This window comes from Chryseobacterium sp. CBTAP 102 (assembly GCF_003201365.1).
In the GTDB taxonomy this organism is placed as follows: domain Bacteria; phylum Bacteroidota; class Bacteroidia; order Flavobacteriales; family Weeksellaceae; genus Chryseobacterium; species Chryseobacterium candidae.
This window is the reverse complement of the sequence record NZ_QICX01000011.1, coordinates 57,672-115,342: the sequence shown is the minus strand read 5'-3', so window position 1 is coordinate 115,342 and position 57,671 is coordinate 57,672. Positions and strand designations below refer to the sequence as shown.

Annotated in this window: 57 protein-coding genes (2 of these 57 cut by a window edge); 34 read left to right on the top strand and 23 right to left on the bottom strand. The window is 36.9% G+C overall.

The window, feature by feature from the left end:
• The 4 genes from C8D70_RS15430 to C8D70_RS15415 all read right to left on the bottom strand — a co-directional run.
• Nucleotides 1–627, bottom strand: the 5' portion of a protein-coding gene (locus C8D70_RS15430) for a glycine betaine ABC transporter substrate-binding protein (RefSeq protein WP_076596248.1). It extends 228 nt beyond the left edge of the window; the window shows 627 of its 855 coding nt (coding positions 1–627); the start codon lies at nucleotides 625–627; its stop codon lies beyond the left edge, outside the window.
• 1 nt (nucleotide 628) lies between these two features.
• Entirely contained in the window at nucleotides 629–1,456 is an 828-nt protein-coding gene (locus C8D70_RS15425; protein WP_110367868.1) for an ABC transporter permease, read from the bottom strand.
• Between the two features lies 1 nt (nucleotide 1,457).
• Nucleotides 1,458–2,708 carry a glycine betaine/L-proline ABC transporter ATP-binding protein gene (locus tag C8D70_RS15420; protein WP_110367867.1) on the bottom strand — a complete coding sequence of 417 codons (1,251 nt, stop codon included), beginning with the start codon at nucleotides 2,706–2,708 and terminating at the stop codon, nucleotides 1,458–1,460.
• A gap of 518 nt (nucleotides 2,709–3,226) precedes the next feature.
• Nucleotides 3,227–3,592: a DUF1304 domain-containing protein gene (locus tag C8D70_RS15415; protein ID WP_110367866.1), complete on the bottom strand. Its 366-nt coding sequence runs from the start codon at nucleotides 3,590–3,592 to the stop codon at nucleotides 3,227–3,229.
• Nucleotides 3,593–3,657: 65 nt separating this feature from the next.
• Between C8D70_RS15415 and C8D70_RS15410 the strand changes: the two genes are divergently transcribed.
• The 3 genes from C8D70_RS15410 (at nucleotide 3,658) to C8D70_RS15400 (ending at nucleotide 5,177) form a co-directional block, all read left to right on the top strand.
• A complete protein-coding gene (locus C8D70_RS15410; protein ID WP_110367865.1) occupies nucleotides 3,658–4,230 on the top strand; it encodes a Crp/Fnr family transcriptional regulator in 573 nt (190 codons plus the stop codon).
• Nucleotides 4,231–4,293: 63 nt separating this feature from the next.
• Nucleotides 4,294–4,725, top strand: a complete 432-nt coding sequence (locus C8D70_RS15405; RefSeq protein WP_181416141.1) for a DoxX family protein — start codon at nucleotides 4,294–4,296, stop codon at nucleotides 4,723–4,725.
• Between the two features lie 8 nt (nucleotides 4,726–4,733).
• Nucleotides 4,734–5,177: a carboxymuconolactone decarboxylase family protein gene (locus tag C8D70_RS15400; protein ID WP_062675364.1), complete on the top strand. Its 444-nt coding sequence runs from the start codon at nucleotides 4,734–4,736 to the stop codon at nucleotides 5,175–5,177.
• 435 nt (nucleotides 5,178–5,612) lie between these two features.
• On the opposite strand, the gene C8D70_RS15395 is transcribed toward C8D70_RS15400, so the two are convergent.
• Genes C8D70_RS15395 through C8D70_RS15385 form a run of 3 tightly spaced genes read right to left on the bottom strand, consistent with a single transcriptional unit; the run spans nucleotide 5,613 to nucleotide 7,269 of the window.
• On the bottom strand, nucleotides 5,613–6,365 hold the full coding sequence (locus C8D70_RS15395) for a type 1 glutamine amidotransferase domain-containing protein (RefSeq protein WP_228408038.1): 753 nt from the start codon (nucleotides 6,363–6,365) through the stop codon (nucleotides 5,613–5,615).
• A gap of 2 nt (nucleotides 6,366–6,367) precedes the next feature.
• Complete coding sequence (locus C8D70_RS15390) at nucleotides 6,368–6,655, bottom strand: putative quinol monooxygenase (protein ID WP_110367864.1); 288 nt, start codon at nucleotides 6,653–6,655, stop codon at nucleotides 6,368–6,370.
• The gene (locus C8D70_RS15385; RefSeq protein WP_076596241.1) at nucleotides 6,652–7,269 is read right to left on the bottom strand and encodes an NAD(P)H-dependent oxidoreductase; all 618 of its coding nucleotides are present in this window, start codon (nucleotides 7,267–7,269) and stop codon (nucleotides 6,652–6,654) included. The genes C8D70_RS15390 and C8D70_RS15385 overlap by 4 nt, the downstream gene beginning before the upstream one ends.
• A gap of 382 nt (nucleotides 7,270–7,651) precedes the next feature.
• On the opposite strand from C8D70_RS15385, the gene C8D70_RS15380 reads away from it, so the two are divergent.
• Nucleotides 7,652–8,554, top strand: coding sequence for a LysR family transcriptional regulator (locus tag C8D70_RS15380; protein WP_076596240.1), 903 nt, complete (start codon nucleotides 7,652–7,654; stop codon nucleotides 8,552–8,554).
• Nucleotides 8,555–8,564: 10 nt separating this feature from the next.
• The gene (locus tag C8D70_RS15375; RefSeq protein ID WP_110367863.1) at nucleotides 8,565–9,086 is read left to right on the top strand and encodes a GNAT family N-acetyltransferase; all 522 of its coding nucleotides are present in this window, start codon (nucleotides 8,565–8,567) and stop codon (nucleotides 9,084–9,086) included.
• Here C8D70_RS15375 and C8D70_RS15370 read toward each other — a convergent pair.
• From C8D70_RS15370 to C8D70_RS15355, 4 genes are all read right to left on the bottom strand, one after another.
• The gene (locus C8D70_RS15370) at nucleotides 9,083–9,547 is read right to left on the bottom strand and encodes a GNAT family N-acetyltransferase (RefSeq protein ID WP_110367862.1); all 465 of its coding nucleotides are present in this window, start codon (nucleotides 9,545–9,547) and stop codon (nucleotides 9,083–9,085) included. The genes C8D70_RS15375 and C8D70_RS15370 overlap by 4 nt on opposite strands.
• Complete coding sequence (locus C8D70_RS15365) at nucleotides 9,547–9,981, bottom strand: GNAT family N-acetyltransferase (RefSeq protein ID WP_110367861.1); 435 nt, start codon at nucleotides 9,979–9,981, stop codon at nucleotides 9,547–9,549. Before C8D70_RS15365 ends, C8D70_RS15370 begins: the two co-directional genes overlap by 1 nt.
• Before the next feature lie 225 nt (nucleotides 9,982–10,206).
• The gene (locus C8D70_RS15360; RefSeq protein ID WP_076596236.1) at nucleotides 10,207–10,668 is read right to left on the bottom strand and encodes a thioredoxin family protein; all 462 of its coding nucleotides are present in this window, start codon (nucleotides 10,666–10,668) and stop codon (nucleotides 10,207–10,209) included.
• Nucleotides 10,665–12,734, bottom strand: coding sequence for a TonB-dependent receptor plug domain-containing protein (locus C8D70_RS15355; protein ID WP_181416140.1), 2,070 nt, complete (start codon nucleotides 12,732–12,734; stop codon nucleotides 10,665–10,667). The genes C8D70_RS15360 and C8D70_RS15355 overlap by 4 nt, the downstream gene beginning before the upstream one ends.
• Nucleotides 12,735–12,856: 122 nt before the next feature.
• On the opposite strand from C8D70_RS15355, the gene C8D70_RS15350 reads away from it, so the two are divergent.
• From C8D70_RS15350 to C8D70_RS15310, 9 genes are all read left to right on the top strand, one after another.
• Entirely contained in the window at nucleotides 12,857–14,008 is a 1,152-nt protein-coding gene (locus C8D70_RS15350; protein WP_110367860.1) for a homogentisate 1,2-dioxygenase, read from the top strand.
• Between the two features lie 171 nt (nucleotides 14,009–14,179).
• Nucleotides 14,180–15,691 carry a succinate CoA transferase gene (locus C8D70_RS15345; RefSeq protein WP_110367859.1) on the top strand — a complete coding sequence of 504 codons (1,512 nt, stop codon included), beginning with the start codon at nucleotides 14,180–14,182 and terminating at the stop codon, nucleotides 15,689–15,691.
• Nucleotides 15,692–15,909: 218 nt separating this feature from the next.
• Complete coding sequence (locus C8D70_RS15340) at nucleotides 15,910–17,184, top strand: acetyl-CoA hydrolase/transferase family protein (RefSeq protein ID WP_110367858.1); 1,275 nt, start codon at nucleotides 15,910–15,912, stop codon at nucleotides 17,182–17,184.
• Nucleotides 17,185–17,323: 139 nt separating this feature from the next.
• Nucleotides 17,324–18,130, top strand: coding sequence for a hypothetical protein (locus tag C8D70_RS15335; RefSeq protein WP_110367857.1), 807 nt, complete (start codon nucleotides 17,324–17,326; stop codon nucleotides 18,128–18,130).
• Between the two features lie 221 nt (nucleotides 18,131–18,351).
• Nucleotides 18,352–19,482 (top strand): 4-hydroxyphenylpyruvate dioxygenase, encoded by a 1,131-nt coding sequence (gene hppD, locus C8D70_RS15330; protein ID WP_110367856.1) that lies wholly within the window; start codon nucleotides 18,352–18,354, stop codon nucleotides 19,480–19,482.
• Nucleotides 19,483–19,552: 70 nt separating this feature from the next.
• Nucleotides 19,553–20,014, top strand: a complete 462-nt coding sequence (locus tag C8D70_RS15325; RefSeq protein WP_076596284.1) for a hypothetical protein — start codon at nucleotides 19,553–19,555, stop codon at nucleotides 20,012–20,014.
• 52 nt (nucleotides 20,015–20,066) lie between these two features.
• On the top strand, nucleotides 20,067–21,314 hold the full coding sequence (gene fahA, locus C8D70_RS15320) for a fumarylacetoacetase (protein WP_076596229.1): 1,248 nt from the start codon (nucleotides 20,067–20,069) through the stop codon (nucleotides 21,312–21,314).
• Nucleotides 21,315–21,511: 197 nt separating this feature from the next.
• A complete protein-coding gene (locus C8D70_RS15315; protein WP_110367855.1) occupies nucleotides 21,512–22,333 on the top strand; it encodes a flavin reductase family protein in 822 nt (273 codons plus the stop codon).
• Between the two features lie 13 nt (nucleotides 22,334–22,346).
• Nucleotides 22,347–22,949, top strand: coding sequence for a hypothetical protein (locus C8D70_RS15310; RefSeq protein WP_110367854.1), 603 nt, complete (start codon nucleotides 22,347–22,349; stop codon nucleotides 22,947–22,949).
• A 55-nt stretch (nucleotides 22,950–23,004) separates the two neighbouring features.
• Here C8D70_RS15310 and C8D70_RS15305 read toward each other — a convergent pair whose 3' ends face one another.
• Nucleotides 23,005–23,517, bottom strand: a complete 513-nt coding sequence (locus C8D70_RS15305) for a hypothetical protein (RefSeq protein WP_110367853.1) — start codon at nucleotides 23,515–23,517, stop codon at nucleotides 23,005–23,007.
• Between the two features lie 47 nt (nucleotides 23,518–23,564).
• Entirely contained in the window at nucleotides 23,565–24,407 is an 843-nt protein-coding gene (locus tag C8D70_RS15300; RefSeq protein ID WP_110367852.1) for an alpha/beta hydrolase family protein, read from the bottom strand.
• A 60-nt stretch (nucleotides 24,408–24,467) separates the two neighbouring features.
• Between C8D70_RS15300 and C8D70_RS21275 the strand changes: the two genes are divergently transcribed.
• From C8D70_RS21275 to C8D70_RS15275, 5 genes are all read left to right on the top strand, one after another.
• Nucleotides 24,468–25,724, top strand: a complete 1,257-nt coding sequence (locus tag C8D70_RS21275; protein WP_110367851.1) for a T9SS type A sorting domain-containing protein — start codon at nucleotides 24,468–24,470, stop codon at nucleotides 25,722–25,724.
• A 15-nt stretch (nucleotides 25,725–25,739) separates the two neighbouring features.
• Entirely contained in the window at nucleotides 25,740–26,513 is a 774-nt protein-coding gene (locus tag C8D70_RS15290) for a HipA family kinase (protein ID WP_110367850.1), read from the top strand.
• Nucleotides 26,500–26,883, top strand: coding sequence for a DUF3037 domain-containing protein (locus tag C8D70_RS15285; protein WP_076596222.1), 384 nt, complete (start codon nucleotides 26,500–26,502; stop codon nucleotides 26,881–26,883). Before C8D70_RS15290 ends, C8D70_RS15285 begins: the two co-directional genes overlap by 14 nt.
• A 19-nt stretch (nucleotides 26,884–26,902) precedes the next feature.
• Complete coding sequence (locus tag C8D70_RS15280; RefSeq protein WP_110367849.1) at nucleotides 26,903–27,937, top strand: alpha/beta hydrolase; 1,035 nt, start codon at nucleotides 26,903–26,905, stop codon at nucleotides 27,935–27,937.
• A gap of 195 nt (nucleotides 27,938–28,132) precedes the next feature.
• On the top strand, nucleotides 28,133–29,974 hold the full coding sequence (locus C8D70_RS15275) for a carbon starvation protein A (RefSeq protein ID WP_181416139.1): 1,842 nt from the start codon (nucleotides 28,133–28,135) through the stop codon (nucleotides 29,972–29,974).
• Between the two features lie 212 nt (nucleotides 29,975–30,186).
• On the opposite strand, the gene C8D70_RS15270 is transcribed toward C8D70_RS15275, so the two are convergent.
• Both C8D70_RS15270 and C8D70_RS15265 read right to left on the bottom strand, forming a co-directional pair.
• Nucleotides 30,187–32,964 (bottom strand): TonB-dependent receptor plug domain-containing protein, encoded by a 2,778-nt coding sequence (locus C8D70_RS15270; protein WP_110367848.1) that lies wholly within the window; start codon nucleotides 32,962–32,964, stop codon nucleotides 30,187–30,189.
• A gap of 412 nt (nucleotides 32,965–33,376) precedes the next feature.
• Nucleotides 33,377–35,707, bottom strand: coding sequence for an ATP-dependent helicase (locus tag C8D70_RS15265; protein ID WP_076596219.1), 2,331 nt, complete (start codon nucleotides 35,705–35,707; stop codon nucleotides 33,377–33,379).
• A gap of 352 nt (nucleotides 35,708–36,059) precedes the next feature.
• Here C8D70_RS15265 and C8D70_RS15260 point away from each other — a divergent pair, with 352 nt between their 5' ends.
• The 3 genes from C8D70_RS15260 to secG all read left to right on the top strand — a co-directional run bounded on the left by C8D70_RS15260 (nucleotide 36,060) and on the right by secG (nucleotide 39,956).
• Nucleotides 36,060–37,373 (top strand): M16 family metallopeptidase, encoded by a 1,314-nt coding sequence (locus C8D70_RS15260; protein ID WP_110367847.1) that lies wholly within the window; start codon nucleotides 36,060–36,062, stop codon nucleotides 37,371–37,373.
• Between the two features lie 53 nt (nucleotides 37,374–37,426).
• Nucleotides 37,427–39,472, top strand: a complete 2,046-nt coding sequence (locus C8D70_RS15255; protein ID WP_110367846.1) for a M16 family metallopeptidase — start codon at nucleotides 37,427–37,429, stop codon at nucleotides 39,470–39,472.
• 133 nt (nucleotides 39,473–39,605) lie between these two features.
• A complete protein-coding gene (secG, locus tag C8D70_RS15250; RefSeq protein ID WP_076596216.1) occupies nucleotides 39,606–39,956 on the top strand; it encodes a preprotein translocase subunit SecG in 351 nt (116 codons plus the stop codon).
• A gap of 51 nt (nucleotides 39,957–40,007) precedes the next feature.
• On the opposite strand, the gene C8D70_RS15245 is transcribed toward secG, so the two are convergent.
• Together C8D70_RS15245 and recR are read right to left on the bottom strand one after the other, a co-directional pair.
• Nucleotides 40,008–40,847, bottom strand: a complete 840-nt coding sequence (locus tag C8D70_RS15245) for a glycosyltransferase family 2 protein (protein ID WP_110367845.1) — start codon at nucleotides 40,845–40,847, stop codon at nucleotides 40,008–40,010.
• The gene (gene recR, locus C8D70_RS15240) at nucleotides 40,843–41,454 is read right to left on the bottom strand and encodes a recombination mediator RecR (RefSeq protein WP_076596214.1); all 612 of its coding nucleotides are present in this window, start codon (nucleotides 41,452–41,454) and stop codon (nucleotides 40,843–40,845) included. Before recR ends, C8D70_RS15245 begins: the two co-directional genes overlap by 5 nt.
• A gap of 237 nt (nucleotides 41,455–41,691) precedes the next feature.
• On the opposite strand from recR, the gene C8D70_RS15235 reads away from it, so the two are divergent.
• From C8D70_RS15235 to C8D70_RS15215, 5 genes are all read left to right on the top strand, one after another.
• Nucleotides 41,692–42,297, top strand: a complete 606-nt coding sequence (locus C8D70_RS15235; protein ID WP_076596213.1) for a hypothetical protein — start codon at nucleotides 41,692–41,694, stop codon at nucleotides 42,295–42,297.
• A 23-nt stretch (nucleotides 42,298–42,320) separates the two neighbouring features.
• Entirely contained in the window at nucleotides 42,321–42,812 is a 492-nt protein-coding gene (locus C8D70_RS15230) for a hypothetical protein (protein WP_110367844.1), read from the top strand.
• Nucleotides 42,813–42,893: 81 nt separating this feature from the next.
• Nucleotides 42,894–44,336, top strand: a complete 1,443-nt coding sequence (locus C8D70_RS15225; RefSeq protein ID WP_110367843.1) for an aminoacyl-histidine dipeptidase — start codon at nucleotides 42,894–42,896, stop codon at nucleotides 44,334–44,336.
• A 193-nt stretch (nucleotides 44,337–44,529) separates the two neighbouring features.
• Entirely contained in the window at nucleotides 44,530–45,111 is a 582-nt protein-coding gene (locus C8D70_RS15220; protein ID WP_110367842.1) for a TIGR00730 family Rossman fold protein, read from the top strand.
• A gap of 17 nt (nucleotides 45,112–45,128) precedes the next feature.
• Nucleotides 45,129–45,497 carry a hypothetical protein gene (locus tag C8D70_RS15215; RefSeq protein WP_110367841.1) on the top strand — a complete coding sequence of 123 codons (369 nt, stop codon included), beginning with the start codon at nucleotides 45,129–45,131 and terminating at the stop codon, nucleotides 45,495–45,497.
• Between the two features lie 63 nt (nucleotides 45,498–45,560).
• On the opposite strand, the gene C8D70_RS15210 is transcribed toward C8D70_RS15215, so the two are convergent.
• Together C8D70_RS15210 and C8D70_RS15205 are read right to left on the bottom strand one after the other, a co-directional pair.
• Nucleotides 45,561–45,890 (bottom strand): 2Fe-2S iron-sulfur cluster-binding protein, encoded by a 330-nt coding sequence (locus tag C8D70_RS15210; protein WP_076596208.1) that lies wholly within the window; start codon nucleotides 45,888–45,890, stop codon nucleotides 45,561–45,563.
• Nucleotides 45,891–45,902: 12 nt separating this feature from the next.
• Complete coding sequence (locus tag C8D70_RS15205; RefSeq protein WP_076596207.1) at nucleotides 45,903–46,958, bottom strand: NAD(P)/FAD-dependent oxidoreductase; 1,056 nt, start codon at nucleotides 46,956–46,958, stop codon at nucleotides 45,903–45,905.
• A gap of 153 nt (nucleotides 46,959–47,111) precedes the next feature.
• On the opposite strand from C8D70_RS15205, the gene C8D70_RS15200 reads away from it, so the two are divergent.
• On the top strand, nucleotides 47,112–47,882 hold the full coding sequence (locus C8D70_RS15200; protein WP_076596206.1) for a DUF3108 domain-containing protein: 771 nt from the start codon (nucleotides 47,112–47,114) through the stop codon (nucleotides 47,880–47,882).
• 63 nt (nucleotides 47,883–47,945) lie between these two features.
• Here C8D70_RS15200 and C8D70_RS15195 read toward each other — a convergent pair whose 3' ends face one another.
• Entirely contained in the window at nucleotides 47,946–48,287 is a 342-nt protein-coding gene (locus tag C8D70_RS15195; protein ID WP_076596205.1) for a winged helix-turn-helix transcriptional regulator, read from the bottom strand.
• Nucleotides 48,288–48,418: 131 nt separating this feature from the next.
• Here C8D70_RS15195 and C8D70_RS15190 point away from each other — a divergent pair, with 131 nt between their 5' ends.
• Together C8D70_RS15190 and C8D70_RS15185 are read left to right on the top strand one after the other, a co-directional pair.
• On the top strand, nucleotides 48,419–49,177 hold the full coding sequence (locus tag C8D70_RS15190) for a type 1 glutamine amidotransferase domain-containing protein (protein WP_110367840.1): 759 nt from the start codon (nucleotides 48,419–48,421) through the stop codon (nucleotides 49,175–49,177).
• 17 nt (nucleotides 49,178–49,194) lie between these two features.
• Entirely contained in the window at nucleotides 49,195–49,809 is a 615-nt protein-coding gene (locus C8D70_RS15185; protein ID WP_110367839.1) for an NADPH-dependent F420 reductase, read from the top strand.
• Nucleotides 49,810–50,058: 249 nt separating this feature from the next.
• Here the strand turns inward: C8D70_RS15185 and pheS are convergent, their stop codons facing one another.
• Nucleotides 50,059–51,069 (bottom strand): phenylalanine--tRNA ligase subunit alpha, encoded by a 1,011-nt coding sequence (gene pheS / locus C8D70_RS15180; RefSeq protein ID WP_076596202.1) that lies wholly within the window; start codon nucleotides 51,067–51,069, stop codon nucleotides 50,059–50,061.
• Nucleotides 51,070–51,194: 125 nt separating this feature from the next.
• Nucleotides 51,195–51,854 (bottom strand): YceI family protein, encoded by a 660-nt coding sequence (locus C8D70_RS15175; protein ID WP_076596201.1) that lies wholly within the window; start codon nucleotides 51,852–51,854, stop codon nucleotides 51,195–51,197.
• 75 nt (nucleotides 51,855–51,929) lie between these two features.
• Here C8D70_RS15175 and C8D70_RS15170 point away from each other — a divergent pair, with 75 nt between their 5' ends.
• Entirely contained in the window at nucleotides 51,930–52,877 is a 948-nt protein-coding gene (locus C8D70_RS15170) for an ABC transporter ATP-binding protein (protein ID WP_110367838.1), read from the top strand.
• Between the two features lie 234 nt (nucleotides 52,878–53,111).
• Here the strand turns inward: C8D70_RS15170 and C8D70_RS15165 are convergent, their stop codons facing one another.
• The gene (locus C8D70_RS15165; protein WP_076596199.1) at nucleotides 53,112–53,456 is read right to left on the bottom strand and encodes a zinc ribbon domain-containing protein YjdM; all 345 of its coding nucleotides are present in this window, start codon (nucleotides 53,454–53,456) and stop codon (nucleotides 53,112–53,114) included.
• A gap of 459 nt (nucleotides 53,457–53,915) precedes the next feature.
• Between C8D70_RS15165 and C8D70_RS15160 the strand changes: the two genes are divergently transcribed.
• The 3 genes from C8D70_RS15160 to asnB form a co-directional block, all read left to right on the top strand.
• Nucleotides 53,916–55,121 carry an RsmB/NOP family class I SAM-dependent RNA methyltransferase gene (locus tag C8D70_RS15160; protein WP_076596198.1) on the top strand — a complete coding sequence of 402 codons (1,206 nt, stop codon included), beginning with the start codon at nucleotides 53,916–53,918 and terminating at the stop codon, nucleotides 55,119–55,121.
• A 188-nt stretch (nucleotides 55,122–55,309) separates the two neighbouring features.
• Entirely contained in the window at nucleotides 55,310–56,977 is a 1,668-nt protein-coding gene (locus tag C8D70_RS15155) for a GLPGLI family protein (protein WP_110367837.1), read from the top strand.
• A gap of 320 nt (nucleotides 56,978–57,297) precedes the next feature.
• A protein-coding gene (asnB, locus tag C8D70_RS15150) for an asparagine synthase B (protein WP_110367836.1) crosses the window boundary here: on the top strand, nucleotides 57,298–57,671 show its 5' end (the start). Its footprint extends 1,294 nt past the window's final position; only the first 374 of its 1,668 coding nucleotides appear in the window; it begins with the start codon at nucleotides 57,298–57,300; its stop codon lies beyond the right edge, outside the window.

Sequence of the window (57,671 nt, the reverse complement as noted above, 5' to 3'; positions counted from 1 at the left end):
ATCATCAAGAAACTTAAGCTTCATTTTACCAAACATCCAGTGGGGCTGCCATCCCGTTACCACAATCCATTCCTTACGTTGGATAGCGTTCTGTAATTCGGTGATCATGGCAATGGTAGAGGAATTGATCTGTTGATAATCCAGCTGATAATCAATAATAGCTTTATCTGTTCCGGTGGTTAATCCGGCTCCTTTTTCAATTCCAATAATTCTGTGACTGAACTGATCCTTCTGCTGATTAAGTTCTTCAATGGATTTAATCGGGACATATTCCGGCACAACCAATCCTATGCGGCCGTTATCGTAATTGGTTCCAAGATGAGTCAATCCCGGAAATTTTGCCAGTTTTTTAGCGTGGGTGTAAGGAAGCCAGACTCCCATGAAAAGGTCTGTATCTTCATTATTCATCGAAGCCAGGATCATATCCGTAGAAGCTTTTTGAATAATAACATGATAACCTTGTTTGTCAAGAATGGCTTTAGCAACATGCGTCATGGCAACATCTTCTGCCCAGCCGTCTACCATGCCTATGGTGATGTATTTTGATTTTTTTATGTTTTCACACGAACTTAATGCTGTTAATATGAACATTAAAACGGGCAAAAACAGATATTTAAATTGTTTCATCTTATTGCTTTTTCTTTACAAATCCCTGGGTAATACGGTCCAGGATAATGGCCAAAATCACTACGGATAAACCACTTTCAAATCCTAATCCGATATCCAGATTATTAATTCCTTCCAGTACTTTCTCTCCCAAACCGCCTGCTGCAATCATTCCTGCAATAACCACCATGGATAAGGATAGCAGTATGGTTTGATTGATTCCCGTTAAAATCGTTTTCATCGCTAAAGGAAGTTCAACTTTGAACAGGATCTGGCGGTTGGTAGCACCGAAAGCCCTTGCCGCTTCTACAATGTCTTTCGGAACGGCTTCAATTCCCAATGTTGTTAATCGAACTGCTGGTGGCATGGCAAAAATGATGGTTGCAAAAGCACCCGGTACTTTACCGATACTGAAAAACAGTACAGCCGGAATCAGGTAGACAAATGCGGGCATAGTCTGCATCAAATCCAGCAAAGGACGAATGATTTTGTCGGCTATTTTGCTTTTCGCAGCTAAAATTCCCAAAGGGATAGAAAGGATAAGAGCGGTAATGGTGGACACAAAAATAAGCGCCAGCGTTTCCATAGTTTCTTTCCATAGTCCCATAAGAAATATTAAACTCAGTCCGGCTGCGGTTACCACAGCGATGCCTTTTCCGGCTTTCCATAATGCCAAAAGGGTAAAAAAGAGAATGATTACATAAAAAGGAGTGTTTGTTAAAACCCATTCAATTCCCATAATGGAAGAGTTTCCCAGATGTTTTATGACATCAAATACAGGCTTTCCGTTTTCTGTGAGCCAATTGATTGCAGTTTCTACATATTGGCCTATATCTATAGTTTTATTCATCTTATTGGTTGTTTGCGATTTCTTTTAATTCTATGATCTCTTCTTCATTAAACTTGGTGGCTTCTATGACAAGTGATAACTGGGTAACAAGACCTAAAAATTTATTATCTTCATCAATTACCGCAATGGCAGATTTACTTCCGGAAATCAACGGCAGCATTTCTTCTACCGTCACTTCGGGATACACTGAAGGAACATTACTGTTGATAATTGATTCTACCGTAGGTTCTTTCTTTTTGGCAATGCGTACCACATCATTAAGGGTTACAAAACCAAGAAATTTATTCTGAAAATCTACTACAGGCAAATTTTCCAGGCCTGTAGCTCTCATCTTTCTTAAAGCACCTTCAGGACCATCTTTTCTGAAACGTACCACCGTAGCTTTGTCGAACATTAAAGATCTTGCGGTGATAATCGTTTTACGGTCTACTTTCTCTACGAATGCTTTTACATAGTCGCTGGCAGGATTGGTTAAAATATCTTCGGCTGTTCCTATTTGTTCTATCACCCCATCTTTCATGATGACGATACGGTCTCCGATTTTAATGGCTTCGTCCAAATCGTGGGTAATAAAAACAATGGTTTTTTGTAATGTATTCTGCAGTTCAAGCATTTGATCCTGCATTTCAGATTTTATTAATGGATCGAGTGCGGAGAAAGCTTCATCCATCAGTAAGACTTCAGGATCGTTAGCCAAAGCTCTTGCCAATCCCACTCTCTGCTGCATTCCTCCTGAAAGCTGGGAAGGATACTGATTTTCAAATCCGTTTAAACCTACAATATCCAATGCTTTCTGTGCTTTTTGGTCACGGGAAGCTTTGTCTTCCCCTCTGATTTCCAAACCGAAACCAGCATTATCTAAAATAGTATGATGAGGAAGTAATCCGAATTTCTGAAATACCATACTCATTTCCGTTCTTCTTACTTCCAGCAGTTCCTTGTTGTTTTTACTGGTAATGTCATCATCATTGATGAATACTTTTCCTGAAGTAGGTTCATTCAGTCTGTTAAGACAGCGTAATAAGGTAGATTTCCCGCTTCCTGACAACCCCATAATGACAAAAAATTCTCCTTCATAAATTTCAAAACTGGCTTTGTTGATTCCTATGGTACAGCCCGTTTTTTCAAGAATTTCTTTTTTGGAAAAACCTTTATCCAGAAGTTCCTGTGCTTTTTCTTTGTTTTTACCAAAGATGATCGTCAGGTCTTCCACTTTAAGTTTTACTTTTCGAGTGTTTTCATTTTTTTCCATATTCAGAATTTTTCAATTAATAATTTGATATAAAAAATTGTACACCAATTCATTATATACATTTAGCTTTCGTTGTTCTGCTGTTGAGAATAGGATAAAATAATTTGCTGAGCTTTTAGTGATAAAAAGCTTTAACAAAAAAAATAATACCATAAAGACCTGATGGACTTATGTTTATTTTAAATATGTCAATAGATTATACTCTAGAAAAAGAGTGCATTATGTAAAAAGAAGCTTATCTTTTACATAGATTCTACAATTAAATTACTGATGAGGTAATTACAGATATGTGTACTGAACAACTTGAATGGCTACATTTGATCAAAATGCTTGCCAGCATCAAAAAACTGTATATCAATTTTTTATGACAGTGCAAATTTACGGATTTTATATTAAATGGATTTTTACAGATGTAACTAATTGAATTTCAATCATATTCCCGGATTGAAATTCACAGTGATTTTTCTCTTATAACTAAAGTCAAGAGAAGATTGATATTGCCGGTAGGATCCGGTAAATTATTTCAGTAAAACAGCAATAATGGCAAGAATAGCAGGTAAAGCCTGAACGAAAAATATTTTTCTAGCAGCAGAAATTGCGCCATAGATTCCGGCTACGGCTACACACCCTAAAAAGAATAGAGCTATATTTGACTGCCATTGCGGATCTTTAATCAAAAATGACCAGATTAATCCGGCTGCCAAAAAGCCATTGTAAAGTCCCTGATTGGCAGCAAGTCCTTTGGTAGGTTTAAACATTTCTGCAGGCAGGGCTGCTTTAAAAACTTCCTTTCCTTTGGTTTCCCATGCAAACATTTCCATCCAAAGGATATAAAGATGTTCCAGTGCAACAACAGCGATCAGAATTTTAGCAACAATTTCCATGATTCAATATTTTTCTCATTGTAAAACTAAAAAAATAAAGTTAAGTTTGAGTATTAATTTGTAAGATGGACTCATTCAAATCACATTTAAATAAATTCATTACTGTAACTGACGAGGAGTATATTTCTATTGCATCCTTTTTTAAGATAATGGATGTGAAAAAGAAACAAAATCTGGTGCTGGAAGGAGAGATCTGCCGGACGATGTATTTTGTGGTGAAAGGATGTCTGAGAAAATTTTTTATTAATGAAAAAGGGGTAGAACAAACTACGGAATTCGCTATTGAAAACTGGTGGATGACGGATACATTTACCTACGAAAGACAGATATCAACGGACTTTTCAATACAGGCGGTAGAGCATTCTTCTATTCTGGTGATTGATCTTGAGCGTCAGGAAGAATTGTTGAAAAAACATCCCGCAATGGAGCGCTATTTCCGGATGATCTACCAAAGGGCGTATGCCGCTTCAGAACGCAGAATCCGGTATTTGTATGAAATGTCCAGAGAAGAGCTTTATATGCATTTCAGTACATTATATCCTTGGTTTATTCAAAGAATCCCTCAATATCTTATAGCTTCCTTTTTGAATCTTACTCCGGAATATCTGAGTGAAATCAGAGCAAAATTACGATCTTAAACCAGTTTAAGTTTTTTACGGATCAGAAGCCGGAAATTTGTCTTGTGATTAAAAGCTAATGCAATGACAGATCAAAAAAATCAATTTCCACAACTTTTTTTAAGACTGGCTCTTGCCGTTACCATGCTTTCTGCAGTGGCAGACCGATTCGGCTGGTGGAGCAAAGAAAATTCATCATGGGGAAATATGGAGCGTTTTAAAGAATATACAAGACAGCTTACTTTTTTCCTTCCTGAAGCCTTAAGTACGTTTTCAGCGTATGCGGCTACCTTCTTAGAAATCCTTTTTCCTTTGATGCTGATTTTGGGATTTAAAACAAAAATTGTGGCCTTTGGAAGCTGTATCCTGCTATTGATTTTTGCCCTATCCATGACTATTGCATCAGGACCCAAAGCCCCACTTAATTATTCTGTATGGGTGGGAAGTGCTGCCGCACTTTTACTGGCAGTACAGCAACATTATTCTTTAAGTATAGATCAATTAACCAAAAAATAATACATATTATGAGCGCAAGATTGAATATTGCAACAGTAGATTCCGCAGCCTATAAAGCAATGCTTGGATTGGAAGGGTATTTACAAACTATTTCTTTAACACACATTCAGAAGGAGCTGATTAAAATCAGAGCTTCACAGATCAATAAATGTGCGTTCTGCCTTGATATGCACACTAAAGATGCCATCAAATACGGAGAAAATCCTCAAAGAATATTTATTCTGAACGGATGGACAGAAGCTAAAGAATTTTTCACTGAAGAAGAGCAGGTGCTATTGGCAATGACAGAAGAAATTACGCTGATCAGTGATAAAGGATTAACTGAAGAAACGTATCAGAAAGCAAAGTCATTCTTTGATGATAACCAGATTGCTCAGATCATTATGGCGATCATTACCATCAATGCCTGGAACAGAATTGCAGTAAGTACTCATCTTCCGATTGCAAAATAGTGAAGTCTGGAAGATGGAAGTCAATGAAGACTGCTTCATCTACGGTTGTTTACTTTATTTTAAAACGGCCTTTCAAAATTTGAAAGGCCGTTTTAATGCAAGATGCAAAGTGACAGTGTAACACCGTTTGGGTATTAATTCTAAAATAAATTCTAAGGTTGATTTTTATTTTTTAAAGCGGAATTACATTGTCTCTTCGTTTCTCAGATATAAGAGTTGTTTAAACTTTACCAAACCACAAAAGTTACAAAGGTTTCATTTTAAAACACTTGAGTTCACTTAAGTAAGTTTAAAATGATACTGCAGAAAAGTTCACACAAGATGAAAATCAAAGATTTTCACAAAACTTAGGTGTACTTATTACGCATAAGGCCTGGTTCTGAAAAAACTTAAGTATTTAAAACTTTTGTGCTTTTTGTGGTTAAAAAGTATCTGTTATTTCTTTAATTCTTTCAGAATAGCTTCTCCAACGCTTTTTGCAGACGGTGGATTCTGTCCTGTAATCACTCTTTGATCTGTTACCACATGATTCTGCCAAAGTCCTGATTTTTCAAACTTTGCTCCTCTTTCTTTGAGCTTATCTTCCAGTAAGAAAGGAACAACATTGGTTAGTTTTACTTCAGATTCCTCTTCATTGGTAAAAGCATTGATTTTCTTTCCGTCTACAAGATATTTCCCGTTATTCAGTTTGATATTCACCAAACCTGCAGGGCCATGGCATACACCGGCTACAATTCCTCCGTTTTCATAAATCCTGGAAGCTATATCTGCCAGTTCCTTATTGTCTGCAAAATCCCACATAGCACCGTGTCCTCCTGCATAAAATATCGTTGAATATTCTTTTGGATTAATCTGAGATGGGTTCATAGAATGATCAATCTTGTTTTTGTATTCTTTATTTTCCCAGAATTCTTTATTTACGGGGTCTTTCAGATCAAAGCCGTCTACCGGAGGAGTTCCGCCTTTCGGGCTTACAAAATCAATTTCGTATCCTGCTTTGTGAAGAACTTCCCAGGGATGAGAAACTTCACCCAGATAATATCCTGTGTCTTCACCGGTACTACCTTTTTTATCATGACTGGTAACAACGAATAATATTTTCTTTTTCATATTCTTTGATTTTTTGGTTTGTGCCTGAGCGAATCCTAGTGTAAAGACCGCAAGCATTAAAAATGCTAATTTTTTCATTATTAAATAAGATTGGTGATATAAATCTGTGGTTTTTCCTGAAGCTTTTCATCCACCAAAGCCCCGAAAGCCCGGATATAGTGCTGCTGATTATGCTGAACCAATCCTTCTTCGCTTTTCCAGATTTCGTAGAAAACAAACTGGTTTTTGTCTTCAATTCCCTGATGCAGGCTGTAAAGTTCACATGCTTCTTCTTTTCTTGTCTCTTTTACCATATTCTGAAGAACTTCCAATACTTCAGCCTGATGCTCTTCTTTGGATTTAACTATTGCGGTAAGGTGAATTTTCATGATACTAACTCGGTTTTTAATTCTTTTTCAAATACATTTCTTACATGGTCTCTGTATAATTTCATATCACGCTCTATATTAGCATTTTTCTCTACATCATGAAAGTGAAAGCTTTCCATTTTTTCTAATGATACAAAGGCATTCATTCTGTGAAAACCAAATAACGGGCCTTCGTCCACACTTTTTTCATTGAAAAATTCTCCGGGAAGAGTAAAGGCTGTTGCAGGAGCGTTCCAGCTTGTAGTCAGCATATATTTTCTTCCGCCAAGCATTCCTCCAGTCCCGTAGTTGATTTCAGGATTCTCAGCATTTCTTCCGTCGCTCATATAAATTCCTTTTGCATGGCCTGCTGTGAAAACTTCGTCAATATATTTTTTCAATCCGTTAGGAAGCTGAAACCACCAGATAGGAGTGTGGTAAATAATGTAATCTGCCCATACAAATTTTTCCACTTCTTCATTTTTGTCGTAGTTTTCGCTTACATTGGTTATCTTTACTTCTACGTTATCAAATTCTTTAAGAACGGCTAATGTATTGTCTGTAATAGTCTGATTATATTTTCCTCCGGAATGTCCGAAATTCTGTCCTCCGTTGATGATTAGTACTTTTTTCATTTTTTTATGATTGTTTAAATTTTACTCTGCAAAGTTATAATGGATATCGGCATAATAAAAATAATATAAATTATAGTAAGGTATTATTTAAATTATAGATTTTTAAATTAAAAACTGTTTGAAAATAATACCTGGGCTGTTAATTGTGGCTCTGTAGTACGCTCTAAAGAAGAAAACAGACAGGCTTCCTATCTAATACTGACGTTGGATGAAGAAAAAATAACCCCGGAAATTGTACAGCTGCCTTATTCAGTTGATGAAACAGCCCGCCAGATAAAGGAAAGCAGTATTCCGGATTATTATGCATTATTTTTGAAGAATAAAAATATATTAAAATTATAATTATTTTGTAATTTCGTATTATAATATTAATAATAAAGTTATGGTTAATTTGGAATGGTATCGTACTTTTAAAGCGATCTATAAAACCGGGACATTGACAGGTGCTGCGGATGCTTTATTCATCTCACAACCGGGAGTAAGCCTGCATTTAAGCTCACTGGAAGCTTATGTAGGTTATAAACTTTTCGACAGAACCGGCAGAAAAATGATTCCTACAGAGCGCGGAAAAGTTTTGTTTAATGCTGTTGCAGAGCCTATTAACAAACTGGAGGATGTAGAGAAGAATTTCCAGAAATCTACAGAGAAGCACACTCCAACCATCAGTGTGGGGATGTGTTTTGAAACTTTTCAGACTACTTTGGAGCAATACGTTTCTTCCCTGCCTTTTAATCTCATTATCAGTTTTGGAGAATATCCTGAAATGCTGGATCAGCTGGATAAAGGAATTCTGGATCTTATCATTACACCGAAAAAAGGGTCTTCGCCCAATATTGAACATGAAGCATTCTCTTCAGAGCAGATCATTCTGGTAGGGGGAAAAGAAGTGGATAAAGCGGCTTTCAGTAAAGTTTTAAAAATAAAAGACGCTGAGCAGATTGAAGAATGGCTGAAAAACGAAAAATGGTATGGAACTACCGGAGATATGGAACATCTTTTCCAGTTCTGGGTATTGAATTTTGGTCATAAGCCTAATTTCCGTCCTAATTATATTGTTCCCAACATGAACTCAATCATCCGTTGTCTGAAAGGGGGAACAGGATTAGCCGTTGTTCCTGATTTTCTTTGCAGGAAAGATATCGAAAGCGGTGAAGTCCAACTGATCTGGGAAGGCAAAAAGAAGCTGGAAAACACCCTGTATTTCGGATGCCGTAAGAAAACCAATTACCAAACGGAAATAGAACATATTAAAGGCTTATTCCGTAAGGTGATGGGGAAAGGCTAAATCTTTAATTATGGTAAAGAAAATATTAGAAACCAACAGACTTTTATTAAGAGAACTCACGATTGATGATGCCGCTGATTTTTATGAACTTAATGCCAATCCCAGAGTAATACATTATACGGGAGATTCAGCATTTGTAAATGTAGAAGAAGTACTGTGTTTTCTTCGGAATTATAATGATTATAAAGAGAATGGTTATGGCAGGTGGGCTGTTATAAGTAAATCTGACAATGAATTTCTTGGTTGGTGTGGCTTAAAATATACTATATCTAAGAACGAAACTGATATCGGATTCCGGTTTTTTGAAAAGTACTGGAATATGGGATTCGCTACAGAAAGTGCTGCTGCCTGCCTTAATTATGGATTTGACGAATTAAATCTTCAAAAGATTATCGGCAGGGCAATGTCTGAAAATAAAGCTTCCATAAAAGTATTACAAAAACTTGGGTTGACCTTTGAGAAAGAATTTGATTTTAGTGGGCAAAAAGGCGTTATTTATGCAATTGAAAAGCCGTTCGTTGGGAGGTTTTAGAATAAAGAAAATTCTAAAATAATCATATCGTGCATCTGTAAACCGTTTTCATAGATTGGATCAGGATAATTTTCAATAAAAAAATCTTTCAGGATTCCACGTTGAACGAATCCGTTCTTCTCATAAAATCTGATCTGTTGGAATCCGGTATCCGATGTTCCGACAGTCAGTTTTTTATAGTGATTTTCTTTCGCAATTTCTTTTGCCTTATTGATCAGGATGCTTCCGATCCCTTTGCTTCTATAGCTTTCAATGACTGCGATATTTTTAATTTCAAGCTCTGTATCATTGTTCTTGTACAGTGCCATCACCGCAATGTCCTCAATACCGTCATGCAAAAGATAGATGTCAGAATTGAAAATATACCGGTCAATAGCCTCTTTGGTTTCATCCGCCAGCAGCAAGAGATGATAAGGAATTTCCGGATCGGAATTAAATAGAATGAAAGTAAAATCTTCCATTACAGACTCATGTGAATAAGTGGATAATCCTTTCCTGAACCATCTTTCTCTGATCTTCCGATTTTTTTGAAACCCATTTTTTCATAAAACCCGATGGCCTGTGGATTTTGTTCGTTCACGTCTACTTTGGTCAGTCCGGTTTTCTCTTTCATAAACTGATAAAGCGTTTTTCCATAACCTTTTCCACGCATGTCATTATGAATAAAAAGCATTTCCAGATTGCCTTGCGCTACTGATGCAAAACCTTTCGATTCACTGTTTTCAGTAATCACATACACTTCCAGATGAGGAAGATAGTCTCTTGGAATCACTTCTCTAAAATAATTGAAATCTTCTTCAGCAAGGAAATCGTGTGTTGCCTTTACTGCTGACTCCCATATTTCCATAATTCTTGGATAATCCTCTGCTGCAGCCAGTCTGATATATTGTGACATGATTTTTTAACTTTGAGCAAAAATAGAGAAAATAGCGATGGTATTCCAGTAGGAATGAAGATTTGAGGCTGGAAGATGGAAAATGGAAGTTAGTACACAGAATAATAGTGTCATCAATAGAAAACATCCATTTTTACAAGGAGAAGAATTTGTGTCATTAAAAAATTTAAATCCATCTTGCGTATTAACATAGAAATCTTCGCGTTTTCCAGCAAAACTCCCAATTTATAAAGCCGAAATTTCCAACAGCTTCTGCTTCATTTTCTCAGGTGTCATCTGCCCTTCCTGATAATACACCAGATTCTGATGCTTATCCAGAAATACCCATAAAGGATAAACAGGCTGATTTTTATTCTTAGACAAAGCCAGCGCCAACTCATGAATTCCGGAATTTCCGTTCTGCAGATATTCAAACTCCTGATTCTGAAAATGAATTTTCTCCTTCGTCTTTTCTGCCTCGAAATTGACAAAATAAAAATGATCATTAATCATACTTACCACCTCTTTATCTTTACTCAAACGATAGGACTCAATCTTGCAGACCGCACACCAATCTGTATACAGATGGATCACAACCGGCTTCGGATTTTCTTTCTGCTGAATCTCAAGATCAGAAAAAGTGCCTGTCTTCATCTGAGACAGATAAAAACAGGGCACTAACATTAAAAATAAAGCTATTTTTTTCATTTTAAAGTATATTTTACTCCCATGAAACCTCTGATCCCCTGCATGGGTGCATAGCCGTATGCCGTATCAAAAGTATAATGATTAGGATTATTGACAGGATCATCAACATGCTTATCAAAGGGGTCAAATGGTCTCATCAAAGGATCTTTAGGTCTGAAATTAAATAGGTTTTTAATCCCGCAATACACTTCAAATCCAGATTTGAAACTCTTGGACACCTGAATATTAGCCAGAGAATAAAAGGGTGAATATTCAGGGCGATAGTCATTTACCAGAACAGGAAGTCGCATTGGTCCGTAGAACTGTCCTGTAAAATCTATAGTCAGATTACCTGGAAATTTATAAGTCAGGTTATATGTACCGCTCCATTTTGGGGCATGCAGCTGCTGTGTTTTTTGATTTTCGTTATCAAATTTCTGATAAACATCAAGATATGTTACTCCCAGATTAACACTCAAAGGAAACTGAAAACTAAAATCCACATTCAATGAAGCTCCTCTTGAAATTCCATATCCGTGGAGATTATCATAAATAATTTTATCAGGATCGGAATCAAAATCCCCTACAATTTTATTACTGAAATACGTATAAAATGCAGATGCATCAAGATTCACCATTCGGTTACCTACAGGAATTTTCCAGATATAATTCAGGTTTCCGTTGACAGATCTTTCCGGTTTCAAATCTGATTTTATCACAACTTCCCTTGAACCTGTTAATGCAGCATGATCTTCCGTAAACAAATTAACCACTCTGAATCCTGTTCCAAAGTTGAAACGTAAGGTATGATAAGGATTAGGATTGAATTTCCACGCAAACCTCGGTGAATGTACAGAATGATGTACTTTATCGTAATCGTATCTGTAGCCAATTAACAAAGTATTCTTATCGTTGATTTCCCACTGATCCTGGATAAAAGCTCCCCAGATAGGAGATTTCATCGGGGCATTGGTGATACCGTCTGCTGCTAAAGTTCCCGGTGTATTGTCATCGTAAAAAGTTCTTTTGAAAGTAAGTCCTGCAGTGATATCATGTTTCCCGAAACTTCTGTCCCAATACGTCTGTACAAAAGCTACTTTTTGTGTAGCATTGAAGGGGTTTGATCCATAAAATGAATTCTGATCGTGATAGTTGTAAGAAAACTGGGTTACGATATGCTCTTTCATTGGCCATTCATACAAACCGAAAACCTCTGCCCTGTTGGTATAAATACTTTCTCCATATATTTCATCACTTCCACGGAAAGATTTATTCCATTGCATTTCTCCCCCAAAACGGTCTTCATACAGATACCTCATCGCAAAACTTGCCTGTCTGTTTTCCTTTCTTTTAAAATTCCATTTGTTGAAAACCGAAATCCTGCTCTGTAAAGTAGCATCGGTGAAATTATCTTTATTCTGATCTATTCTTTCCTGAAAACTGAAATAATTCAAACTTAATAATGAAGCCGCTTTTTTTCCAACATTGAATTTAGTGGAAAGATCCAGATTATTTTCACTCCACGTACCCGTCATCATATCTACACTCAATTGAGGAGCGGTTAATGCATTTTTGGTAATAATATTAATCACACCTCCCATTGCTTCAGAACCATAGATAGAAGATGCAGGACCTTTTACCACCTCTATTCTATCCACCAGGCTATTGGGGATTCCGCTCAAACCATATACAGTGGAAAGTGAGCTTACAATCGGCATTCCGTCAATCAAAATCATCGTGTAAGGCCCTTCCAGTCCGTTGATATGGATATCTCCCGTATTACAAACAGAACAGTTCAGCTGAGGCTTTACCCCATTCACCATCGCGATGGCTTCAAAAATACTGGGAGTAGGGTTTTTCTGGAAAAACTTCTGACTGTAAATCTCAACTGCCACAGGACTTTTCGATCTGCTCATCGGTTTGATGGTACCGGTAACCACCACATCTTCGATGGTACTGGTCTTAAATTCCCTCTTCATAACTTTTGCAGAATCCACACTTTTAGTCTGCTGTACACTCAAACTGTCAGTCTCCTGCGCAAAACAGTAGGTTGATAAAAAAGTCACAGAAAATAATATTCGCTTCATGAAATTAAAATTGTTAGGCAAATCTAACAATTATTTTTCAAATACAAAACTTCATTTAAAAATATAGATGGATTGAATTCATGAAAAATGATTAAATTTGAGAAACTACATATGAAAGTAAAATGAGATATCATCTAGCGGGAAATATCCCACCAAAAAGACATACAATCTTTAAGTCTCCTGAAGATCAATTTTACTATGAACAGCTTTTCGGTACAGAAGGCTTCCATGGTATTTCTTCTCTGTTATATCATATCCACCGCCCTACACAGATCAAATCTATCGGTGAGCCGAAAGATGTCACTCCCAAAATCGCTGTGGAAAAAAATGTTGCTCCAAGAATGTTTAAAGGAATGAATGTAACTCCTGAAGACGATTTTATGGACAGCCGAAAAATTCTTCTGATGAACAACGACCTGAAAATGGGATTGGCTAAGCCAAGAAAATCGATGGATTATTTCTACAAAAATGCAGAATGTGATGAACTTTTGTATATCCATAACGGAACAGGAATTTTAAAAACATTTGTAGGAGATCTGGAATTCGTGACCGGAGATTATCTTATTATTCCGAGAGGAACCATCTATCAGGTAGAACTGAAGTCTGATGATACCGTCTTTTTTATATTGGAAAGCCACTCACCTATTTATACTCCGAAAAGATACAGAAACGAATTCGGACAGCTTTTAGAACATTCTCCATTCTGTGAGAGAGATATGATTGCCCCTACTTTCAAAGAACCAGTAGATGAAAAAGGAGAATTCCTGATTAAAGTAAAAAAAGAAAACCAGATTACAGACTTTATCTACGCAACGCATCCGTTTGATGTGGTGGGCTGGGACGGATATTTTTATCCTTATAAATTCAATATTAAAAACTTCGAACCGATTACCGGAAGAATTCACCAACCGCCACCGGTTCACCAGAATTTTGAGGGACACAATTTCGTAGTATGCTCATTCTGTGCAAGAATGTATGATTACCATCCACAGGCTATTCCTGCTCCTTACAATCACTCCAATATTGATTCTGATGAGGTATTATTCTACACAGAAGGTGATTTCATGAGCCGTAACCACATTGATTTGATGGACTTTACCCTTCACCCTGGAGGAATTGTGCACGGACCTCATCCTGGCGCTATGGAAAGAAGTATCGGAAAAAAATTCACAGAAGAATATGCGGTAATGGTAGATCCATTCCGTCCTTTAAAAATTACTGAAGAAGCTTTAAAAGTAGAAGATCCTTCATATAAAACTTCATGGTTAGAATAAAACAGTAAAAATTATCAAAAAGTATTACTGAATACATACAAAAGACGCTTTAAAACCTTTATTTAAAGCGTCTTTTTTCGTAAATTTGTGAGGTATGGTTACCATATTAACCATCATTATTTTTCATGACGCATCCTAAGTAATGGTGGTTTAAAACAAAATCAATATTACATGTTAGAAAGAATCAGATTAGAAAGCTTACGCGAAAAAGTTACTACAGCTGAAAACTCTGTAAAAATCATTAAAGACGGTATGACCATCGGGTCCAGCGGATTTACAAAAGCAGGTGACAGCAAAGCCATTTTGCCGGCACTGGCAGAAAGAGGAAAAACTGAAGACCTGAAAATCACTTTAATGACCGGAGCTTCACTAGGCCATGGGACCGACGGAAAACTGGCTGAAGCCAACGTCCTGAAAAAAAGAATGCCTTTCCAGGTAGATCCTGTTCTAAGAAATAAAATCAACAATGGTGAAATTCTCTTCATCGACCAGCATTTAAGCGAAAGTGCCGAGCTTCTTCACACTAAAAATCTTCAGAGCATTGACGTAGCCATTATCGAAGCTGCTTATATTGAAAGAGACGGAAGTATTGTTCCTACCACTTCTGTGGGAAACTCCGTAACTTTTGCGGCATTGGCTAAAAAAGTGATCATTGAAATCAATACCGAAGTTCCTGAAGAAGTCTACGGTATTCATGATATTTACCAGGCAGAAGATTATCCTTACAGAAATGTGATCCCAATTGTTGCTCCCTGGAATAAAATCGGGAGAAAAAGCATTCCCGTAGATCCTGAAAAAATTGAAGCCATTGTTTTTACCAACCGTAAAGACAGCCCTGCTGATATTGCAGAGCCTGACGAAAAAACAACAGCTATCGCCAAACACCTTCTTGCATTCTTTGAAAATGAAGTTCTTCTGGGGCGCCTTACAGACCGGTTACTTCCGCTTCAGGCAGGGATCGGTAAAGTAGCCAATGCTGTTCTGACAGGATTCAAAGACAGTAATTTTTATGATCTCACCATGTTTTCAGAAGTGCTGCAGGACAGTACATTTGATCTGATAGATTCCGGTAAGCTAAGCTTTGCATCTGCATCTTCCATTACCGTTTCCCAGGAATGTTATGAAAGAGTGTTGGGGAATCTTTCAAAGTATAAAGACAAGTTTGTTTTAAGACCTCAGAATATTTCCAATACTCCGGGCCTGATCAGAAGATTGGGTGTGATAGCCATCAATACAGCCATTGAATTTGATATCTATGGAAACGTAAACTCTACTCATATCGGTGGAACAAAAATCATGAACGGAATCGGAGGTTCCGGAGACTTTGCAAGAAATGCTTACTTAAGTATTTTTGTGACTCAGGCAGCTTCAAAAGGCAACAATATCTCCCACGTTCTTCCCATGGTTTCTCATACTGACCATACAGAACATGATGTAGATATTCTGGTAACAGATGTCGGATTGGCAGATTTAAGAGGATTGGCACCAAGAGAAAGAGCACAGAAAATTATAGACAATTGTGTTCACCCGGATTATAAAGAAGAATTACAATCTTACTTCGACAGAGCCTGTGAAAAAGGAGGTCATACTCCTCATTTATTACAGGAAGCTTTCAGCTGGCATTTACGATTTGCAGAAACCGGAAGCATGAAGCAGAAAACAGCTGTTGAAACTGCTAATTAAGATTTACATCAAACAATAAATAAAACAAAAAGGACTGAATGCGATGGCATTCAGTCCTTTTTCCTGTTAGATCATCAGGTTAATTCATATGACAAAAGTCTTTACAATATCCTTAAAAAATTTATATGAATATAAAATTATAAAGATTATCTTTGGAAGAAGAGAGGTATTTTTATGAGCTATAAAAATATTCTTAGTACCCTTTAAAAAGACAATATATGAATAATTACATCAGCGCAGAAGAAGCAATATATACGGTAAAAAGCGGAAACCGTGTCTTTTTTCACGGCAGTGCGTGTACCCCGAATTATCTGATTGATGAGCTGGCAAGACAGTCCGGCCGGTTGCAAAATGTGGAAATGGTTTCTATTACCCAGCAGGGAAATGTGGAAATTGCAAAACCACAATACAAAGACAGCTTTTTCATCAATTCTTTATTTGTTTCCACTCCTGTGCGTGATGCTGTGAATTCTGACCGCGGAGACTTTGTTCCCGTTTTCCTAAGTGAGATTCCTATTTTATTCAGAAAGAATATCCTTCCTCTGGATGTAGCAATTGTCACTGTTTCTCCACCAGATAAACATGGTTTCTGTACTTTGGGAACTTCTGTGGATATTGCAAGGGCCGCAGTAGATACAGCCAAAATCATTGTTGCCATCGTTAATCCGAGAATGCCGAGAACCCACGGAGATGGAATGATCCACATCAGCAGAATTCATAAACTGGTTTGGCATGAAGAAGAACTTCCAACCATAGATTATAGTTCCAAAGTAGGTCCTGAAGAAATGCTTGTAGGAAAAAATGTAGCTGAACTTATTGAAGACAGATCGACCCTTCAGATGGGTATAGGAACTATTCCTGATGCAGTTTTGAAATGCCTTACCAACCATAAAGATCTGGGTATTCATACAGAAATGCTGAGTGACGGTGTTATTGACCTGATCCAGGACGATGTGATCAACAATAAATACAAAGGCTACAACGATAACAAAACCATTACAAGTTTCTGTTTCGGAACCCGAAAACTCTATGATTATGTGGATGATAATACCGTATTTGCTTTCCGTGATGTAAGTGAAGTTAATTTCCCCATCAACATTATGAGAAACAAAAAAATGGTAGCCATCAACTCTGCCATTGAAATAGACCTTACAGGACAGGTATGTGCAGATTCTATCGGAACTCTGCAGTACAGCGGAATTGGAGGACAAATGGACTTTATGCGTGGTGCTGCTTTAAGTGATGACGGAAAACCTATCATAGCCATTACCGCAAGAACAAAAAAGGGAATTTCCAGAATTGTTCCTTTCCTTAAACAAGGCGCAGGTGTAGTCACTACAAGAGGTCATATTCACTATGTTGTTACTGAGTACGGAACGGCTTATCTCTATGGGAAAAACCTTCGCCAGAGAGCACAGGAACTAATCAGCATTGCGCATCCTGATGATAGAGAAATGCTGGAAAGAGCTGTTTTTGAAAGATTTAAACACTGATAATCAAACCATAAAGTTTTAAAAACTTGTTTTGAATCTGAAAATCTAAAATAAATTTTGAATTTAATACCATCAAATCGTACGAAAATATTAATATCTTGGCAGTATATTTGATAAAACTCATTCAAAAACAAGGAAATTGAAAACTATATATAATTCGATACGAGAAGAAATTGTGAAACATTCCAAGGTCAGGAATTCTGTTTTAGGGAATGTGAATGACTGGAAGAGAAGCCATTATATTATTCTTTCCGAAATCATCAAAGACGAACTCTCCGAAGCTGAAGAACTGAAAGGAGGAAAAAAATTTGAAATCGGAAATACCATTTCCCATGTTACCCTTCAACGGTTTTTTGAAAACGATTATCAGGATAAAACCCATAATGACCTCAGATTTTTAAAAACATTGGATAAGATTTGCATCTTCTTGGGATATAAAGATCTTAATGATTATATTCTTACGATAAGATACAGAAAAGAGCATGACGAGGAAGCCGATGAACAATCCTATCTTACACAAATGGTCTATGATTACTGTGCCGCCGCTTTTGAATTTTATAAGCGGTTTCCGACCCACAACACAGAACCTTTAAAAGACCTGGTATTTGAAGATTCTCCTTTTCTAGAAAGAGCCTCACAATTCAGTAAAGAACTCTGTGATAAGGATTTCCATCTGGTAACAAAGAACAACAGATCCAACTATGAGGTATTTGATATCCATGTGGTTACTGATGAACCTGAAAAAAAAATTCTGGAATCCCAGGAGTTCTGGAATTTACTGTTTAAAGTGGGAGAAACCGGAGAAGAACATTTCGTGAATCAACTGAGTACCCAGATCTATTTTATCCGAAAAGTAAATGGTATCTGGAAGATATGGGATAATTATAATCCCGATGCAGGAATGTTGAATAAAGAATTGAAACAATCTAACATAAGAAAGCCGTAGATACTCTCTACGGCTTTCATGTTTCGAAATATTTTTTTTCACTTGTCTTTTGTATAACAAATGTAGGTAGAGGATTTTAAACTTAAGAAACTTAAATATACTTAAGTAAACTCTTCTTTAACGTTATGTTAAATATATTCAATGAATCCGTAGGAATATTTTCGCCATATCTAAGAATTTTGTAATTTGCATACCAATAAAATAAAAGTAAAAGAGAAAATATGTCAACACTTACATTTGCCGAGAAAATAGCTCAAGCAGAAAATTTCTTACCGATTAACGGTACAGATTATATTGAGTTTTATGTAGGAAATGCAAAACAGGCTGCCCATTATTACAAAACCGCTTTCGGTTTTCAGTCTGTAGCTTATGCGGGTCCTGAAACAGGAGTAAGAGACCGTGCATCTTATGTGCTTCAACAAGGAAAAATAAGATTGGTATTAACAACAGGACTTAAATCTGACTCTCCTATCAGCGAGCATGTAAAAAAACATGGTGACGGAGTAAAAATTTTGGCACTTTGGGTAGATGACGCTTATGCAGCTTTCGAAGAAACAACTAAAAGAGGAGGAAAACCTTATTTAGAGCCTGTTACATTAACTGATGAGCATGGTGAGGTAAGAATGTCCGGTATCTACACGTACGGAGAAACCGTTCATATGTTTGTTGAAAGAAAAAATTATAACGGAGCTTTCATGCCTGGGTATGAAAATTGGGAGAGTGATTACAAGCCTGAAGAAGCAGGTTTATTATACGTAGACCACTGTGTAGGAAATGTTGACTGGAACAGAATGATCCCTACCGTAGAATGGTATGAAAAAGTAATGGGATTTGTAAATATCCTTTCTTTTGACGATAAGCAGATCAATACAGAATATTCTGCATTGATGTCTAAAGTAATGTCAAACGGAAACGGATATGCAAAATTCCCGATCAACGAACCTGCAGAGGGTAAAAAGAAATCTCAGGTAGAAGAATACCTTGATTTCTATGAAGGAGAAGGTGTACAGCACATCGCTGTGGCTACAAAAGACATTATCCACACCGTAACTGAACTGAAAAAGCGTGGTGTAGAGTTCCTTTCTGCTCCACCGGAAGCATATTACGACATGGTTCCTGAAAGAGTAGGTCATATTGATGAAGATCTTAAAAAACTTCAGGAGTTAGGTATACTTATTGATCATGATGAGGAAGGGTATTTATTACAGATCTTTACCAAGCCTGTAGAAGACCGTCCTACTCTATTCTTCGAAATTATTGAAAGACATGGTGCACAGAGTTTTGGTGCCGGAAACTTCAAAGCATTGTTCGAAGCATTAGAAAGAGAGCAGGAAAGAAGAGGTAATCTTTAATTTCACATTAAAAATATAAGTTTTGTCAGGATACCGTATTCTGGCAAAACTTTTTTATAAAACACAGTATATGAGAAAACTTTTAATCGGGATTTTCCTCCTTGGAACTTTGGGACTTAAAGCTCAATATGGAACTTTGAATGAAATCCTCAACCGGCTTGAACAAAGAAAAGGCATCAATCAGCATCTTGAAAATGTAAATATTGATAACAAAAAGTTTGTTTTCATCAAGGATGAAGCCGATCATACGGAACGGGACTTTATTATTATCAAAGGGAATAATGCCACTTATGTAGAAGTTTTCGATGATAAAGCAACAGGAGAAAGCAGTTCTAACGTTTTCAGCGGTGATGTCATCAGAAAAAAAAATATTATTTCTTTAAGAGCAGATATGCTTGAAAATAAAAAAATCCCAATACCTGTCACGAAAACTTTATTGCTGACGCAACAGGACAATATTCTGTACCTTATCGATGTCAATACCAGAGACAGGTGGATCGATGAAGCATCTTACTCAAAAAAGGCAAAATAAATGTTCCGGGGAATTCTCCGGATGATACTTAATCTAACTAAAATCTAAACTTATGAAATCATTTGTAGACTATTCCTCAAATTCGGATTTTTCTATACACAATATTCCTTTCGGAGTCGCAGTTTTTAACAAAGAATATATCGGATGCTGTACAAGAATCGGAGATCAGGTCATTGATCTTGCTACCTTGTACGATCTTGGTTATTTTGAAGATATTGAAGGATTAGACGACAATGTTTTTGAAGCGTATACCATTAATGAATTTATTGAACTGGGTAAACCGGTTACCAACGCGGTCCGTACCAGAATCCAAACCTTATTACAGGAAGGTTCTATTTTATCAAAAGATCAGAAAACGATTGAAGAAGCTTTCTATGATCTGGATAAGATAAAAATGATGATGCCTGTTCACATCCCGAATTACACCGATTTCTACAGCAGCATCGAACATGCTACCAACGTAGGCAAAATGTTTCGTGATCCGGCCAATGCTTTATTGCCCAACTGGAAACACTTACCGGTAGGTTACCACGGAAGGGCATCCTCTATCGTAGTTTCCGGAACGGAGATCAACCGTCCGAAAGGTCAGACGAAACCCGCAGACGCAGACAAACCGGTTTTCGGACCATCGAAACAGCTGGACTTTGAACTGGAAATGGCTTTCATCATCAATAAAAATACAGAGATGGGAGAAAGCATCTCTACCAAAGATGCAGAAGATGCTATCTTCGGAATGGTGGTTTTCAATGACTGGTCTGCAAGAGATATCCAGGCATGGGAATATGTTCCGCTAGGCCCATTCCTTGCCAAAAATTTCGGTTCTTCTATTTCTCCATGGGTAGTTACGATTGAAGCTTTAGAACCATTCAGAACCGCTTCTCCAACTCAGGATCCTGAAGTTTTAGAGTATTTAAAATTTGAAGGTGATAAAAACTACGATATCAACCTTGAAGTATATATCCAGCCTGAAAACGGAGATCAAAACCTGATCTGCGAAAGCAACTACAAACATATGTACTGGAATATGGCCCAGCAGCTGGCACACCACACCGTAAACGGATGTAATGTGGAAGTTGGTGACCTATATGCCAGCGGAACCATTTCCGGAAGTGATCCAAAATCTTTCGGTTCTATGCTTGAGCTGACATGGAGAGGACAAAATCCTTTATCATTAAGCAACGGTGAAGAGAGAAAATTCATTGAAGACAATGATACGGTTACCATGAAGGCATGGGCTGAAAAAGATGGGATAAGAGTAGGTTTCGGGGAAGTTTCCGGTAAAATCATTCCAACACTTTAATTTTTATCTAAATTTTAACTCTGCACAATATTACTATTAAACCTTATAGGTTTTGAAAACCTATAAGGTTTGGTAGATGACATCGCTAGAAATATACTGCTAAACAGTTAGTATTAGAAGTGTCATGCTGAGCGGAGCGAAGCATCTTTTAATATCATTTGAATACTTAAGTTGAATTAAGTGTTAAAAAGAAAAACATGAAAACAGTAATCCCCTCCGAGATAACCTCCGTACAATTACAGACCATTATGCAGACAGCCGTTTCACCACGACCGATTGCACTGGCATCTACTGTAGATAAAGACGGTAATAATAACTTGTCTCCGTTCAGTTTTTTTAATATGTTCAGTACGGTTCCTCCGATTCTGATCTTCTCACCATCAAGAAGAGTTCGTGACAATACCACCAAACATACGCTGGAAAATGTTCTTGAAGTACCTGAAGTGGTAATTGGAACAGTGAACTTTCCAATTGTACAGCAGATCTCTTTAGCATCTACAGAATACGAAACCGGAGTGAATGAATTTATCAAATCCGGTCTTACCATGAAAGAGGCAGACCTTGTTCAGCCTAAGCTGATTGAAGAATGCCCCATTAACTTCGAATGCAAAGTTTTAGAGGTAAAATCATTGGGTGATCAGGGTGGTGCAGGAAATCTTGTCATCTGTGAAGTTCAGAAAATTCACATCAGAGAAGAATATCTGAATGAAGACGGAAATCTGGATCAGAAAAAACTGGATATGGTAGCCCGTCTGGGAAGCAACTGGTATTCCAGAAGCAACGAAAACAGTCTTTTTGAAGTACCAAAACCCTTGGTAACAAAAGGAATCGGTTTCGATCTGCTGCCAGACTCTATCAAATACAGCAAAGTGTTTACAGGAAATGACCTTGGAATGCTTGCCAACACCGAAGTATTACCTGCCGGTGACTTTCATGCCGATGAAAATATCCATCTTGAGGCCCAGAAGTTACTTCTGGAAAGTAAAATTGAAGAAGCGTGGAAATTACTAATCAAATAATTGAGCTGCATTCATGAAAAAATATATTTTCTTTATCTTTTTTCTATTCATAGCTTTACAGTCATGCTATTATCCGGTAAGGAAAGATTATGGTATTTACAGTAAAGCATTAGTGTTTTCTAAAGACAAAAAATGGTTGATTAATGATATCAGAACAGGGGGAGATTCGCACCACAGAGAAATGATGGGTAAAGAAACTCTTCAGCTATTTCAAAATTTAAGCAATGGTAATGCATATGATTTAAAAATGGCAAAAGCGGGGAACCTCATTCAAAATGATATTCCATTTGAACCGGAAAATGAAGATCTTGAGGCATTGAAAAACAATTCTGATTTTAATTTTCTGGTAAACATCTACACAATGAAAGTACGAAACGGTCTGGACAATTCCATTGGAACCCAGTATGAATACAAAAAAAATGAAACTTTTGCAATGATGGATGTTTATGATATTACAACCATGAAAAAGATATATTCTTTAAAAGCATATTCGGAAGTTTCTGTAGATAAAGATCAGAAAGCAACCATTTTTACTCCTACAACAGAAATGATGACTATGAAAAACTTTCGAAGTCTTTTAAAGGCAGTAAAAAAGAATGCTGTTAAAACGAACTAAAGATATCTATTGAAAATCAATAAAAAAAGGAGTGAAAGTTTCACTCCTTTTTTTATTATTTGGATTTAAGCGATTCTGAAACAGTAATTTTTCCTTTTTCAGCAAAATCTGTTACCTTACCGTTTTTATCTATGGAAACGTTAAAATTGTCATTTTTGGAATCATAAAAAATGCTTGTCGCATATCCGGGACAGTCATGCTGTTTGCATCCTGCCAGCTTGTAAATTCCGTTCTCTGAAGAAACAGGGCTTTCCACATTGAAATTCTTTACCATTTCGTCATACTGAGCACCGATAAGTTTTTTAAGTCTTTCTGAAATACTTTTATCTTCAAAGAATTTAATATCATGAGGATATTTGCCTACATTTTTGGTGATAATATTTTCCGTAGCGGGAGCAGAAGAAGATGCTGCAATTGATGTTGAATCTGTTTTGGGGTTTGTTACGGAATCCTCAGGCATTACTGTAGCCAAAGTATCACTGCTTACAGAAGATTCTGTTTTTGTTTCTTTTTTACATGAAACAACACATAGTGAAAGCGCAAATGCGCCTGCAATAATTTTTTTCATAATTATACTGTATGGTGGTTAATTCTAATAACGCAGTTTTAAGCGTTTTATTTCAATTTTTCTTTTATAAAATCAATACATTTTTCAGTGACAATATGCAGGTCTTTAGGTAGATCATTTTCTGTCCACGGTTCTTTTGCGCCGAAGGTATGGTTGGCATTTTCAATCAGAAACAGCTCAGAATTGGGGTGGAGAATATGAAGATGCTCAGCCTGTTTTACTTCTACCGCTTCATCTTCTGTTCCATGAATAATCAGCATATGAGCTTTAGCCATTTCTGCAGCCCGCTCCACATCAAAACGGTGAATATCTTTTTCATAGTCCTCATAGAACTGATAATAATGAGGCATTTCCTGTTGGGTACGCCCATTCAGGGCATAATAGACTCCGTTTTTCTTCCATTTCTCAAAAGCTTCTTCTTTTGGAAAACGATCTAATGTATCCACACTGGCCAACGTAATCAATCCGTTGATCCTTTCATCTTCGAATGTTTTAATGATAGAAATTCCTCCTCCCCTGCTGTGGCCGATCAAAATAATTTTTTCATCATCCACATGAGAATCTTTGCTAAAGTGATCAATCACTACGCCAAGGTCAGAAAGTTCTTTAGAATAATTATTATTTCCAAAAGCTTCAAGGTCTCCAAAGTTAAACGGATCCTCTGTAGTTGTTCCGTTATGTGAAAAATTAAACTTGACAAAGAAAAAACCTGCTTCAGCAAACTTTTCTGCCATCAGGTTCCATGCGCCCCAGTCTTTATACCCTTTATAGCCGTGAACAAATACAACCAGGGGAAGTTTTTTTTCAGTATCCGGATAAAAAATATCTGCAAGAAAACCTTTTGTTTCTTTATTTTCTAAGTATATATTCTTTTCACTAATCAAATTCATAAATAAAGGGGTTTTATTTAATATTATTTATATTTATGGAATTAATTCAAACTGAAATTTATGAAAAAAACTCTACTTTCTTTATTTTTAATTACTTTTTCTTTGATCCTGAGCCAGACGACTAAAAGGGTCTTTTTTATTGGAAACAGTTATACGTACGTCAATAATTTACCTGGTCTTATTCAAAGCATTGCCGCATCTGATGGCGATGTATTCGAGCATCACAGCCAGACTCCGGGAGGTGCTACGCTACAGGATCACTTTAATAACCCGAATGTCATTTCAGACATCAATCAGGGAAACTGGGATTATGTGGTATTGCAGGAACAAAGCCAGCTTCCTTCGTTTCCAGATTCACAGGTTCAAAGTCAGGTGTATCCTTATGCCCTTCAGCTCTCCAATTTAATTAAAACAGCCAATCCTTGTGGAAATGTTATTTTCTATATGACCTGGGGCCGTAAAAACGGTGATGCAGCCAATTGTCCGGGGCTTCTTACTGTTTGTACCTATCAGGGAATGGATACTCAAATTTATAACCGCTATATGGAAATGGCACTGAGTAATGAAGGTATTATCTCTCCGGTAGGCAAAATCTGGAGAACAATCAGAGAGCAAAATCCAGCCATTGAATTGTATGATCAGGATGAATCTCATCCCAGTTATATAGGTTCTATGGCGGCAGCCTATACATTCTATACGATTATATTCAAAAAAGATCCTACCCAGATTCCTTTTAACGGAAATCTTACTTCTGCACAGGCTCAACTGATCAAAGATATTGTGAAAACAGAAGTGTATAACCAGCCTGATAAATGGTATGTAACCAACAATGATGTTCACAGCAGATTCACTTATCAGCTTACCGGAGCAGGAACCGTTCAGTTTACAAATACCACACAGAATGCAGCTGCTTATTTGTGGGATTTTGGTGACGGTATCACTTCTACTCTGGAAAATCCAACACATACCTATAATGCGGTTGGAAGTTATCATGTTAAACTGACAACCAATGCCTGTGGAGTAACCACTACCAAAACAAAACTGGTGGTTGTAAATACATTACATACAGCGGAAATAACTATAGAAAACGGACTTCAAATGTATCCAAATCCTGTTCAAAACATTGTTAACATTGTTTCTAAAAAACAATTTGAAGTAATTTCACTTGCAGAAGCTTCAGGAAAAGTCATGCCTTATCATTTGAATAAGACAGAAAATGGTTACAGTATTTCATTTCAGCATTTGGCCAGCGGTATTTATTTCCTGCAATATAAAACAGGCGAAAAGGAATTCACTAAAAAAATTATTAAAAAATAAGCTTATTTTTGCTGTATGCAGAATTTAAGAACTGTAACCGTGATGCGTTACATTCTGCCACTAAGAGAAGGAGGATCTCTTCCGGCTCTGGCAGAAGCTGATGATGATTTCAAATATGTATTAAAATTCCGTGGTGCAGGCCATGGGGTAAAAATGCTGATTTCCGAACTGTTGGGCGGTAAAATTACCGAAGCTTTGGGACTTAAAATTCCTGAACTTGTTTTCGTTAATCTTGATGCTGATTTCGGAAGAACGGAAGCTGATGAGGAAATACAGGATCTTCTGAAGTTTTCTGAAGGTCTGAATCTTGGGCTGCATTATCTGTCCGGCTCTATTACGTATGATCCGGGAGTCGGTGTAGATCCGCTTCTGGCGTCCAAAATTGTATGGCTGGATGCATTCATTACCAATATTGACCGTACTTTTAAAAACACCAATATGCTGATGTGGCATAAAGAACTCTGGATCATTGATAATGGTGCTTCGTTCTATTTTCACCACTCCTGGCAGAATTTTGATACAGCGGCCAAAACACCTTTCAAATATGTGAAAGACCACGTGCTTCTTCCTAAGGCAAAAATGCTTGATGAAGCTGATCAATTTGCCCATGAAGTTTTGAATGACACGCTTTTCAGGGATATTGTCAATATGATTCCTGAAGACTGGTTACACTGGAATGATGCGGATGAAACACCGGAAGAAATCCGTGAGATCTATTTTCAGTTTATGAAAACCCGATTAGAAAATTCTCAAATCTTTGTAAACGAAGCGAAAAATGCAAGAGGATAAAATATATGAGTATGCGGTAATACGCCTGGTACCTAAAGTTGAAAGAGAAGAATTTTTCAATATCGGACTGGTGATGTTTTCCAAGAAGGAGAAATTCATCAGAGTGGAGTTCTATTTGTGTCCGGATAAATTTAAGCTGATGCACAGCAAACTGGATTATGATGATATTATTCATAATCTGGAAAGTTTTAAAAAAATTGCTAATGGTGAGAAAGATGGCGGTCCTATTGCCTTTATGGATATTCCGGAACGTTTCCGATGGCTGACAGCAGTAAGAAGTTCTGTGGTGCAGACCTCCAGACCTCATCCGGGAAAATCAAAAGATCTTAATGCTACTTTTGGTAAGCTTTTTGAGGAGTTAGTAAAATAATATTCCTTAAAAATTTATTATGAAATCACAAATCAACAATATATCAACATACAGGTTTTCCACAAACCTGTTTTTTATTTTATTTTTAAGCTTTACAAATTTATTTTTTTCACAAGATTTACCACTAAGGCCAACCAAAGCTTCTGCTGTAAAAAGTACATTACTCCCTGAAATTGCAACAGTTTCCGAAGATATTGTTTACAAAACCAGCAGAAAAGGCCAACCTCTGGCTCTTGATCTCTATACTCCTAAGAACACCAGCGCTGAAAAGCTTCCGGTATTGATCTACGTTCACGGAGGCGGATGGGTAGAAGGTGACAAAGTGGTTAATGCCGATAATTATCTTGAAACGACTGTAAAAAAACTGATAGACAAACAATATGCTGTCATCAGTATCAATTATACGCTTTTAAGTGACAGCATTCATTTTCCTTTGCCTTTGGAAGACACCAAAGATGCTGTAAGATGGGTAAGAAAAAATGCAGAGAAATATCATTTCGACCCCAATAATATCGGGCTTTTCGGGGCTTCAGCCGGAGCTCATCTTTCCATGATGGCAGCTTACACACCAGACAATACTTATCTGGGTAATCCGGAACTTTCGTCTTATTCTGCCAAAGTAAATTATGTGATAGATCATTACGGGCCGGCAGATCTTAACAAGCTTTTTCATACAAGATTAGGAACAATTCCGGTGGGATTGATCGGTTTAATGTCCAAAAAAATTGTCGGTTTACAGGAAAATCTGGTGAAAGGAATTTCCGGATATGATATCAGAAAAGACCAGGACAGAGCTATTGATTACCTTAAAACAATATCTCCCGTTTATTTTGTTTCAGAGGGAGTACCTACTTTAATTGTTCAGGGAAATAATGACAAAATAGTTCCTTTAAGCCAGTCTAGAAAACTTCACAGAAAATTAAACAAAGCCAAAATACAGAGCTCTCTGATCATCGTTGATGGCGGAGTACACGGCTTTGGTACTACGGATAAAACTTATCTGGATCAACTTACCGATCAGATGGTTGATTTTGTTCTTTCACAAAAGAAATAAGATATACATCTACAGACGATAATATAATTAAAAAACCTGTAAATCAAATTAATAATATACAGAACAAATACAAATTTGCTAGATTGATATACATATTGATATTTTTCATTAAGAATTAATTACCTTGGCTATTGTTTAAATTATTAACAACAAAAACACCAATAATTTAATTTTTCATCAACAAAAATAAGTGATATGGAATCTTTAAATAATATCAACGCTCTTACTCTCATCTTTGTATCTGTTCTTCTTTTTGCGATAGCTTACCGTTTTTATGGTATCTTCATTGCGAATAAAGTTCTCCGGCTCAATGACGGAAATACCACACCTGCTGTAGAATTTGCAGACGGTAAAGATTATGTAGCTACCAATAAAAATGTACTTTTCGGACACCATTTTGCCGCTATTGCCGCCGCAGGACCCTTAGTAGGACCTGTTCTGGCAGCACAATTCGGTTATCTTCCCGGCGCATTATGGATATTGATAGGTTGCGTACTGGGAGGCGGAGTACACGATATGATCGTACTTTTTGCATCGGTAAGACATAAAGGACAGAGCCTAGCTACTATTGCTTCCAAAGAAATCGGGAAGGCAACAGGTACAGTTGCAGGGTTTGCCATCCTTTTCATTTTGATTCTTACACTGGCAGGTTTATCTTTAGCTTGTATCAATGCAATGCATGAAGCTTCATGGTCTCTTTTTACAGTAATCATTACCATGCCCATTGCTGTTATTATGGGGCTGATCATGCGCTATAAAAAGAACAGCGTTCTGTTTGCAAGTATCTTAGGCGGCATTCTTTTGATAGCAGGGATTATCGGAGGCCATACGCTGATGCAGAACCCTACAATGAATGGTTTATTTTCATGGGATATTACAACGATTTCCATTGCTATTCCTCTTTATGGTTTTATTGCTTCTGTATTGCCTGTATGGCTTCTTTTGGTTCCGAGAGATTATCTTTCTACTTATTTAAAGATAGGAACTATTATTATGCTGGCTATCGGAGTCATTGTTATTCATCCTACGATACAGATGCCTGCTATTACAGCTTTTGTTAATGGTGGTGGTCCCATTATTGGCGGTCCGGTACTTCCTTTTATCTTCATTGTAATTGCCTGCGGAGCCATTTCCGGATTCCATGCAGTGATTGCTACCGGAACGACTCCTAAAATGTTGAATAAAGAAAGAGAAATCCTTTTTGTAGGATATGGTGCCATGCTAGTAGAAGGATTTGTAGCATTAATGGCACTTATTGCTGCATGTACGCTGATGCCCGGTGATTATTTTGCGATCAATACTCCCAAAGAGGCTTATGATTCATTTTTAGCAGCGCATCCTACTTTGCACGGAGTAGATATTGATTACTATTCACAAAAAATAGGTATCGATCTTTATGGCAGAACCGGAGGTGCAGTATCTCTGGCGGTGGGAATGGCTCATATCTTTAATAAAATCCCATATATGGATCAGCTGACGGCTTACTGGTATAATTTCGCCATTATGTTTGAAGCGGTATTTATTCTTACTGCCATTGATGCCGGAACAAGAGTGGGACGTTTCTTTTTACAGGAAATGCTGGGGTCTGTTGTTCCAAAATTTAATGATAAAAACTGGATTCCCGGAATTATTATCAGCAGTCTTCTTTTCACTTTTGCCTGGGGATATCTGGTGTATACCGGAAATGTAAACAGTATCTGGCCGTTATTCGGAATCAGTAATCAGCTGTTGGCAGCCTGCGGACTTATTGTGTGTACAACGATGCTGATAAGAATGAACAGAGGAAAGTATGCTTTATGCTCGGCTATTCCGGGTGTTTTTATGGCTGGAATTACTTTCTGGGCAGGTTATATCCAGGTGAAGGACATTTATATTCCTAAAGGACAGTACTTGCTGGCTGCTTTAGCAGTAACCGCAATGGTTCTTATGCTGATTGTGTTTGCGGGAGCTTTCAGGAAATGGTATCAGCTTCTTCAGATCAATACCACAGAAATTGACCATTATGGTGAGCCAGTGAAAGAATTGGTAGAAAGATAAAATTCAAATTATATAAATGAAAAGACATTAAGAAGGATTTAAGAAATAAAGTTTAGTTAAGAGGAATCATTCTGATTTTTAAGCTTAAAGCGAAGCTCATATTAAGGCTCTTAAACTCTTTTTGAATCTTAAGGCTTCAAAAATAAAATTTCATAAAAAACAGTTCAGGATTTCTGAACTGTTTTTTTATAAGCATTATCTTTTGTATGTATTTAAAAATTGAAATTCAATCTTGCAAAAACATATCTTCCGTTCTGTCCAAACTGTGAAGTGGAACGTGAATAGATGAACTGGGCGTTATTGGTAGAAGCGGTAAGGTTTTTTGTTGGATAGATATCAAACAAATTGTTTACCCCTAAAGTCAGTCCTACATTTTTGGTAAACTGATAGGCCGCAGATAGATCGGTAATGATCTTATCTCCGATTTGCTGATGTTCATTAAAATCAATAATTCCGTCTCCGTTCACATCAATAATATCAGCACCTGTCACTTTTCCGAAGTAGGTATTTCTCAGATACAAGCTTGCATTCTTCCATGAAAGTGTGTGCGAAAGACTGGCTTTCACTCTTGGTACAGCTTCTTCAAGATATACTCTCGATTTTTCAGAGAAATAAACTTTTTCCAATTGTGGCGACTGTAAAAGCCCTGCAGAATGGATATCACCAACCTGTTTTGTTTTATTAAGGTTAATGGCAAAGTTATTATCCAGTTTAAATCCTGAGAATCTTGCATGATGTGAAATCACTACATCTACTCCTTTTGTTTCTGTATCAATGGCATTGGTAAAGAACTGGGCAGCATTGATTCCCAACTGATCATAAGCCTCCTGAGCTTTCTGAGGAACACTTGCTCTTAAGAACTGGTCAGTAAGGATGATACGGTTATCAATTCTCGTGAAATATCCGTCTGCAGTAAAACTAAGTCCTGCCGAAGGAATTCTGTAAGTAAATCCTACACTTGCTGATTTGGAAGTTTCCTGTTTCAGTTTTGGCATATCCAGCAATCCTGCCAGCTGAGAATCATTGCTGAAAGTTCCTACTTCCAAAAGTTGATTATTGGTAAACAATGTAGAGGTTACATTATAATAAATCTGGTGGATAGATGGTGCTCTGAATCCTGTAGAACCTGCAAATCTCACATTGAAATCAGGTGCTACCTTGATTCTTGAAGCCAACTTATAATTGAATGTAGAACCAAAATCTGAATAGTTTTCATATCTCGCTGCAGCATCTACCAATAACCAGTTGGTAAAGTTAAATTCAATATCTGCATAGGCAGCTACCGACTGTCTGTTTTTATCCACGGCATTTCCTGGTTTAAATCCGTTGAATACCTGCGATCCTCCCGGAAGTAATGCTCCGAAGAAATCTGTAGGTCTCACAGAATTTCCGTTCCATACGTTTCCTGAAACATCATAGGTTGCATATGAAGCTTCTTCCCCCTGAGTAATTTCAAAATTCTCATAACGGTGCTCTGCTCCAAATGCTACATTGATTCCTTCCCACACATCATATTTTTTAGAGAAATCTAAATTGATCGTATTTTGAGAAAATCTCAGCCCTCCTGCATTAAACTCTCTTGGTGAAGCAAAACGCATTGAGGTATTTCCTGTATTCTGAATATTATAGGTAAATGAATTCTGTCCGTACGTATTACTGAAATCAATATTCCATCCTTCCCAGTTTCCTTTGATTCCCGCTGCTAATGAAATATCCTGAATATCTGTTCCGATCTGTGGAAGATAACCGTTAGGATACAATCCTGTAAAAGTTCTGCTTTCTCTAGGTCTTCTGTAAAATCCTCCGGAAGTTCCATGTCTTAAACTGTATCCTCCAAAAGTATACACTTTCCAGTTGTCACTTACAGGGATTTCTGCATTCACAAAAAGCTGGTGATTATTCAGTTTAGATTGTCCTACCTGCATATTAAAATCCTTTCTGCCCTGTCCTCTGTAAGCCAGTTCCTGATCTGTCACATCAGCACTCAGTAAAGACCAAAGTCCCTTCTGAAGAACATTCCCTGAGGCATCTGTAATGTCTTTGAATGTATTTGCATTTTGTATATCAGAGAGCTGAGTTGCACTAAAATAGTTTACTCCCTGAGCATACTGATGTACATAATCAATAATCTGCTGTGAATTGGGAGTATTATTTATATTGGTAAAAAGAGAAGAAAGATTGACTCCGTCATTCAAGGCACGTTGTTCAATCGCATTATAAGCGTTGTAGATTTTTCCACTTTCAGTACCTGCTCTGTACGTTGGATTTCTGAATTGTGAAGACCAGGTAATATTAAAGAAACCACCTTTAGTACCGATTTTATTCCCATAGTTTAAATCCAGCTGAATATTCTGTCCGTCAAAATCCCCGGTATGGTCATTAGCCGCTGGGGTAAGGTTTCCACCATAGCTGATCTGTCCTGCAAGTTTTCCTGTATCTCTTTTCAGATCAAGATTGATCACGCCGGCAATGGCATCAGAGCCGTATTGTGCAGCAGCTCCGTCTCTTAATACTTCAATTCTGTTTAAAGCAAAAGAAGGAATAGCATTCAAATCTGTACCAACAGTTCCTCTTCCTGGTGTTCCGTTTACATTCACCAATGCTGAAGTATGCCTTCTTTTTCCATTTACCAAAACCAAAACCTGATCTGGTCCCAAACCTCTTAACTGTGCAGGATCCAGGTGATCTGTTCCATCTGAATTCGTTTGAATTGTAGAAGTAAATGAAGGAGCAACCGCATTCAGAATTTGTCCGATATTGGTTTGTGGAAGGATAATTGAAGATTCTTTGACATTGAATACATCTACGGGAACCGGGCTGTCTGTTTTAGATCTTGCACCGGCTCTTGAACCCAATACTACCACTTCTTCTACATTATTGGTCTTTATGGTGTCTTTATGTGCTTTTATGCTGTCTTTTTCCTGTCCGTAAGTAAACACGCCGAGAAAAAATAAAACAGAGGCCGAAAGAATAGTTTTCTTATTTATCATAGGTTAGAATTTGATTAACATTTATGTTTTTTACAAGGTGCAAATGTAAAATATATTTATTAGTCTACAAAACCAATAGACTTTGTTTTTGTAAAAAACAGTTATCGTTTCTTTCTATCCCTCATTTAAAGTTATGATAAATTAAGGTAACACACATACAAAACATTGTTTTATAAAAGGTTAACTTCAAAACAAATAGTGAAAACGCTATGCACGCGAAGAAATAAACTGCTTATTGATTATTCTTCCGGTTGCAACGGCACTTCGTTCAGCAGAGGATTTGTCTTTGCTAAGTGCAACGCCTTCGCGATCGAAAATAGTAGATCTAGATAATCACATTGCGAGCTTCGCGTTCAAATAAAAAAACGGATCCAAAAATTGAATCCGTTTCTTTTATATTTTTATTTTGAAATTAAATCTTAGTCAGTTTAGCATATTTCAGGATCAGATTTTTCTCTCCTTCATGCATGAAAACTACTTTTGCTTTGATATTCTGAGGATCTGTTCCATCCAGGAAAGTCACCTCTCCTATTCCGAAACGGTCGTGTCTCACTTTATCACCTACTTCAATATCCTGAGAAGAAGCTCCGCTTGGATTGATAATTTTAGCCGTGCTTACCGGTTTCAGTTTTCTTACTTCAGGAGCAGGTTTGGAAGTATCACCTCTGTCAATAGTCTTCTTTTCAACCTTTTTGAAAGATTTTATTTCAGAAGGATGTTCATCAAAAATATTGGATTTCACTCCTGAATTATTGATAAATCTTTTTTCCAAAGCAGGATTAAGGAATTCAATATACTCATCATCTATTTCACTCAAAAATCTTGAAGGCTCAGCATCCGTAATTTTTCCCCATTGAAAACGTGAAACAGCATAGGAGAAGAAAGCCTGTTTTTCGGCTCTTGTTAATGCTACATAGAATAATCTTCTCTCTTCTTCCAGATCTTCTCTGGTGGCTGAACTCATAAAGCTTGGGAAAAGGTTTTCTTCAAGCCCTACCAGGTGAACCACGGGGAATTCCAATCCTTTTGAAAGGTGAATGGTCATCAGAGAAACCATATCATCTTCCAGCTCTTTATCCTGAGTATCTGCAGAAAGGGCAATATTTTCCAGGAAGTTGGAAAGACTCGGATCTCCGTCTTCAAGCTGCATCTGCTCTTCAATGAACCCCTGCATGGAGTTCATCAATTCCTGAACGTTTTCTACTCTGGAAATCCCTTCAGGAGTCTGGTCATCTTTTAAAAACTTGATTAATCCGCTTCGCTTTGCTACTTCCATAGCCACACTGTAAGCTGTTTCTGTTTTCAGCAATACCTGAAAAGCTTTGATCATGGACCAGAAATCGTTCAGTTTGTTTAAAACTCCATTGTTCAGACCTAGCTGCGGTGCATACATCGGAAGATTTTCCAATACTTTTGAAACCGCAATATTGTGGGCATCCGCAAAAACGATCAGTTTATTCTGTGTTGTTTCTCCAATTCCTCTTGCCGGATAATTGATAATCCTCATCAATGCTTCCGAATCATTTTCATTGATCAGAAGACGAAGGTATCCAATAAGGTCTTTTACTTCTTTTCTTTGATAGAAAGAAAGACCTCCATATACTTTGTACGGAATATTTTTACGTCTCAGTGCGTCTTCAAAAGCACGGGTCTGAGAGTTGGTTCTGTATAAAATGGCAAAATCACTGTATTTCCTCTGATCGCGGTTACGAAGTTCCCAGATATTTCCTGCCACAAAGTTCGCTTCATCAGCATCAGAAAGAGAACGGTAAATTTTGATCTTGTCCCCCTCTTCATTATCACTGAATACATTTTTCTTAAACTGCTGAAGGTTTTTAGCAATAACAACATTCGCTGCATTTACAATATTTTGTGTGGAACGGTAATTCTGCTCCAGAGATACCGTTATAGCATCAGGATAATCTTTTTTAAAGTTTAAGATATTGTAGATATTCGCTCCACGGAAAGAATAGATAGACTGTGCATCATCTCCTACCACACAGATATTCTCAAATTTTGAAGCCAATGCTTTTACAATAAGATACTGAGAATGATTCGTATCCTGGTACTCATCTACCATGATGTATCGGAATCTGTCCTGATATTTCGCCAATACCTCCGGAAAACGGGTTAATAATTCATTGGTTTTCAACAACAAGTCATCAAAATCCATAGATCCGTTTCTGAAACACTGATCCACATATTTCTGATAAATCTGCCCGATGAATTTCATATTCGCTTTTTCATCCGCTTCCATCAGTTCAGGATTATTGAAATAAGCTTTTACGGTAATCAGATTATTCTTATAGGTTGAGATTCTTGCCTGAACTTTTTTAGGTTTATAAAGATCGGCATCGATATTCATATCCTTCAGAACTTTTTTAATCACATTCAGGGCATCCTGCTGATCATAGATGGTAAAATTGGAAGGATATCCGAGATAATGAGCCTCAATTCTCAGAATTCTTGCAAAAACGGAGTGAAATGTTCCCATCCAAAGGCTTCTCGCATTGCTGTCTCCTACTACCTTCGCGATACGTTCTTTCATTTCCCGTGCCGCTTTATTGGTAAAGGTAAGCGCCAGGATATTGAAAGGGTCTATTCCGTTGTGTATTAAATGGGCAATACGCATGGTCAATACACGCGTTTTCCCGGAACCTGCTCCGGCAAGTACCATGAGAGGTCCCTGTAAAGAGGTAACGGCTTCATATTGTGATTCGTTGAGTCCTTTCAAATAGTCCATACAGCAAAAAATTTTGGGAACACAAAATTAAGGTATTCGGAGCAGAATTCAAACTTTCATAAAGAAGTTAGGGATTTGAAGTAGTAAGATTGTACTAATAGTATTTGTCAATGGTCAGTTTTGCTTCTCAAGTGAATGGTGAATGGCTATTGTTAAACTTAACTGTAAAGAAAAATTATGTATTCCCAAAAACTTAATACAAAACGTAAAAGATTCACAAGCGAATTCACCATTCACCATTCATTTTAGTTTTTAATTTCTGAAAATTTTTTCAATGCAATCATATATTTCAATATATTTTGTAACATTTAATTCACTTTTCATACTAATTGATAAACAATTTCTAAATTTTATGAAAAAGCGACTTATTTCTGCTGCTGCCGTAGCTTTCTTCGGGCTAATGCTGAATGCACAGCAAATCAAATTCGAAGAGTATGACCTTCCCAATGGTCTTCACGTAATTCTTCATCAGGATAACTCGGCACCGGTTGTAACGACGGGTGTAATGTACCATGTAGGTGCAAAAGATGAAATAAAAGGCAGAACTGGTTTTGCTCACTTCTTTGAACACCTTTTATTCGAAGGAACTCCTAACATCAAAAGAGGAGACTGGTTTAAAATCGTTTCTTCCAACGGAGGTCAGAACAACGCCAACACTACTAATGACAGAACTTATTATTACGAAACGTTTCCTTCCAATAACGAACAGCTTGGACTTTGGATGGAAGCAGAAAGAATGCGCCACGCTGTAATCAACCAGATTGGTGTGGATACGCAGAGAGAGGTTGTAAAAGAAGAGAAAAGATTAAGAATGGATAACCAGCCTTACGGAAATCTTTTCACGACTATTCAGAAAAATTTATTTACCAATCACCCATACAACTGGCCAACAATTGGTTCTATGGAAGATCTGAACTCTGCTAAATTAGAAGAGTTTCAGGCGTTCTACAAGAAATATTACGTTCCGAATAATGCTACTTTAGTGGTGGCAGGAGATATCAAACCTGAACAGACTAAGAAATGGATTGAAACCTATTACGGAGGCATTCCAAAAGGAACCCTTTATCCAAAAGATTTCCCGAAAGAAACTCCTATCACACAGGAAAAAGAAGTAACTGCTACTGACCCGAATATCCAGCTTCCGGCTTATGTATTTGCATACAGAACTCCTGCTAACAAAGAGAAAGATGCTTATGTTTTGGATATGCTTTCTTCTTACTTAAGCAATGGAAAATCTTCTGTTTTATATAAAAAATTAGTTGACCAGGACAAAAAAGCGCTTCAGGTAGCTGCTTTCAACCAGGGGCTTGAAGATTACAGTATTTTTGCGTTCTTCGCCATTCCTATGGGACAGACTACAAAGCAGGCTTTACAGGCTGACATTGATGCTGAGATCAAAAAACTTCAGACGACTTTAATTTCTGAAGAAGATTATCAAAAACTTCAGAACCAGTACGAAAACCAGTTTGTAAATGCCAACTCAAGCATTCAGGGAATTGCTGCTTCACTGGCAACCAACCATGTATTGATGGGGGATACGAATTTGATCAACAAAGAAATCGACATTTACAGATCTATCACCAGACAGGATCTTCAGAATGCAGCTAAAAAGTATCTTAATTCCAACCAAAGAATAGTCATCAATTACGTACCTGAGAAAAAGTAATCATTTCAACTTCTTAGGTGATAATATGATTATTAAAAATTAAATTTTTACAAATGAAAAAGCAATTAACATATATAGCTGCAGCATTTTTCTTTACAGGAATGGTTTCAGCACAAAAAATAGATCTTAATGCAATGCCAAAACCAGGACCTACTCCTGTAATTAACATTGCGAAGCCAAAAACTTTCCAGCTAAGCAACGGTCTTACAGTAATGGTGGTTGAGAACAACAAATTACCAAGAGTAAGCGCAAGCCTTTCTATGGACAGACCTCCGTACAACGAAGGAGCAGTAACCGGAGTAAGCGAAATTATGGCTGAACAGTTCGAAAACGGAACAACCAACATCAGCAAAGATGATTTCAACAAAAAAGTAGACTACCTTGGAGCGAACCTTAATTTCTCTTCAGGAGGTGCTTCTGCCAATTCACTTTCAAAATATTTCCCTGAAGTATTAGGACTGATGGCTGATGCCATTATTAATCCTAAATTCTCTGCTGAAGAAATTCAAAACTCTAAAGAAAGAGCTATCGAGGGATTAAAGTCTGAAGAAAAAAATGCATCTTCTATTGCTTCAAAAGTTTCCAACGCTTTGATGTATGGAAAAAACACATCAAGAGGTGAATTTGAAACGGTTGAGTCTATCAATAAAATCCAGCTTGCTGACGTTCAGAACACTTATAAAAAATACTACGCTCCGGACAATGCTTACTTAGTAATTGTAGGAGACGTGAAGTTTGACCAGGTAAAACCTTTGATTGAAAAAGCTTTCAGTAGCTGGAAAAAAGCGAACACACCTATTGCACAGTTAGAACCTGCTTCTAATGTTGCGAAAACGGAGATCAACGTAGTAGATGTTCCTTCTGCAGTACAGTCTGTTGTTTCTTTAAACAACCTGAACACTTTGAAAATGAAAGATGCGAACTACTTCCCTGCAACAATCGCCAACTATATTCTCGGCGGCGGTGGTGAAGCCAGACTTTTCATGAATCTTCGTGAGAAAAACGGATTTACCTATGGGGCTTATTCAAGTATGGTTGCCAGCAAGTACTCTCCACAATTCTCTGCAAGTGCAAGCGTAAGAAATGAGGTTACAGACAAAGCTGTTAAAGAATTCATGAATGAACTTAATGCTATTTCTACTGTAAAACCTGAGGAATTAGCCAATGCTAAAGCTAAACTGAAAGGATCTTTCATCATGTCTTTGGAGCAGCCGGCTACCATTGCAAGATTTGCTTTAAACCAAAAAGTTCAGGATTTACCTGCTGATTTCTATACCAATTACTTAAAATCTATTGATAAAGTAACGGCTGCAGATGTTTCCAATGCTGTAAAAGCTACCATACTACCTAACCAAAGCAGAATTTTCATCGCTGGTAAAGCATCTGATATTTCTGAAGGATTGGAAAAACTGGGCTATCCTGTAAAATATTTCGATAAGGAAGCTAACCCTGTTGCGAAACCAACTGTACAAAAAGTGGATGCCAATGTAACGGTTGCCTCTGTTGTTGACAAGTATATCAATGCTATCGGAGGAAAGGCTAATCTGGCAAAGATCACTTCTTATACAACCAATGCTTCCATGTCTATGCAGGGACAAAACATCGATTTTAAAATCGTTAAAGCACAAGGCGGAAAGGAGCTTACCACTGTAACAGCAATGGGACAGGTTGTTCAGAAGCAGGTTTTCGATGGAAAAACCGGTTATTCTATGCAAATGGGACAAAGAGTGGATATCACACCGGAAGAAATTGCTGAAAAACAAAAAAATTCTGAAATTTTCGAAGAATTAGGATTTACAAAATCTGCTGATTATAAATTAGGCGGAATTGAAAAAATCGGAGGTGAAGATTCTTACGCCATTAAAGGTGGAAATACTACGTATTACTACAGCGTTGCAACAGGATTAAAAACCGGAGAAACTAAAAAGGTAAAAGCTAAAGGTCAAGAAATGACAATTCCGACAACATTCTCTAATTATAAAGATGTTGAAGGTGTAAAAATGCCTTTTACCATCTCTGTAAGCCAGATGGGAATGGACATGACCATGACTGTAAAGTCTTATGAGATCAATAAGGCTACAGATGCTGATTTTAAATAACAACATCCTATTTTTATAGAAAAAACGGCAACAATTGTTGCCGTTTTTATTTTTATCAACATTTGGCGACATCTTTTTTTGTCATTCAGTAAAAAAAGATTAAATTTGCCCATTCAAAAAGATATCAGAATTAATGGATACTATATTTACACTATTGATGGTTCTTGTTATGGTTGCCAGTGTTTTATTGGTAATTATCGTTATGGCACAAAATCCAAAAGGAGGAGGCCTTTCCAGTACATTCGGAGGTGCATCATCTGCACAGTTCGGGGTACAAAGAACCAATGATTTCATGGAAAAAGCAACATGGACTCTAGGCGGAACTATCATTGTTCTTATCCTTTTAAGCGTTGTTATTACAGGTAAGCCGTCTCAGGCACTTCCTGCACAACAGCAGCCAGCTAAGAAAGAAGCTCCTGCAAAACAGTCAGCTCCTGCTTCTTCTACAACAACTCCGGCACAGACTCCTGCTCCGGTAAAATAAGAAGAATATCATCTTACATATAACAAAAGCAACTCCAATTGAGTTGCTTTTTTATTTTAGCTTGATCTTTTCAATCTGATGCCGGAGCTTTAATCCTGCTTTCAAAAAAGAATACTGTAAAGGCTTCGATTCCTTATAATACTTATCAATAAAGATCTGCATCGCTCCGTAAAATCTGTTGAGATATAATTCATCTTTGATTGTACTTTCTCCTTTATGATGAAGAATAGAAACTTTTCCATAATAGAAGTTCTTATATCCGTTTCTTAGAAAGGTATAGCAGAGATCGATATCTTCTCCGTACATAAAATAAGCCTCATCCAATCCTCCTATTTTCTCATAAACGTCTTTTTTAGCCAATAGAAATGCTCCGGTGAGAACTTCCACTTCTGCAACCGCATTTTCTTCTATATCATTTCTGTAATAAGATTTCGAGTTGTTTTTTTTAAAATTGGTAAAGAGCTTTTCAAAAGAATTAAACATATCCGGAACTGAGCGCTTGCTTTCAGGAAGAAAATTCCCTTCTGCATCATGCATTCTTACGCCCAGACATCCGAATGAAGCCTGCGCATCTGCAAAATCCAGCAATTCTTTCATATAAAAGCCCTCCAATTCCGTATCAGGATTCAAAAGCAATATATATTCTCCTTTCGCAGTTTGTACAGCCTGATTATTGGCTTTTGAAAACCCGCCATTGGTTTCAGATGATATAAAATGTACTTCGGGAAACTCAGGAATAAGATCTCCCCAGGAACTATCTGTTGAAGCATTATCAATCATCATTACTTCATACTCTATATCCTGTATATACTTCCTTAGGGACAGGAGGCAGCTTCTTAGCAATTGGGTGACGTTGTAATTAACTATAATAACGGACAGCTTCATATTAATCCTTTTCGTTGTATGGCAGCCTGTTGATAATAGATCTTCCTAAAGAAATCTCATCAGCATATTCCAGTTCATCTCCTACAGAAATTCCTCTTGCAATACTGGAGAAATTCACATTGAAGTTTTTAAATTTCTTGTAAATATAATAAGCTGTAGTGTCTCCTTCCATCGTAGCACTCAAAGCAAAAATAAATTCCTTTACCTTTCCGTCATTCAGTTTCTTTTCAATACTTGGAATATTCAGCTGGCCAGGCCCTACTCCTTCCATCGGAGAAATTTTACCGCCAAGAATCAGATATTTCCCTGTATACTTTCCTGTATTTTCTATGGCAATTACATCCCGTACATCTTCAACGATACAGATCAGTTCTCCATTTCTCTTTTCATTGCTGCATATTTCACAAATGTCAAAATCCGAGAAATTGTGACATTCTTTACAATATTTTATTTCATTAACAAGATTGATCAGGGAGTTTCCAAGGCTTACGGCTCTGGAATTGGGCTGCTTTAACAAATGTAATGCTAATCTCAAAGCCGTTTTCCTGCCAATTCCTGGCAGCCCGGAAATCTCGTCCACTGCCTTTGCCAATACTTTACTAGGGTAATCCATAGGTACAAAAATAAGGATTAAAGTTGATAATTGATAGTGAATAGTGAATCGTCAATTCCCTTCGTTTGTGAATTTGTATAAAGTGATTATTGACTATTGACTTTGCGCAGCAAAAATTGACAATTGACCATGAGATTAATGTCCCATGATGATATTTTATATTTCTCCCATACCTGAGAACACTAAAAAAACCTTTATATTTGCGGCTTAAATTAAATATGAAAAAAATTAACTAACATGGTACTTAACAATCTAAATTATCCTCTGGATTTCAAATTCAAAATCACTACTTTAGCAAGTGACTTTAACATTACTGACAAAAATGGAAATTATGTGGCATATGTTCGTCAGAAAATGTTCAAGTTGAAAGAAGACGTTATTGTTTTTAATGATGAAAGCAAGTCTAAGGAACTTTTCAGAATCAGAGCCAATCAATGGATTGATTTCAACGCTTCATATTCTTTAAATGATCTTATTGACAATAAAAACTTTGGCAGATTAGCCAGAAAAGGAATGCGTTCTATCTGGAAAGCAAGTTATGATATTCTGGATGCACATGATCAGCCTAAGTTTAAAATTCAGGAAGACAGTGCGTGGGTAAGATTCTGGGACAGCTTTGTAGGAGAACTTCCTATCATCGGGATGTTTACAGGATATTTCCTTAATCCATCATATACGGTAACAGGGATAGACGGAAAGGCTTATTTTAAGCTTAAAAAAATGCCTTCATTCTTCGGAAGAAGATTCCAGCTGGACAGACTGATTGACATTGATGACGAGGAAGAAAGCCTGGTTATCCTTTCTTTATTAATGATGACACTTCTTGAAAGAGCAAGAGGATAAACAAATAACAAAACCACAAACACATGAAATATGTAATCATTGTATTTTCCGCATTTCTGTTGGCAGCCTGTAAAAAGGAAAAAGAGACTGTTTCAGACTCCACTACTGCTGATTCTTTGCATGTTGCCAAAGATTCAACTGCAAGAGCTTCTTCTTCAGGAAATATTCTGGTGGGGACGATTCCGTTTCCAAAAGAAATCAAAGAATGTTCCTGCTATTTTGCAGCCAATAAATCTGATTTTGAAAATGAAAGATATATTTACGCAGATGATGCCGGAAAAACTGCATATATGATGCTGGATGGCAAAAGACTAGCGATGAATCTCATTTCATCAAGTGACATGGAAGTAGATGAACTGCTGACCAAGGAAATAGAAAATGATGATTATAAAATTTCTGTAAAAGGTAAAAAAATAAAGGGCGAAGAGGCTTTACTGTTTGAAGGAACTCTCACTATAGAGAAACCAGACGGAACTACATTTACCACTCCGATCTATGGAGAGTGTGGTTGTTAATACAAGCAAAATCCTACAAAAATGCTTCTGTATCTCACGGAAGCATTTTTTTATTCGTAAATTTGAGAAAAATAAATTTCAATGGAATTATCTAATATAGAACCGCAGATTATATGGAAAAATTTCTCCAGATTAAATGCTGTTCCAAGACCTTCAAAAAAGGAGGAAAAAGTAATAGCTTTTATCAAAGGATTTGGTGAAAATTTAGGACTGGAAACTACGGTAGATGAAGTAGGAAACGTTATTATTAAGAAGCCGGCCACGGCAGGAATGGAAAACCGTAAATCTATTGTGCTTCAATCGCACCTTGATATGGTTTGCCAGAAAAACAATGATGTGAATTTCGATTTTGAAACCGAAGGAATCAAAATGGAAATTGACGGTGACTGGGTAAAGGCAAAAGGAACTACTTTAGGAGCTGATAATGGTTTAGGAGTAGCAACCATCATGTCTATCCTTGAAAGTTCAGATATTCCACACCCTGCATTGGAAGCTCTTTTCACGATTGATGAGGAGACAGGAATGACAGGTGCTTTAGGATTAAAACCAGGACAATTGACAGGACAAATTCTATTGAATCTTGATACTGAAGAAGATGATGAAATTGATATCGGCTGTGCAGGAGGTGTAGACGTGACAATCACTCAAACCTATACTGCAGAAGCTTCAAAAGGACAAATTGTAAGACTTGAAGTAAAAGGGCTACAGGGTGGACACTCCGGAATGGATATCCATAAAGGCTTCGGAAATGCCAATATCATTTTGGGAAGACTTCTTTATACAGGATTGGAAAACCAGAATATTGAATTGATCTCTATCGACAGCGGAGGGTTGAGAAATGCTATCCCAAGAGAAGGAGTTGCTGTAATTTCTGTGAGAAATGCCCAGGAATTTATTGAAAATGTAACGGTTCTTAAAAAAGAGATCTTAGAAGAATTTGCTACTGTAGAACCGGGAATCCAGATCAATATTGAAAACTCTACTTCTTCCGACAAAGCTATTTCAGAGACAGATTCTAAAAAAGTGATCCTCACTTTAAAGGCTCTTCACAACGGAGTTTACAGAATGAGTCCTGATGTGGCTGATCTTGTAGAAGCGTCCAACAACGTAGCAAGAGTAGAACTGAAAGGCGGAGAACTCAAGATTTTAAACCTTACAAGGTCTTCTGTAGATTCTTCCAAATATTCAGTGGCAGAACAATTGAAATCGGTAGCAGAGCTGGCTGGAATGAATGTTGAATTCAGCGGTTCATACCCAGGATGGAAACCCAAACCAGGTTCAGAGATTGTACAATTGATGGAGAAACTTTATACAGACAAGTTCAATGAAAAACCTCATGTGGTAGCTTGTCATGCAGGTCTTGAATGTGGAATCATCGGTGCCAACTATCCAGAAATGGAAATGGTAAGCTTTGGACCAACCATCAGAGGAGCGCATTCACCTGATGAGAGAGCCAACATCCCTTCAGCACAAAAATTCTGGAGCTTCCTGAAAGATATTTTAGCGAATATTCCTCAGAAATAGAATAGTAAAATGAGTATATTGAATATCCAAAGTCTTATGATTTTGGATATTTTTAGTTTTAATTGAAATAAAGATACTTCGACAGGCTCAGCATGACACTGCTAAAAATTATCTCTAAAAAAAACAGTTAGTATTAGAGATGTCATGCTGAGCTTGTCGAAGCATCTAAACCATAAAAAACAAATCATATACAATGAAAAGTATAACCGTATTCTGTGGCTCAAGTTTCGGCACAGATAAAATTTATGAAGAACAGACATTTCTGCTGGGACAAACTTTAGCAAAAGAAAATATACAACTGGTTTATGGTGGTTCGGAAACTGGTTTAATGGGAACAATTGCTAACGGTGCTTTAAGTGAAAAAGGTAAAGTAACAGGAGTCTTACCCCGGTTTTTACAATCCAAAGAAATTGCCCATAAAAACCTGACAGAACTTATCATTGTGGAAACCATGCACGAAAGAAAAACCAAAATGAACGAACTTTGTGATGGAGTCATCGTTCTTCCCGGTGGTTACGGAACATTGGAAGAATTCTTTGAGATGATCACATGGGCACAGCTTGGACTTCATAAAAAACCCATCGGAGTGTTGAATATTGACGGCTTTTATGATGATCTGATCAAACTGGTTCAGACCATGGTAGATAAAGGATTTTTAAAGCAGGTAAACAGAGATATGCTTTTGATCAGCAATACTATTGATGATCTTCTGGAAAAAATGAAAAATTATCAGGCTCCTACGGTTGGGAAGTGGATTTCTAAGGAAGAAATTTAAGTTTTATAGTCTTTTACATGAATAACTACAACGTTAATAAAGAAATGCTCGGAGTTGCCACAGTATTTGTAACTATATTCGTTATTGTTCCTGCTCTTTCTTCTTATTTTATGGAAGATTGTAAGACTGCGATGGAAAGAGTTAAGAAGCAAAAATGTAAAATTAGAGTCGAAAGTATTGAAGGTATAAAATCTCTTAAATTAAAGGGAACTATTCCTGAAAGCATTCAACCTTGTGAATGTTATGACAACGGCCAATGGTGGGTTTCCTATAAAGATGAAATAGAACAGGGAGATTACTTTATAAAGAATGAAGATGAAAGTTACTTAGAAATCATTAAAGAAGACACTCTAATCAGACACGAATATATATGTTCTCAGAAATAAATATAAAACAAAACCCGTCCGGAAAATCCGGGCGGGTTTTTTATTAAGATTAAAAAATATTTTCTAAGGATAAGGAGCAATTTCCACTTCGAGCCCTTCCATGGCATCGGCAATATGCAGCTGGCAGCCCAGTCTGCTGTTGTCTTTCACATGGAAAGCTTCAGCCAGCATGGCATCTTCTTCATCTCCCATTGGTTCCAGACCGGGATCGTTAATTACATATACCTGGCATGAAGCACACATCGCCATTCCTCCGCATACCCCAATAGTACCTTCTTCTGCCAATTCATACGAACGGATAATCTCCATTAAGTTCATGGACATATCCGTAGGCGCTACAACTTCGTGGGTTACCCCTTCTCTGTCGGTGATTTTAATATTAATGTCTGACATAATTCTGCAAAATTAGTCAATTTTTTTCACAACTGCCTTCTCTGCTTCTTTACGGCTTCCGTCAAATCCGTCTACTCCACTTACTGTTGTATATTTTAACACGAATTTTTTACCCGGATTGAGTCTGTTATACACACTCTGACACATTAAAGTAGCTTCGTGGAAACCACAAAGGATCAACTTCAGTTTTCCTGGATAAGTATTGATATCCCCGATAGCATAAATACCATCGATGTTGGTCTGATAATCCAAAGCGTTATTTACAACGATTGCATTTTTCTCGATATTTAATCCCCAGTTTCCGATCTCACCCAATTTTGGTGTCAATCCGAATAAAGGAATGAAATAATCTGTTTCAATATCGTAAGCTTCCTGCCCTTCTACTTCTACAGTGATCGCTTCTACTTTTCCGTCCCCTTTAATACCGGTAACTTCCGCAGGCGTAATTAATTTGATTTTCCCCTGATTTTTCAGATCCTGAACTTTCTCTACAGAATCCAAAGCTCCTCTGAACTCGTTTCTTCTGTGGATCAAAGTTACTTCACTGGCAACATTAGAAAGGAAAATACTCCAGTCCAGTGCCGAGTCTCCACCACCAGCAATAACAACCTTTTTATTTCTGAAGTGTTCAGGTTCTTTAACGAAATATTCAAGACCTTTTTCTTCGTAATCTGCAATATTTTCAAAAGTAGGTTTTCTCGGTTCAAAAGTACCTAAACCACCTGCAATCGCAATCGCTTTACATCTGTGAACAGTTCCTTTATTCGTGATCACTTCAAACCACTCATCATCTACTTTAGTGTAAGAAACAGCTGTTTCACCCAAGGTAAATCCAGGCTGAAACTGCTTGATCTGCTCCATCAGATTATCTACCAATTCTCCGGCATTTACTGAAGGATAACCAGGGATATCGAAAATAGGTTTTTTAGGATAAAGTTCAGCCAATTGCCCTCCCGGCTGAGGAAGCGCATCAATAATATGGCACTTCATTTTTAATAAACCAGCTTCAAAAACTGCAAAAAGTCCTGTAGGTCCCGCACCTATGATCAATATATCAGTGGTTATCATAATCTTTAAGATAATTTAATTAGACATGTAACTGCAAATTTACTAATTTTAATGCGAAGCATATTTAATTGATTCTAAATAAAAACCTGAGATTTGTCAAATATCTATCATTTAAGATTTTAAATTTGGCAGTGTTTTTGTAAATGTCTTGTTATGAATAAAATTTTGAACCTTTTTGCTGTATTTATATTCTTTTTAGGCTCGGCTCAGATTGATAATATCGCAGACGGCGAATCTATTACTCTTAGAATTCACTACGGTTTCCTTAATGCAGGAACTGCCAACCTTACTACAAAGCAAACTACCTACAAAGGGGTTCCTCATCTCTATGTAAAAGGAACAGGACAGACAACAGGTGCTGTAAAAGCATTCTTCAAAGTAGAAGATTTATATGAAAGTTTTATCAATACAGAAACGGGATTACCAAGTTTCTATGTAAGAAATGTACGTGAGGGAAGCTATCGCCAGCATTTTGAAACCGTTTTTAATCACGATAATAATACGTTGATTTTAACAGATAAAAAGACACCGGCCAATGGTTCTAAGGTTTTAAAATCCGTAAAAGGTGTTCAGGATATGCTTTCCTGCTTTTATTATTTAAGAAGTAAAAACCCGGATGAACTGAAAATAGGAACGATCATTAATATGAATGTATGGATTGATGACGAAATGTTTCCTTTCCAGTTAAAAGTAACCGGAACAGAAAATTTAAAGACAAAATTCGGTACTATTAACTGTTTGAAGATTATTCCTTCTGTAAAAAGCGGAAGAGTATTTAAAGAAAAAGAAGGCGTTACCATGTGGGTTTCCAATGATGCTAACCATGTTCCAATGCTATTGAAAGCAGAGCTTGCAGTAGGCTCACTGAAAGCCAGCATTGATGATTACAAGAATGTAAAATATCCTTTAAAGTTTATAAAATAATACCACGTAAAAATAAAAATGCCTGCGATCATGCAGGTATTTTTGTGTGCCAATGATGGTATTTTACTCTTTTTGCTGTTCTTGGATGAGCTTAAGTCCGAAATTTCTTACCACTTCAATAATCGCAACAATCTCCACCCCTTTCTCTGTAAGTGAATATTCCGTTCTTGGCGGTACTTGAGCGAAAACTTTCCTGAGGATATATCCATCTTCTTCCAATTCTCTGAGTTGTGTTGTAAGCATCTTGTCTGAAATATGAGGAATGTCCTTTTTCAGCTCGCTGTATCTTAAAACTTTTGTTTTAAGTCTCCAAAGAATGGGTGCTTTCCAGGTTCCCCCTACCTGCTCAATAACTAACTGAACAGGATTATAATAAATTTTTCCTTTATAGATAAAATCCGGCATTATCGAAAACTGATGAATTGATCATTACTTTCCTAAAAGTAAGTATCATACTTATTCGTTAAGTACTTTACAAATATAAATATTATATACAATTTTGCAAGGTAAAACTTAGAATACAAAATGATCAAAAAATGACAAAAGAAGTAAACAAATATGTGCATTTTCATAATGCTCAGTACAAAGGGAAAATTTTAATGGTAGCAAGCTCACCGGCTGTAAGCGAACAAACGGGCTGGCCTATTGGTTTTTGGGCCTCCGAGCTTACTCATCCTCTTTATGTATTTCAGGAAGCAGGATATGAAACCGAAATTGTATCTACAGAAGGAGGAGATCTGAAAATGGACAATTATTCAGATCCTACAGATACGAGCGGATATTCCGCCGGGGATATTATCAGTCTGGGATATATGCAGAAAGAAGATTTTAACAGTCTTCTCAAAAATACAAAAAGTATTAAAGAAGTAAACCATGAAGAATATGATGCTATTTTTCTGGTAGGCGGACAGGGACCAATGTATACGTTTAGAGGCAACAAAGATCTGCAGCATCTTTTTGTAAGCTTTTATGAAAAAGGAAAACCCAGTGCAGCAGTATGCCATTCCACAACATTATTGCTCGAAGCAAAAACCAGCAATAATGATCTGATTGTAAAAAATAAAATATGGACCGGATTTGCTGATGCAGAGGAAGATTTTGCAGATCAGGCAGCAGGGGTAAAAATTCAGCCTTACAGAATAGAAGCTGAAGCGAGAAAAATTCCTGATACCACTTTTAAAGTAGCAGCACCATTCAGTTCATATGCTATACAGGATGGTAATCTTATTACAGGACAGCAGCAGAATTCGGGTGCCGCAGCTGCTGAATTGGTTATATCATTTTTACATCAATAATACATTAAATATACCTTATGACAATTACAATTATCGGAAGTGGAAATGTCGGCGGAGCATTGGCTCAACAATGGATCAGAAAAGGATATAACGTTTTAATCGGATCACAATTTCCGCTGAGTGAAAAAAATATTAAACTGGCTACCCAGATAGGAGAAGACCGTTTCACAACAGTTGCAAATGCAGTAAAGCAGAGCGAGGTAATTCTGATAGCAACCCCACCTGAGGTGATAGGAGAAATTGCAGGAAGCTGGGGAGATGTTTCCGGGAAAATCATCATAGATGCTACCAATTCTATTGGAAAAAAACCTGATCCTTATCCTACAGTCTACCATTATTTGTCTGACACCTGTAATGCTGAAGTGGTGAAAGCTTTCAATACTACAGGATATGAAAATATACTCGATCCTTTTTATAATGGCGAGCCTATCGATATGCTGATGGCCGGAGACAGTGAAAAAGCAAAAAAAACAGCAGAAGAACTTGCTTTAGCCTGTGGATTTGGAAAGTGTTACGATTTTGGAAAAGGTGATAAAGTGGAGTTACTTGAAAAGTTCGCGCTGTCCTGGATTAATCTTGCCATTATTCAGGGAATGGGAAGAGATATTGCTTTCCGTATTGTAAAAAGGTAATTTTTAGCTTTTTACAGTATTTTTATAATTTATAATGTAACAGATACCTATTGCTTATTGTCTTTATAATAGAGGCAGGTAAAGAACTGCGACATGTCCATACTTCGATTCAACAGCAGTTGATCCTAAGTATGGGTATAAGAAACAGACACGTGTAAATTTTTCAATAAGATCAGTTTTTAATTACGTTTTGTTTCTTAGGTCAGTAATTAAAAACAAAAACCTCCGGAGTTCCGGAGGTTTGATTTTTTATAGTGTTTTGAACTGTTCAAGTGTTCTGATGTCGTTTTCGAAGAACATTCTGATGTCACTCATCTGGTAAAGAAGCATCGTAATTCTTTCAATACCCATTCCGAATGCATATCCTGAATATTTCTCAGCATCGATATTCACATTTTTCAGTACGGCAGGGTCTACCATTCCGCATCCCATAATCTCCAGCCATCCTGTCCCTTTTGTAATTCTGTAATCTGTTTCAGAGTTTAATCCCCAATACACATCAATTTCAGCACTAGGTTCTGTGAACGGGAAGAAAGAAGGTCTCATTCTGATTTTAGATTTTCCAAAAAGCTCAGTGGTAAAGAACTGAATCGTTTGCTTTAGATCAGCAAAGCTTACATTTTCGTCAATATATAATCCTTCAATCTGATGGAAAATACAGTGAGAACGTGAAGAAATTGCTTCATTTCTGAACACTCTTCCCGGAGATAAAATTCTGATCGGCGGCTGATTTTCTTCCATATAACGCGTTTGTACTGAAGAAGTATGCGTTCTCAAAAGAATATCCGGATTCTGCTCAATAAAGAAAGTATCCTGCATATCTCTTGCCGGGTGATATTCCGGAAGGTTAAGCGCTGTAAAGTTATGCCAGTCATCTTCAATCTCAGGTCCGTCTGCTACAGCAAAGCCAATCGATTTGAAGATTTCAATAATTCTGTTTTTAACGAGATTGATCGGATGTCTGGAACCCAATTCCAATGGAAAAGCGGGTCTTGTAAGATCTTCCTTTTCAACCACAACAGAAGATGCTGAAGCATTTTTCAAATCCTCCAGTTTTACGGCAACTGCCTGCTTCAAAGTATTGATCTTCTGTCCGAATTCTTTCTTTTGGTCGTTAGGAACTTCTTTAAATTTTTCAAAAAAATCATTAAGAACTCCTTTTTTACCATTGTACTTGATTCGGAAGTTTTCGATATCTTCCTTAGAGGTAGCATTGAAGCCATTTACTTCGACCAGTAATTCTTCTATCTTTTCTATCATTATTTTACCCTTTCAAAATGTTTTGCAAAAATACGATTTTAAGTTGAATAATAAGTCCGTCAAAAAAAAATCTGCCTCTTTTTCGGAGGCAGACTTCAATCACTTATTTCACTTAAATAAAAAAATTATTTCTTTTCTAAAGCTTTAACGCTGATCTGAAGAGTTACCTCATCTTTGATCACACCGTTTGCAGCAGGAGCCTGGAACTTCACCCCAAACTCTTCTCTCTTGATATCTTTCGGTTCAGTAGCTACACTCACCTCTCCATTTTTCACAGAAACATTAGCCTTAAACTGAACAGGTTTTGTAATTCCTTTAATGGTTAAATTACCATCCAAAATAGTATTATAATCACCTTCTGTAGCCGGAGTAACTTTTGTAATCTCATAAGAAGCTGTCGGGAATTTTTCAACTTCGAAGAAATCGCCGCTCTTCAGGTGGCCATTTAATTTTCCTAAATCCTCCGGGCTGTCTTTCAAGTCCACAGAAGTTAAAGAGTTCATATCAGCAACGAATTTTCCGCTTTCCAGTTTTCCGTCTTTCACCGTTACATCTCCACTTTCAAACTTTATGGTTCCAAAATGGCTCGTATTTTCAGATTTAAATACTTTATATCCCTTCCATTCAACCTTACTGTTTAGCGTATCCAAAGTGAACTGGCTACCTTCTTTGGTAGTTGTCACTTCATTACTCTCACTGGTAAGTGGTTTGTCTTTTTTACAAGAAACCATTACAGCAGCAAAAAATAATGCAGGAATAGCTAACGAAAACAGTTTTTTTCTCATTTTTGATTTATTTTTATTAGTTCCGCTAATATAATAAAAAAAATTATGTTTTCATAAAAACCTTACATTTGTAATATGCTATTAGAAATAAACAATTTATTTTTCTCTCACAACAAAGAAAATCCCCTGTTTCAGAACCTTAATCTAAGGTTTGAAGAAAACAGAATTATAGCTCTTGCCGGTGAAAGCGGGTGTGGAAAATCCACTCTTCTCAACCTTATTTATGGTCTTTTGGATTGGGAAAGCGGAGAGATTATTTTTAACGGAACAAAGCTTTTGGGACCGAAAGGAAATCTTGTTCCCGGAGAGCCTGAAATGAAGTTCGTAGCACAGAATTTTGACCTGATGCCTTATGCTACAGTGGCTGAAAACGTAGGAAAATTTATTTCAAATATCAATTTAAAACAAAAAAAAGAAACCGTAGCAGAACTTCTTGAGGTAGTGGGTCTTCAGGACTTTGCCAACGTACTTCCAAAATATCTAAGCGGCGGACAGCAGCAGAGAGTGGCTATTGCCAGAGCATTATCCGTACTTCCCAAGCTTCTTATTTTAGATGAACCATTCAGTAATCTGGATTTCCCAAGAAAAATTGAACTCAGAGAAAGACTTTTCAGATATGTAAAACAAAATGGCGTTTCTCTCATTATTTCCACTCATGAGCTTCAGGATATTATGCCATGGCTGGACCAGATTGTTATTCTGCAGGCAGGAAGACTGATTCAAAATGACAGTCCGGAAGAAACCTACAGAAATCCTTACAATTCTTATGTTGCTAAATTATTCGGGGAAGTGAATATTTTCAGTAAAACAGAAGCTGAAGATTTCCAGCTTTCCAAACTTTCTTATTATCCCAAGGAAATCAAAATCACAGAAACCGGTCTTGAAGCCGAAGTCCTTGAAAGCCGTTTTGCAGGAAATCATTATTGGAATAAATTAAGGGCAAAAGGAAAGGAACTTGTTATTTATACGGATGAAAAAATATCGGGAATGATCTCTGTTTCATTTATTCAGTCAAAAGGCTAATCACCCATAACTCATACATTCACTTGCACTTAACAATAAAAAAAATACAAACATAAGAAGCTGTTGTCAAACTTTTTCTTACATTTGTACTTCTAAAGTATAAGGAAATTTTTGGTTAATTCTCTTTCTGCCTTCCAGACGGACATTAGCAATCTTGCAATTAAGTCTGTTGAAAGATTACACTGTCCAATTTTTTCCTTTTCTTTTTTTAGGACATAGAAAAACAACGTTTTCTTATGCTTTCTTTACAAATTCTGACTTAAGAGCCATAGCCCCGAAACCATCAATTTTGCAGTCAATATTGTGATCACTTCCCGGTCTCAGGCGGATATTTTTCACTTTCGTCCCCGCTTTCACCGGTTTTGGCGCTCCTTTTACAGGAAGGTCCTTTACTACCACTACAGAATCGCCATCCTGAAGTTCATTTCCGTTGGAGTCCAATATTTTCCCTTCATTGGCTGCTTCAGCAGCTGCTTCTGCCGGATCCCATTCGTAGAAACACTGGGAACACACCATCATATTATCGCTCGGATAGGTAAACTCAGAGCTGCATTTTGGACAAAGTACTGTATCACTCATATTTTTATTTTTTGCAAAGGTAGAGCTTTTTAGACGTTGAAGTCAAGAGATAAAGTTCAGTATAATAGATAATAAGCGTATGTTAATTTTACACACACTGGTGAATTAATACAAATTAAATAAACTTGCTGCAAAGAAAATAAAGGATACTAATGAACAGTGCAGATTTTGTTAGCAAATATTTTTCATTAAGCAAAAAACATAGCTTTATTCGTTTTAGAGTGAAAGGCTATTGTCAGCAAATAAAAAATATAAATATTCGGAAAATCTTTACAAATTCAGCACTACAATTTATTTCTACCATTTAAAAAATTAAAAAACAGGCTGATCCTTCATTAATACTATCAGATCACCCTACTCCTGTACACTAAAATCCTTCAATTTCCAAACTCAGCAACTCAATCCTCAACTCTCAATTAAAAGTCGTATTTTTGCAGATTCAAACAGCGAAGCAAATTTATGGAACTTATTCACAGAAACTTGGCAATCGGAATTCACGATGCCTTACAGGAGACATTTTTTGAAAAAAACAAATATGCCGATAAAGTTATCGAAAGACTTTTGAAAGCAAACAGAAAATGGGGAAGCCAGGACAGAGCCGTTGTTTCTGAAATTTTTTACAATATTATCCGTTGGAAAAAACGCCTTGAATACTACATGGGTGAAGGCGTGAAACCTAATAATATCTACAAACTGATTATTGCGTATTTACTCTGGAGTAAAACTAATTATAAAAAATTTGAAGAATTTGACGGAATCAAAATCGCCGATATTCTTACTAAACTTAAAAAGAACACTGTTCCTACAAAAGCAATAGAACACTCTATTCCTGAATGGCTGGCTGAAACACTTGAAAAAGAACTGGGTGCCAGCTGGGAAAAAGAAATGGCTGCTTTAAATGAGCAGGCTCCTACCGTATTAAGAGCAAACTCTTTAAGAACTACAACCAAAGAACTTATTTCCGATCTTTCAGACGAGGGTGTTGTTTCTTTTCCTATTAAAAATTATCCTGATGCTGTTCAGCTGGAAGAAAAGAAAAACGTTTTCCTTACTACAGCTTTCAAAGAAGGATTATTTGAAGTTCAGGATGCTTCTTCTCAGAAAATCGGGTATTTCCTTGATGTAAAAGAAGGACAAAGAGTAGTAGATGCATGTGCTGGTGCTGGTGGAAAAACACTTCACCTGGCAGCATTAATGAAAAACAAAGGGCAGATTGTAGCGTTGGACATCTTCGAATGGAAGCTTGCCGAACTGAAGCGTCGTGCCAAAAGAGCCGGAGCCCACAATATTGAAACCCGTATGATTTCTGACAACAAAGTGATCAAGCGTCTTCATGAAAAAGCTGACAGACTTCTGATTGATGCACCGTGTTCAGGTCTTGGAGTTTTGAAAAGAAATCCGGATAGTAAGTGGAAAATTGATCAGGATTTTATTGACAGAATTAAAAAGGAGCAGCAGCAGATCCTTCAGGACTATTCTAAAATGCTTAAAAAAGGAGGAAAAATGGTATACGCTACCTGTTCCATCCTTCCATCTGAAAACAATCTTCAGGTAGAAGAATTTGTCAAAAACAATCCTGGATTCAAAATGATTAAAGATGAAAAAGTAATGCCTAGCGAAGGCTATGACGGATTCTATATGGCTTTGATTGAGAGAGTTTCTTAATCCAAATCCAACAAACAATACATTAAACTACTCTATTTCCAGAGTAGTTTTTTTGTTTCAGAAACTTTCTGAAAAAATTGTAACAATTTTTGTAACATTTCACACCTATTGTCTACTAACTGTATAGATTAAAACCGGTTTGACGCTGTAAGAAGTTTAGAATACCTTTGCAGCAAACTCATTTATTTATGCATACAAGAATCGTTTTCAATTTTGTGGCTGTTTTTTTATACTGTCTGTTTTCTGCACAGACCTATGAAATTCATTATACCAGCTCTTATAACGGAAAAGCAATAACAGATCAGCCTTCTACCATCGTTTGGGTTAATGAGAAAGAAAACTTCATTCTCAACAGCACAATCAAAGAACAAAAAAGCAGCTATCCTTATGAGATAACAAAAGTAGAAAAGTCTTCCAACACTATTGTATCTTACGCATTTTTAAAACCGGGATCAATTATTTCATCATCAGACACTGAATCTGTAGGAAAACAGAATTTTGAACTGACCAATGAAACCAAAAAAATATTGGGCTACCAATGTAAAAAAGCAGTGACAAAAGTCAATTCAAATACCATTGAAGTCTGGTACACCAATGATTTAAAACTGAAAGGCGGACCTTCTGTTTTGGGACAAAATTTAGGATTGGTTCTGGAAGTGGAGAGAAATAAAAATTCTTTAATTACAGCCAGTTCAATCAAGAAGATCAAGACTACCGGAATTGAAAATATTATCAAAGGAAATATACAGACAACAGATCAGCTCGGATATAAAGACCTTCTCTGGAAAAGCAGGTTTACCACACTGAATGTTTTTGAAAATGAAACCATCAATTTTTCTGATGCTTCAAAATCTGACGACAAGATTAAAAGATATGCCAACGGAACCATCATTCTGAAAAAAATAAAATTTCCTGAGATTACAGAAGGTGAAAATATTTTCGTAGAGCTGAAACAGCAATCCAACGGAGATGCCTATGACAGAACCGGAACCGTATTTTTCATTCCGCAGGATAAAGAAAAGTCTTTTTTTGATGGATTGGAAAAAGGAGTAAAAGCGCTTCCTGTCTACGAAAATGGAAACGGAAAGCAATATTACGGAGTTACCGCTACTGACAACTACAGCCCTGCTATGGAAATGATGCGTTTCTTCACCGCTTTTGGTATTCAGAAGTTCAATCATATTCAGCTTAAGGGCAAAGATTGGCAGACCATCAGCCCTTACCGGCAGGATATTACTGAATTAAAGCCTGCTATATCCGGAAAAGAACTGTGGATAGGAACTTTTATCGGAAATTATGATAAAGGAGGACACAGAGTAAGTCTTGATATTACGATACATAAAAGCGATCAAACTGTTAATAAAAATAATACAGCCATCCCTATATTCAACACCTTAAACATTATGGAAATGGCCGGACAGGACTATTCTACCATGTTCAATAAGGACAAAGGCCTTCTTGTGGATTTCACTTTGGATAAAGATCTGAAAAATGCTCAGCTAAGATATACCACAACAGGACACGGCGGTTGGGAAAATGGTGATGAATTTGTTCCTAAAGCGAATTCTATATTCGTGGATGGAAACGCTGTATTTTCTTTTGTACCTTGGAGAACAGATTGTGGTTCGTACCGATTATACAATCCGGCCTCCGGAAATTTTCAGGACGGCCTTTCGTCATCAGACCTCAGCAGATCAAACTGGTGTCCGGGAACGGTTACCAATCCTGATCTCATTCCTCTGGGAGATCTGAAAGCGGGAAAACATACGATTCAGGTAAAAATTCCACAAGGCCCTACCGAAGGAACAAGCTTCAGCTCATGGAATGTTTCGGGAATATTACTGGGGGTTCAATAAAAACAAAACCTTCTTGCATGAGAATTGCAAGAAGGTAAAAACACAAATGATGAAAAAAAATTATTTCGAGCCACAAAGTAAGGGGTAAATTTCATATAATTAATTACCATATATTAATAAATATGTCATTTTTATTTCGTATAGAAGTTTTTCTATTTTCTACTCAGCGAAAAAAATTAATTAAACACTTGTCAATTTCAATAAATAGTTAAAATTTTTAACTTAAAAATATAAATTGATTAAAAAAATTCATATTCAAACATTTTTAATTGTTATTTATAAACATCACTTCTACATTTGTCCCATAAATAATAAAAATTATGTGTGGAATTGTATGTTTATTTGACGCCAAACAAAAAACCGAAGTATTAAGACCTCAGGTATTGGAGATGTCAAAAAAAATCCGTCACAGAGGACCGGATTGGAGTGGCGTTTTTCAGGACGAAAAAGTAATTTTTTCCCATGAACGACTTGCTATTGTAGATCCTACCTCCGGAAAACAGCCTTTATTTACAAAAGACGGAAAAGTAGTATTAGCTGTAAACGGCGAAATCTACAACCATAGAGAACTCAAAGAAGAATTTCCGGATTATGAATTTCAGACCCAGTCGGACTGTGAAGTGATTCTAGCCCTTTACAGAAAATACGGAAAAGATTTCGTAGAAAAACTCAACGGAATTTTTGCCTTCGCTTT

Excerpts from the sequence above, each read along its gene's own strand:
- C8D70_RS15255 (WP_110367846.1), top strand. The coding sequence starts at position 37,427 with ATGAAAAAGCAATTAACATATATAGCTGCAGCATTTTTCTTTACAGGA.
- C8D70_RS15165 (WP_076596199.1), bottom strand. The coding sequence starts at position 53,456 with ATGAGTGATACAGTACTTTGTCCAAAATGCAGCTCTGAGTTTACCTAT.
- C8D70_RS15365 (WP_110367861.1), bottom strand. The coding sequence starts at position 9,981 with ATGTCACAATATATCAGACTGGCTGCAGCAGAGGATTATCCAAGAATT.
- C8D70_RS15275 (WP_181416139.1), top strand. The coding sequence starts at position 28,133 with ATGGAATCTTTAAATAATATCAACGCTCTTACTCTCATCTTTGTATCT.
- C8D70_RS15260 (WP_110367847.1), top strand. The coding sequence starts at position 36,060 with ATGAAAAAGCGACTTATTTCTGCTGCTGCCGTAGCTTTCTTCGGGCTA.
- C8D70_RS21275 (WP_110367851.1), top strand. The coding sequence starts at position 24,468 with ATGAAAAAAACTCTACTTTCTTTATTTTTAATTACTTTTTCTTTGATC.
- C8D70_RS15310 (WP_110367854.1), top strand. The coding sequence starts at position 22,347 with ATGAAAAAATATATTTTCTTTATCTTTTTTCTATTCATAGCTTTACAG.
- C8D70_RS15205 (WP_076596207.1), bottom strand. The coding sequence starts at position 46,958 with ATGATAACCACTGATATATTGATCATAGGTGCGGGACCTACAGGACTT.
- C8D70_RS15425 (WP_110367868.1), bottom strand. The coding sequence starts at position 1,456 with ATGAATAAAACTATAGATATAGGCCAATATGTAGAAACTGCAATCAAT.
- C8D70_RS15375 (WP_110367863.1), top strand. The coding sequence starts at position 8,565 with ATGGTAAAGAAAATATTAGAAACCAACAGACTTTTATTAAGAGAACTC.
- C8D70_RS15230 (WP_110367844.1), top strand. The coding sequence starts at position 42,321 with ATGAAATATGTAATCATTGTATTTTCCGCATTTCTGTTGGCAGCCTGT.
- C8D70_RS15270 (WP_110367848.1), bottom strand. The coding sequence starts at position 32,964 with ATGATAAATAAGAAAACTATTCTTTCGGCCTCTGTTTTATTTTTTCTC.
- pheS (WP_076596202.1), bottom strand. The coding sequence starts at position 51,069 with ATGATAGAAAAGATAGAAGAATTACTGGTCGAAGTAAATGGCTTCAAT.
- C8D70_RS15380 (WP_076596240.1), top strand. The coding sequence starts at position 7,652 with ATGGTTAATTTGGAATGGTATCGTACTTTTAAAGCGATCTATAAAACC.
- C8D70_RS15170 (WP_110367838.1), top strand. The coding sequence starts at position 51,930 with ATGCTATTAGAAATAAACAATTTATTTTTCTCTCACAACAAAGAAAAT.
- C8D70_RS15370 (WP_110367862.1), bottom strand. The coding sequence starts at position 9,547 with ATGGAAGATTTTACTTTCATTCTATTTAATTCCGATCCGGAAATTCCT.
- C8D70_RS15325 (WP_076596284.1), top strand. The coding sequence starts at position 19,553 with ATGAGAAAACTTTTAATCGGGATTTTCCTCCTTGGAACTTTGGGACTT.
- fahA (WP_076596229.1), top strand. The coding sequence starts at position 20,067 with ATGAAATCATTTGTAGACTATTCCTCAAATTCGGATTTTTCTATACAC.
- hppD (WP_110367856.1), top strand. The coding sequence starts at position 18,352 with ATGTCAACACTTACATTTGCCGAGAAAATAGCTCAAGCAGAAAATTTC.
- C8D70_RS15215 (WP_110367841.1), top strand. The coding sequence starts at position 45,129 with ATGAATAACTACAACGTTAATAAAGAAATGCTCGGAGTTGCCACAGTA.
- recR (WP_076596214.1), bottom strand. The coding sequence starts at position 41,454 with ATGGATTACCCTAGTAAAGTATTGGCAAAGGCAGTGGACGAGATTTCC.
- C8D70_RS15395 (WP_228408038.1), bottom strand. The coding sequence starts at position 6,365 with ATGAAAAAATTAGCATTTTTAATGCTTGCGGTCTTTACACTAGGATTC.
- C8D70_RS15305 (WP_110367853.1), bottom strand. The coding sequence starts at position 23,517 with ATGAAAAAAATTATTGCAGGCGCATTTGCGCTTTCACTATGTGTTGTT.
- C8D70_RS15185 (WP_110367839.1), top strand. The coding sequence starts at position 49,195 with ATGACAATTACAATTATCGGAAGTGGAAATGTCGGCGGAGCATTGGCT.
- C8D70_RS15385 (WP_076596241.1), bottom strand. The coding sequence starts at position 7,269 with ATGAAAAAAGTACTAATCATCAACGGAGGACAGAATTTCGGACATTCC.
- C8D70_RS15405 (WP_181416141.1), top strand. The coding sequence starts at position 4,294 with ATGACAGATCAAAAAAATCAATTTCCACAACTTTTTTTAAGACTGGCT.
- C8D70_RS15390 (WP_110367864.1), bottom strand. The coding sequence starts at position 6,655 with ATGAAAATTCACCTTACCGCAATAGTTAAATCCAAAGAAGAGCATCAG.
- C8D70_RS15195 (WP_076596205.1), bottom strand. The coding sequence starts at position 48,287 with ATGCCGGATTTTATCTATAAAGGAAAAATTTATTATAATCCTGTTCAG.
- C8D70_RS15345 (WP_110367859.1), top strand. The coding sequence starts at position 14,180 with ATGTTAGAAAGAATCAGATTAGAAAGCTTACGCGAAAAAGTTACTACA.
- C8D70_RS15280 (WP_110367849.1), top strand. The coding sequence starts at position 26,903 with ATGAAATCACAAATCAACAATATATCAACATACAGGTTTTCCACAAAC.
- C8D70_RS15290 (WP_110367850.1), top strand. The coding sequence starts at position 25,740 with ATGCAGAATTTAAGAACTGTAACCGTGATGCGTTACATTCTGCCACTA.
- C8D70_RS15285 (WP_076596222.1), top strand. The coding sequence starts at position 26,500 with ATGCAAGAGGATAAAATATATGAGTATGCGGTAATACGCCTGGTACCT.
- C8D70_RS15415 (WP_110367866.1), bottom strand. The coding sequence starts at position 3,592 with ATGGAAATTGTTGCTAAAATTCTGATCGCTGTTGTTGCACTGGAACAT.
- secG (WP_076596216.1), top strand. The coding sequence starts at position 39,606 with ATGGATACTATATTTACACTATTGATGGTTCTTGTTATGGTTGCCAGT.
- C8D70_RS15155 (WP_110367837.1), top strand. The coding sequence starts at position 55,310 with ATGCATACAAGAATCGTTTTCAATTTTGTGGCTGTTTTTTTATACTGT.
- C8D70_RS15355 (WP_181416140.1), bottom strand. The coding sequence starts at position 12,734 with ATGAAGCGAATATTATTTTCTGTGACTTTTTTATCAACCTACTGTTTT.
- C8D70_RS15225 (WP_110367843.1), top strand. The coding sequence starts at position 42,894 with ATGGAATTATCTAATATAGAACCGCAGATTATATGGAAAAATTTCTCC.
- C8D70_RS15220 (WP_110367842.1), top strand. The coding sequence starts at position 44,530 with ATGAAAAGTATAACCGTATTCTGTGGCTCAAGTTTCGGCACAGATAAA.
- C8D70_RS15200 (WP_076596206.1), top strand. The coding sequence starts at position 47,112 with ATGAATAAAATTTTGAACCTTTTTGCTGTATTTATATTCTTTTTAGGC.
- C8D70_RS15420 (WP_110367867.1), bottom strand. The coding sequence starts at position 2,708 with ATGGAAAAAAATGAAAACACTCGAAAAGTAAAACTTAAAGTGGAAGAC.
- C8D70_RS15360 (WP_076596236.1), bottom strand. The coding sequence starts at position 10,668 with ATGAAAAAAATAGCTTTATTTTTAATGTTAGTGCCCTGTTTTTATCTG.
- C8D70_RS15210 (WP_076596208.1), bottom strand. The coding sequence starts at position 45,890 with ATGTCAGACATTAATATTAAAATCACCGACAGAGAAGGGGTAACCCAC.
- C8D70_RS15235 (WP_076596213.1), top strand. The coding sequence starts at position 41,692 with ATGGTACTTAACAATCTAAATTATCCTCTGGATTTCAAATTCAAAATC.
- C8D70_RS15350 (WP_110367860.1), top strand. The coding sequence starts at position 12,857 with ATGAGATATCATCTAGCGGGAAATATCCCACCAAAAAGACATACAATC.
- C8D70_RS15315 (WP_110367855.1), top strand. The coding sequence starts at position 21,512 with ATGAAAACAGTAATCCCCTCCGAGATAACCTCCGTACAATTACAGACC.
- C8D70_RS15400 (WP_062675364.1), top strand. The coding sequence starts at position 4,734 with ATGAGCGCAAGATTGAATATTGCAACAGTAGATTCCGCAGCCTATAAA.
- C8D70_RS15160 (WP_076596198.1), top strand. The coding sequence starts at position 53,916 with ATGGAACTTATTCACAGAAACTTGGCAATCGGAATTCACGATGCCTTA.
- C8D70_RS15410 (WP_110367865.1), top strand. The coding sequence starts at position 3,658 with ATGGACTCATTCAAATCACATTTAAATAAATTCATTACTGTAACTGAC.
- C8D70_RS15190 (WP_110367840.1), top strand. The coding sequence starts at position 48,419 with ATGACAAAAGAAGTAAACAAATATGTGCATTTTCATAATGCTCAGTAC.
- C8D70_RS15265 (WP_076596219.1), bottom strand. The coding sequence starts at position 35,707 with ATGGACTATTTGAAAGGACTCAACGAATCACAATATGAAGCCGTTACC.
- C8D70_RS15340 (WP_110367858.1), top strand. The coding sequence starts at position 15,910 with ATGAATAATTACATCAGCGCAGAAGAAGCAATATATACGGTAAAAAGC.
- C8D70_RS15300 (WP_110367852.1), bottom strand. The coding sequence starts at position 24,407 with ATGAATTTGATTAGTGAAAAGAATATATACTTAGAAAATAAAGAAACA.
- C8D70_RS15175 (WP_076596201.1), bottom strand. The coding sequence starts at position 51,854 with ATGAGAAAAAAACTGTTTTCGTTAGCTATTCCTGCATTATTTTTTGCT.